The sequence below is a fragment of the Sellimonas caecigallum genome (assembly GCF_019754295.1).
Lineage (GTDB): Bacteria > Bacillota > Clostridia > Lachnospirales > Lachnospiraceae > Sellimonas > Sellimonas caecigallum.
Map to the genome: position 1 here is coordinate 1 of NZ_VIRV01000013.1, position 57,671 is coordinate 57,671.

52 protein-coding genes, 4 tRNA genes and 1 other annotated feature (1 of these 57 running past the window's edge) are annotated in these 57,671 nt (G+C 46.0%); of the genes, 11 read left to right on the plus strand and 45 right to left on the minus strand.

Features of this window, described 5'->3' with window-relative positions; translation table 11 throughout:
• Nucleotides 1-279: 279 nt before the first annotated feature.
• The 5 genes from FLB61_RS09095 to FLB61_RS09115 all read right to left on the minus strand — a co-directional run bounded on the left by FLB61_RS09095 (nt 280) and on the right by FLB61_RS09115 (nt 4,506).
• Nucleotides 280-1,044, minus strand: a complete 765-nt coding sequence (locus tag FLB61_RS09095; protein WP_221919948.1) for a CvpA family protein — start codon at nt 1,042-1,044, stop codon at nt 280-282.
• 8 nt (nt 1,045-1,052) lie between these two features.
• The gene (locus FLB61_RS09100) at nt 1,053-2,372 is read right to left on the minus strand and encodes a DUF5711 family protein (RefSeq protein WP_087202867.1); all 1,320 of its coding nucleotides are present in this window, start codon (nt 2,370-2,372) and stop codon (nt 1,053-1,055) included.
• A gap of 64 nt (nt 2,373-2,436) precedes the next feature.
• Entirely contained in the window at nt 2,437-3,468 is a 1,032-nt protein-coding gene (locus tag FLB61_RS09105) for a LysM peptidoglycan-binding domain-containing protein (protein ID WP_087202868.1), read from the minus strand.
• Between the two features lie 186 nt (nt 3,469-3,654).
• Nucleotides 3,655-4,167: an HD domain-containing protein gene (locus tag FLB61_RS09110; protein WP_087202869.1), complete on the minus strand. Its 513-nt coding sequence runs from the start codon at nt 4,165-4,167 to the stop codon at nt 3,655-3,657.
• 3 nt (nt 4,168-4,170) lie between these two features.
• Nucleotides 4,171-4,506: a cyclic-di-AMP receptor gene (locus FLB61_RS09115; protein WP_087202870.1), complete on the minus strand. Its 336-nt coding sequence runs from the start codon at nt 4,504-4,506 to the stop codon at nt 4,171-4,173.
• Between the two features lie 236 nt (nt 4,507-4,742).
• Here FLB61_RS09115 and FLB61_RS09120 point away from each other — a divergent pair, with 236 nt between their 5' ends.
• The gene (locus FLB61_RS09120) at nt 4,743-5,372 is read left to right on the plus strand and encodes a superoxide dismutase (RefSeq protein WP_221919949.1); all 630 of its coding nucleotides are present in this window, start codon (nt 4,743-4,745) and stop codon (nt 5,370-5,372) included.
• A gap of 130 nt (nt 5,373-5,502) precedes the next feature.
• On the opposite strand, the gene FLB61_RS09125 is transcribed toward FLB61_RS09120, so the two are convergent.
• The 8 genes from FLB61_RS09125 to FLB61_RS09160 form a co-directional block, all read right to left on the minus strand.
• The gene (locus FLB61_RS09125) at nt 5,503-6,447 is read right to left on the minus strand and encodes a transketolase family protein (RefSeq protein WP_087202872.1); all 945 of its coding nucleotides are present in this window, start codon (nt 6,445-6,447) and stop codon (nt 5,503-5,505) included.
• Nucleotides 6,435-7,271 carry a transketolase gene (locus tag FLB61_RS09130; RefSeq protein ID WP_087202873.1) on the minus strand — a complete coding sequence of 279 codons (837 nt, stop codon included), beginning with the start codon at nt 7,269-7,271 and terminating at the stop codon, nt 6,435-6,437. Before FLB61_RS09130 ends, FLB61_RS09125 begins: the two co-directional genes overlap by 13 nt.
• Before the next feature lie 61 nt (nt 7,272-7,332).
• Nucleotides 7,333-7,986: a fructose-6-phosphate aldolase gene (gene fsa, locus FLB61_RS09135; RefSeq protein ID WP_087212922.1), complete on the minus strand. Its 654-nt coding sequence runs from the start codon at nt 7,984-7,986 to the stop codon at nt 7,333-7,335.
• Nucleotides 7,987-8,251: 265 nt separating this feature from the next.
• Nucleotides 8,252-9,343, minus strand: coding sequence for a LacI family DNA-binding transcriptional regulator (locus FLB61_RS09140; protein ID WP_087202875.1), 1,092 nt, complete (start codon nt 9,341-9,343; stop codon nt 8,252-8,254).
• A 41-nt stretch (nt 9,344-9,384) separates the two neighbouring features.
• A complete protein-coding gene (recR, locus tag FLB61_RS09145; RefSeq protein ID WP_087202876.1) occupies nt 9,385-9,981 on the minus strand; it encodes a recombination mediator RecR in 597 nt (198 codons plus the stop codon).
• 17 nt (nt 9,982-9,998) lie between these two features.
• Complete coding sequence (locus FLB61_RS09150; protein ID WP_087202877.1) at nt 9,999-10,352, minus strand: YbaB/EbfC family nucleoid-associated protein; 354 nt, start codon at nt 10,350-10,352, stop codon at nt 9,999-10,001.
• A 13-nt stretch (nt 10,353-10,365) separates the two neighbouring features.
• Nucleotides 10,366-11,940, minus strand: a complete 1,575-nt coding sequence (dnaX, locus tag FLB61_RS09155; protein ID WP_221919950.1) for a DNA polymerase III subunit gamma/tau — start codon at nt 11,938-11,940, stop codon at nt 10,366-10,368.
• A gap of 25 nt (nt 11,941-11,965) precedes the next feature.
• Nucleotides 11,966-13,051 carry a 6-phosphofructokinase gene (locus tag FLB61_RS09160; RefSeq protein WP_087212917.1) on the minus strand — a complete coding sequence of 362 codons (1,086 nt, stop codon included), beginning with the start codon at nt 13,049-13,051 and terminating at the stop codon, nt 11,966-11,968.
• Nucleotides 13,052-13,284: 233 nt separating this feature from the next.
• Between FLB61_RS09160 and FLB61_RS09165 the strand changes: the two genes are divergently transcribed.
• Nucleotides 13,285-14,148 carry a methionyl aminopeptidase gene (locus tag FLB61_RS09165; RefSeq protein WP_087202880.1) on the plus strand — a complete coding sequence of 288 codons (864 nt, stop codon included), beginning with the start codon at nt 13,285-13,287 and terminating at the stop codon, nt 14,146-14,148.
• Nucleotides 14,149-14,291: 143 nt separating this feature from the next.
• Here FLB61_RS09165 and FLB61_RS09170 read toward each other — a convergent pair.
• The 3 genes from FLB61_RS09170 to FLB61_RS09180 form a co-directional block, all read right to left on the minus strand.
• Nucleotides 14,292-14,362, minus strand: a tRNA-Gly gene (locus tag FLB61_RS09170).
• A 3-nt stretch (nt 14,363-14,365) separates the two neighbouring features.
• A tRNA-Phe gene (locus FLB61_RS09175) sits at nt 14,366-14,438 on the minus strand.
• Between the two features lie 125 nt (nt 14,439-14,563).
• Complete coding sequence (locus FLB61_RS09180) at nt 14,564-14,890, minus strand: hypothetical protein (RefSeq protein WP_221919951.1); 327 nt, start codon at nt 14,888-14,890, stop codon at nt 14,564-14,566.
• A gap of 188 nt (nt 14,891-15,078) precedes the next feature.
• Here FLB61_RS09180 and FLB61_RS09185 point away from each other — a divergent pair, with 188 nt between their 5' ends.
• The 3 genes from FLB61_RS09185 to FLB61_RS09195 are packed head-to-tail and all read left to right on the plus strand — an operon-like array spanning nt 15,079 to nt 17,323.
• Nucleotides 15,079-15,984, plus strand: coding sequence for a nucleotidyltransferase family protein (locus tag FLB61_RS09185; RefSeq protein ID WP_087202882.1), 906 nt, complete (start codon nt 15,079-15,081; stop codon nt 15,982-15,984).
• 17 nt (nt 15,985-16,001) lie between these two features.
• Nucleotides 16,002-16,640: a hypothetical protein gene (locus FLB61_RS09190; protein WP_221919952.1), complete on the plus strand. Its 639-nt coding sequence runs from the start codon at nt 16,002-16,004 to the stop codon at nt 16,638-16,640.
• A 50-nt stretch (nt 16,641-16,690) separates the two neighbouring features.
• On the plus strand, nt 16,691-17,323 hold the full coding sequence (locus tag FLB61_RS09195; protein ID WP_221919953.1) for a DUF4230 domain-containing protein: 633 nt from the start codon (nt 16,691-16,693) through the stop codon (nt 17,321-17,323).
• A gap of 198 nt (nt 17,324-17,521) precedes the next feature.
• Here the strand turns inward: FLB61_RS09195 and FLB61_RS09200 are convergent.
• From FLB61_RS09200 to proS, 17 genes are all read right to left on the minus strand, one after another.
• A tRNA-Leu gene (locus tag FLB61_RS09200) sits at nt 17,522-17,608 on the minus strand.
• 3 nt (nt 17,609-17,611) lie between these two features.
• Nucleotides 17,612-17,693, minus strand: a tRNA-Tyr gene (locus FLB61_RS09205).
• 103 nt (nt 17,694-17,796) lie between these two features.
• On the minus strand, nt 17,797-19,509 hold the full coding sequence (locus FLB61_RS09210) for an LCP family protein (RefSeq protein ID WP_221919954.1): 1,713 nt from the start codon (nt 19,507-19,509) through the stop codon (nt 17,797-17,799).
• Nucleotides 19,510-19,607: 98 nt separating this feature from the next.
• Nucleotides 19,608-21,656, minus strand: coding sequence for a glycoside hydrolase family 13 protein (locus FLB61_RS09215; protein WP_221919955.1), 2,049 nt, complete (start codon nt 21,654-21,656; stop codon nt 19,608-19,610).
• Nucleotides 21,657-21,684: 28 nt separating this feature from the next.
• Nucleotides 21,685-23,544 (minus strand): ATP-dependent zinc metalloprotease FtsH, encoded by a 1,860-nt coding sequence (ftsH, locus tag FLB61_RS09220; RefSeq protein WP_087202886.1) that lies wholly within the window; start codon nt 23,542-23,544, stop codon nt 21,685-21,687.
• Nucleotides 23,545-23,564: 20 nt separating this feature from the next.
• The gene (hpt, locus tag FLB61_RS09225) at nt 23,565-24,092 is read right to left on the minus strand and encodes a hypoxanthine phosphoribosyltransferase (RefSeq protein WP_087202887.1); all 528 of its coding nucleotides are present in this window, start codon (nt 24,090-24,092) and stop codon (nt 23,565-23,567) included.
• Nucleotide 24,093: 1 nt separating this feature from the next.
• Nucleotides 24,094-25,461 carry a tRNA lysidine(34) synthetase TilS gene (gene tilS / locus FLB61_RS09230; protein WP_221919956.1) on the minus strand — a complete coding sequence of 456 codons (1,368 nt, stop codon included), beginning with the start codon at nt 25,459-25,461 and terminating at the stop codon, nt 24,094-24,096.
• Nucleotides 25,462-25,568: 107 nt separating this feature from the next.
• Entirely contained in the window at nt 25,569-26,963 is a 1,395-nt protein-coding gene (locus FLB61_RS09235) for a SpoIIE family protein phosphatase (protein ID WP_087202889.1), read from the minus strand.
• A gap of 149 nt (nt 26,964-27,112) precedes the next feature.
• The gene (locus tag FLB61_RS09240) at nt 27,113-27,439 is read right to left on the minus strand and encodes a septum formation initiator family protein (protein ID WP_087202890.1); all 327 of its coding nucleotides are present in this window, start codon (nt 27,437-27,439) and stop codon (nt 27,113-27,115) included.
• A gap of 68 nt (nt 27,440-27,507) precedes the next feature.
• Complete coding sequence (yabQ, locus tag FLB61_RS09245) at nt 27,508-27,843, minus strand: spore cortex biosynthesis protein YabQ (RefSeq protein ID WP_087202891.1); 336 nt, start codon at nt 27,841-27,843, stop codon at nt 27,508-27,510.
• A gap of 14 nt (nt 27,844-27,857) precedes the next feature.
• Nucleotides 27,858-28,142 (minus strand): sporulation protein YabP, encoded by a 285-nt coding sequence (yabP, locus tag FLB61_RS09250; RefSeq protein ID WP_087202912.1) that lies wholly within the window; start codon nt 28,140-28,142, stop codon nt 27,858-27,860.
• Between the two features lie 123 nt (nt 28,143-28,265).
• The gene (locus FLB61_RS09255) at nt 28,266-28,505 is read right to left on the minus strand and encodes an RNA-binding S4 domain-containing protein (protein WP_087202892.1); all 240 of its coding nucleotides are present in this window, start codon (nt 28,503-28,505) and stop codon (nt 28,266-28,268) included.
• Between the two features lie 114 nt (nt 28,506-28,619).
• Nucleotides 28,620-28,895 carry an HU family DNA-binding protein gene (locus FLB61_RS09260; RefSeq protein ID WP_087202893.1) on the minus strand — a complete coding sequence of 92 codons (276 nt, stop codon included), beginning with the start codon at nt 28,893-28,895 and terminating at the stop codon, nt 28,620-28,622.
• 188 nt (nt 28,896-29,083) lie between these two features.
• Complete coding sequence (locus FLB61_RS09265) at nt 29,084-30,817, minus strand: phospho-sugar mutase (RefSeq protein ID WP_221919957.1); 1,734 nt, start codon at nt 30,815-30,817, stop codon at nt 29,084-29,086.
• A 38-nt stretch (nt 30,818-30,855) separates the two neighbouring features.
• A complete protein-coding gene (locus tag FLB61_RS09270) occupies nt 30,856-31,860 on the minus strand; it encodes a CotS family spore coat protein (protein ID WP_087212895.1) in 1,005 nt (334 codons plus the stop codon).
• Nucleotides 31,861-31,943: 83 nt separating this feature from the next.
• The gene (locus tag FLB61_RS09275; protein WP_087202896.1) at nt 31,944-33,311 is read right to left on the minus strand and encodes a CCA tRNA nucleotidyltransferase; all 1,368 of its coding nucleotides are present in this window, start codon (nt 33,309-33,311) and stop codon (nt 31,944-31,946) included.
• 1 nt (nt 33,312) lies between these two features.
• Nucleotides 33,313-34,755: a proline--tRNA ligase gene (gene proS, locus FLB61_RS09280; RefSeq protein WP_087212893.1), complete on the minus strand. Its 1,443-nt coding sequence runs from the start codon at nt 34,753-34,755 to the stop codon at nt 33,313-33,315.
• Nucleotides 34,756-34,860: 105 nt separating this feature from the next.
• Nucleotides 34,861-35,071 (minus strand) — a binding site (T-box leader).
• Between the two features lie 194 nt (nt 35,072-35,265).
• On the opposite strand from proS, the gene FLB61_RS09285 reads away from it, so the two are divergent.
• Nucleotides 35,266-35,961: an RluA family pseudouridine synthase gene (locus FLB61_RS09285; RefSeq protein WP_330625565.1), complete on the plus strand. Its 696-nt coding sequence runs from the start codon at nt 35,266-35,268 to the stop codon at nt 35,959-35,961.
• 55 nt (nt 35,962-36,016) lie between these two features.
• Here the strand turns inward: FLB61_RS09285 and spoVG are convergent, their stop codons facing one another.
• Genes spoVG through FLB61_RS09300 form a run of 3 tightly spaced genes read right to left on the minus strand, consistent with a single transcriptional unit; the run spans nt 36,017 to nt 38,718 of the window.
• Nucleotides 36,017-36,292, minus strand: a complete 276-nt coding sequence (gene spoVG / locus FLB61_RS09290; protein ID WP_087202899.1) for a septation regulator SpoVG — start codon at nt 36,290-36,292, stop codon at nt 36,017-36,019.
• 36 nt (nt 36,293-36,328) lie between these two features.
• The gene (glgD, locus tag FLB61_RS09295; protein ID WP_087202900.1) at nt 36,329-37,447 is read right to left on the minus strand and encodes a glucose-1-phosphate adenylyltransferase subunit GlgD; all 1,119 of its coding nucleotides are present in this window, start codon (nt 37,445-37,447) and stop codon (nt 36,329-36,331) included.
• Nucleotides 37,444-38,718, minus strand: a complete 1,275-nt coding sequence (locus FLB61_RS09300; protein ID WP_221919959.1) for a glucose-1-phosphate adenylyltransferase — start codon at nt 38,716-38,718, stop codon at nt 37,444-37,446. The genes glgD and FLB61_RS09300 overlap by 4 nt, the downstream gene beginning before the upstream one ends.
• Nucleotides 38,719-39,052: 334 nt before the next feature.
• Between FLB61_RS09300 and murC the strand changes: the two genes are divergently transcribed.
• The 4 genes from murC to FLB61_RS09320 all read left to right on the plus strand — a co-directional run bounded on the left by murC (nt 39,053) and on the right by FLB61_RS09320 (nt 43,886).
• Nucleotides 39,053-40,435, plus strand: coding sequence for a UDP-N-acetylmuramate--L-alanine ligase (murC, locus tag FLB61_RS09305; protein WP_087202902.1), 1,383 nt, complete (start codon nt 39,053-39,055; stop codon nt 40,433-40,435).
• Between the two features lie 121 nt (nt 40,436-40,556).
• Nucleotides 40,557-41,681, plus strand: coding sequence for a DnaD domain protein (locus tag FLB61_RS09310; RefSeq protein ID WP_221919960.1), 1,125 nt, complete (start codon nt 40,557-40,559; stop codon nt 41,679-41,681).
• Between the two features lie 16 nt (nt 41,682-41,697).
• Complete coding sequence (locus tag FLB61_RS09315) at nt 41,698-42,681, plus strand: ATP-binding protein (protein ID WP_087202904.1); 984 nt, start codon at nt 41,698-41,700, stop codon at nt 42,679-42,681.
• A 20-nt stretch (nt 42,682-42,701) separates the two neighbouring features.
• Complete coding sequence (locus FLB61_RS09320; protein ID WP_087202905.1) at nt 42,702-43,886, plus strand: ribose-phosphate pyrophosphokinase; 1,185 nt, start codon at nt 42,702-42,704, stop codon at nt 43,884-43,886.
• Here the strand turns inward: FLB61_RS09320 and FLB61_RS09325 are convergent.
• The 5 genes from FLB61_RS09325 to asnS are packed head-to-tail and all read right to left on the minus strand — an operon-like array spanning nt 43,883 to nt 49,706.
• Complete coding sequence (locus FLB61_RS09325) at nt 43,883-45,370, minus strand: ATP-binding protein (RefSeq protein WP_221919961.1); 1,488 nt, start codon at nt 45,368-45,370, stop codon at nt 43,883-43,885. The genes FLB61_RS09320 and FLB61_RS09325 overlap by 4 nt on opposite strands.
• 13 nt (nt 45,371-45,383) lie before the next feature.
• Nucleotides 45,384-46,442 carry a metallophosphoesterase family protein gene (locus tag FLB61_RS09330; protein WP_221919962.1) on the minus strand — a complete coding sequence of 353 codons (1,059 nt, stop codon included), beginning with the start codon at nt 46,440-46,442 and terminating at the stop codon, nt 45,384-45,386.
• Nucleotides 46,402-47,550 carry a sensor histidine kinase gene (locus FLB61_RS09335; RefSeq protein WP_246599184.1) on the minus strand — a complete coding sequence of 383 codons (1,149 nt, stop codon included), beginning with the start codon at nt 47,548-47,550 and terminating at the stop codon, nt 46,402-46,404. The genes FLB61_RS09330 and FLB61_RS09335 overlap by 41 nt, the downstream gene beginning before the upstream one ends.
• A 40-nt stretch (nt 47,551-47,590) precedes the next feature.
• The gene (vanR, locus tag FLB61_RS09340; protein ID WP_087202908.1) at nt 47,591-48,283 is read right to left on the minus strand and encodes a VanR-ABDEGLN family response regulator transcription factor; all 693 of its coding nucleotides are present in this window, start codon (nt 48,281-48,283) and stop codon (nt 47,591-47,593) included.
• A 31-nt stretch (nt 48,284-48,314) separates the two neighbouring features.
• The gene (gene asnS / locus FLB61_RS09345; protein WP_087202909.1) at nt 48,315-49,706 is read right to left on the minus strand and encodes an asparagine--tRNA ligase; all 1,392 of its coding nucleotides are present in this window, start codon (nt 49,704-49,706) and stop codon (nt 48,315-48,317) included.
• Nucleotides 49,707-49,873: 167 nt separating this feature from the next.
• Here asnS and FLB61_RS09350 point away from each other — a divergent pair, with 167 nt between their 5' ends.
• A complete protein-coding gene (locus tag FLB61_RS09350; RefSeq protein WP_221919963.1) occupies nt 49,874-50,971 on the plus strand; it encodes an SLC13 family permease in 1,098 nt (365 codons plus the stop codon).
• Nucleotides 50,972-50,975: 4 nt separating this feature from the next.
• Here FLB61_RS09350 and FLB61_RS09355 read toward each other — a convergent pair whose 3' ends face one another.
• The 4 genes from FLB61_RS09355 to FLB61_RS09370 form a co-directional block, all read right to left on the minus strand.
• Entirely contained in the window at nt 50,976-53,480 is a 2,505-nt protein-coding gene (locus FLB61_RS09355) for a hypothetical protein (RefSeq protein ID WP_221919964.1), read from the minus strand.
• A gap of 20 nt (nt 53,481-53,500) precedes the next feature.
• Nucleotides 53,501-54,637: a class I SAM-dependent methyltransferase gene (locus FLB61_RS09360; RefSeq protein WP_221919965.1), complete on the minus strand. Its 1,137-nt coding sequence runs from the start codon at nt 54,635-54,637 to the stop codon at nt 53,501-53,503.
• Between the two features lie 108 nt (nt 54,638-54,745).
• Nucleotides 54,746-57,388 carry a sensor histidine kinase gene (locus FLB61_RS09365; RefSeq protein WP_221919966.1) on the minus strand — a complete coding sequence of 881 codons (2,643 nt, stop codon included), beginning with the start codon at nt 57,386-57,388 and terminating at the stop codon, nt 54,746-54,748.
• A 13-nt stretch (nt 57,389-57,401) separates the two neighbouring features.
• Nucleotides 57,402-57,671, minus strand: the 3' portion of a protein-coding gene (locus FLB61_RS09370) for a response regulator transcription factor (RefSeq protein WP_087213016.1). 429 nt of this gene lie beyond the right edge of the window; the window shows 270 of its 699 coding nt (coding positions 430-699); its start codon lies beyond the right edge, outside the window; it ends in the stop codon at nt 57,402-57,404.

The following is a 57,671-nucleotide window of genomic DNA, read 5'->3' on the forward strand; positions in this document are numbered from 1 at the left end:
CGACTTTTTTCGAAGCATCTTTCCCGTTCTCTCTGAACCAGAGGAATGGGAACATTCCCGGGAAGCCCGGTACTTAGCGGTTTGTCCCGCGGTGTTTATCAGCGGAACGTGTTATATCTTATCATCCCTCCTTATAAATGTCAACACCTTTTTTTCATTTTTTTTATTTTTTCTTATCTTCCTATAATATTCCCTGTTTTTGCGATATTATGCGCACCCGGAATGCCCATATAATCGTAGCGTGGACAGACAATATACAATAAAACAGAGCTTCGCCGGTTAGCGGAGCCCTGTCACTACATTCCATATATAGTTGTTCTTATATAGAAAACTCAGGAACGGATTTTCCTGTATCATTCGAAGCATGTCTTTTCCTATGTCCGTGGCATACAGCAACGTCACAATCAGAAAAAAGATCCACACAACTGTAAGCGCAATCATGAGCCCAAGAGCTGCCCCTGCAAGCCTGTTGAGCCCTCCTATGATCGGCAGCATTGCGATAACATCAAACACATACAGCAGTATTCTGATCAGCAGTGAGGTCGACAGAAAGATCAGAACTGCCGAAATGATGTTTATGATCAGTTTTGCAGCCCCTTTTGCAATATAATCCGCAAAGCTGTCTGCTCCCATCAGCGAATACGCTTCTTTATTGTTGTTATCCTGAAGAAATTCTTTAAACACAGCAGGAATATCCGCATTTTCGATGATCTGCGTCTGTACATTCCTTGGAATCTCTATATTCTGCAGCTGCTCCTGTATTTGCTGTGTATTTCCGTCCGGCATCGGTATATCGCCCGCCACTTCTTCCCATGATTCCGTCAGCTGTTCTGTCATTGCTGTCTCGCATTTCTCTTCGATCCAATCATCCAGTTTTGTATATGTGGCGATCCCATCGCTTACATACGGCGTCAGAAAGACTACGAGAATCAGTGTGAAAACAGTAGCCGCTAGCGAAACAGCAATCCTTACGGCTCCCCTTACATATCCTGCAACTGCTCCGATCAACAGGATCCCGATTGTTATATATAAAATCCAATTCATATACTCTCCTATTTTGTCAGTCGTACTGTTTTTGTTCCATTTGCATCTACTACCAAATATTTATTGATCCCTTTTAACGGAAAAATGTCCTTGATATTTGTACCCATCTTTCCATCGAACCGATGAACTCCGCTGTCGGTATATATACTGCATTTTTCTCCGTCATACATCAATACTTGTCCTTTTTCTATTTTTACTTTGCTGTAATCGCCTTCAAAGTCTTTAGATATAACTTCTTTTCCGTCATAATCAAACAGTTTCAGCTCGTATCCGGCTTTATCTGTATTTTTTAATATGATGCCAAGGTATTCCTTGTCATAGCAGATGCTTTTGATTTCTTTGGAAATTTTTACATACTCCTTTTCTTTTGGTTTGGTTCCATTATATAAAACAAAGCCGCCATCGCCTACCGCCACAGACTTTTCATCGGATACGAAATATACGCTCGGCATAACTGTATCCTCATATGTTTTGCCGCCTACACGGTATTTCCCATCTTCATCTTTGTTTCCGAAGTCATAGTAAACCAGCTCGGTGTCCGGGTTCCCGTCTTTTATAGAAACATAAGAGACGAGCAGTGTTGTTCCATCCGGAGATAACGCAAGATCTACCGGATATCCCTGCTCTACAGCAGATACTTTATATTCCAGAAGCAGGTTTCCTGCCGCATCATAACACTGGATAGATGGGGTATTTCCTTCTTTCAGTATCACTGCCGTGATCCCTTTTTCAGAAACTGCCACCCTCTCGATCGGCAATTCGGTCTGAACCTCCCCTTTCAAGCCTTTTTTGCCAAATATCAAGATGCTGTTTCCTCCACTATCCGTTACCACCGCCGATTCTTTGTTTACTTCCACGACTGGATTTTGTATCTGGCAGTCTTCTTTCCACAATTCTTTCCCGTCTGTATCAAACAAAACCACTCCGTCTCTGCTGCAGCGGAGGATATTCTCGTCAAACCTTGCGTAACTGCTCCTCCCAGTGCCGGCCTCCTGTTCCTGGCTGATTACCGATACGTCCGTATACGTCTGCAGTGTGATGGTAAGATATGCAGCCAAAGCTGCAGCTGCACACACGCTTACGATAACCCATTTGCGTATCGTCTTGTTTTGGATCTTCCTTTTCTTTTCCGTATTTGTTTTCTTCCCATCTGAAGCTTTGATATCCCACGAGAAGACTGTGTCGTTCTTGATCTCTGGTTCCTTTGGGGGCATATCACTGTCTTTTTTGCCCTTTTTCCGGATCTCCAGTGCTACTCCGGGCTTTGTAAGATCCGGGATATCTTTTTTCTTCGCAATGTGAAATCTTTTCTTTTTTTCGTCCTTCATATTGCTTTCCCCTTTGTATTTTATTTATACTGTTCTGTTTCACATTATCATAACATACTTTTTCCTATGGCAACAATAATTTTTGCCCAATGTAGATCAGATTGCCGTTCGAGAGCCCATTCATCTTTTTAATAGCATTTACCTGTGAAAGATCCCCGTATATCTTTTTGCTGATGCTTGCCAAAGTATCTCCTTTCTGCACAGTGTAGATACCTTCTTCTGCATCATAGGCATTTCCGACGGCTTCCTGGATATCTTCCTCATTGACTGAGTTCTTTTCTTCCCCTGCTGTTACCTTTTCATCCGTCTTCGTCGTGCCTTCGCCTGCCACGGATGCGGAAAGTTTTTCGATCGATGTCTGGACTGCCTTGATCTTATCGTAATTGTTTACCATCGTTACTCCGATGACCAGTATTACAACAAGGAGGAGTGTGCTGGCCGCATACAGCACTTTATTGTTCTGCTTTTGATCAGACTTTTCCAGCTTTTCCCTTACAAGGTTGCGAAAATCCTTCGCAGCTCGATCTGCAACAGGTTCACTGGGAGTCACTTTATTTTCCTTTCTTGTGGAGATCATATAATTTTGCATATCTGGATTTTTCTCATAATATACGTAATGCCCGTTGATCTGCATCAGATCTTTATATTTGTATGCAAAAAACAGTTCTTCTTTTTCCTTGGGATCTTTTATCACAAAAATACTATTTTCCTCCGGAAATTGTTTTTCATGAACAGAAGCCATCTGTTCATCGACAGCCATAGCATGTCCCGGAAAAATAAGGCACCAACCAAGAAGGGCCTTATTTCCAAAATATTCTTTGCACTCTTTCATCGCTTTTTCCATTGTTTCTTCCGGCAGATCCACTTTATTTCCTTCTCTTTTTATATCCGATATCTTAAGCGCTCCCGATATGTATACACAGTCCTGCCCGTCTGTCATCCCTTTTTCCCCTATGAGAAATGCTCCCTGAGGTTCTTCTTCTGTCTTGTCGCAAAGCTGGTTTAAAAATGTATCAACGTAGTCCTCTACATAGATTTTGGGGCTGTCGGACACATTTCCTATCTGACGTACGTTTTTTGGAAACTGTTTTTCCATATATTCTCACCTCATATTCATATTTTTTCTCATCATAGCATAGGCCAGGCGCCGATTTTATCGCTTCATGTCAGCTGTACCAAAGAAAAAAACGACAGAATAACTGCAAAAAAGAAAAGACCTGCCCACTTTTTTGCAAGTCTTTTCATTCTTTTTTGTTTTTTTGTTTTTCCGAATCGGTTTTTGTCAATTTACAGTCTTTCTTTTTCCTGTCTCCAGACTTCCGCAGTATTTATCCGTCAGGACAGTGATCCATCCTTCTTTCGTCCTCGGAAAACGAAAAAATGTGAGCGGCCACATATGGGTCAGGATAATATCTTTTTCTATCCTGTTGAGTTCAAAAAATTTGACTGCATTTTTGTAGGCGGCCCGGGGATGTGTAATTCCGTGCAAACAATCCCCCGTTTTTCTTCTGTGTGTGTGCCAGTCATAAAGGAAGAGATCGTGAAGCATACCTCCTCTTGCGGCTGATCTTGCATCCAGATGAAAAAACCTGCACCAACAGTAATTATAAAACGCCACATTCAGGCAATGCTGATAGCAGTTTGACGCACCGTGATGCGGATACAGCTTCATACGCAGGACTACCGGATGTTCCGCCAGCTCTTTTACACAGTCGTAAAAGTCTTCCCGCCAGTCTCTCCTGTACTTTTCTTTTCTGTCGTTGAGGCGGCTTTCCGTATCTCGGAACCAGAGCATCTCCTATATCCTCCGGAACTGTTCCACATCAAGAACAAAGACAGTGGCACCTCCTACTTCTACCGTGATCGGTATATAGGAATAGCTTATCATGGAGAGATCGCCCTGAGGATACGGCGTCGTCACTTCAACCTGTTTTCTCTTTGCACATTCTTTTTCCAATATCTTGAAGACTTCGTCTACCTGTTCATCCTCTACACCAAGCATGAGCGTGGTATTTCCTCTCTTGAGGAAACCACCGGAACTTGAGAGTTTCGTCACACGGAATTTCTTCTCGTTCAGACGCCGTACCGCTTTATTTGTATCATCATCGTGTACAACCGCAAAAATCAGTTTCATAATACATTCCCCTTTCACTATTTTGCTTACTGGAATTATATCACAATTTCCCGCGCTGATGCACACGTTTTCTGATAATTTATTCAAAATCTTTTCCAAAATCTCTACTGGAGACTTCCATAAAAAATGTTGTCATTTCTTTCTAGGCACAGGACTATATTTCAATATAAGAATACAGTGAGTCTGGCTGTACTGATTTCAGAGCAGCCAGCCGCAGGATCAGGAGGCTGCAAAACATGATAACAGAGCTTACATACCCTTTTTCCCTTCCGCCGCTCCCTTATTCATACGATGCTCTGGAGCCATATATCGATGCGGAGACAATGCATTTTCATCACGACAAACATTTCCAGACATACATTGACAACCTGAATACGGCTCTCAAAGATTATCCGGAATATCAGTCGCACACACTGACTCAGCTTTTGACCGAACTTGACAGGCTGCCCCCAGAGCTTCAGACTGCCGTCCGAAATAACGGGGGCGGAGTGTATAACCACGATCTCTATTTCGATCTTATGGCGCCGCCCGGACAAAAAATAGCCCCTTCTATCCTGGACTTCTATGATGACGGGGAAGAATTCTGGTCTGAGATGAAAACAGCGGCCCTTGGACAGCTTGGCTCGGGATTTGCCTGGCTTGTGACTGATCAGGATAATAATCTGCAAGTCCTGGCTCTGCCAAATCAGGATAACCCCCTCTCTTACGGCTATCAGCCAATTCTTCCTCTGGACGTCTGGGAGCATGCCTACTATCTGAAATACAAAAATCTGCGCGGAGACTATATCAACAACTGGTTCCACGTGATCAACTGGGCAGAGGTGGAGAAAAAAATCGCACAGTCGATGATTCCCTCCGCGTCCTGACAGCCCATCCCCACAGCACCAACCTGTCTTTCAGGAAAATCTGCTGACCATATGAACGCAAAAGCCGTACCGGGAAAATTGTTCTTCTTTCCCCGATACGGCTGCATCTGCCTGTCATCTGCAGTTTTTTCTATTTTCCAAGGAATCCTTTGACTTTCTTATAGATACTTTCGCCATCCAGCTCGTACTTCTTGATCAATTCTACTGCCGGTCCGGATTCTCCAAATGTATCGTTGACACCGATCTTCATTACTCTCGCGCATGCTTTCTGTGCCACAACGTCACATACAGCGCTTCCAAGTCCTCCGATAACGGAGTGTTCTTCTACAGTAACGATCTTTCCTGTCTTTTCCGCTGCCTTCAGCACAGCTTCTTCGTCAAGTGGTTTGATCGTATGCATATTGATCACTTCGGCGCTGATCCCTTCTTCTGCCAGCTTCTGAGCTGCCACGAGAGATTCATTTACTTCCAGCCCTGTAGCGATGATCGTCACATCTGTACCTTCTCTGAGTGTGATTGCTTTTCCAATCTCAAACTGATAATCCGGCGTGTCGTTGATAACCGGAACTGCCAGACGTCCAAAACGGATATAAACCGGTCCTACATGTTCGTAAGCTGCCTTCACAGCTGCTTTCGCTTCAATATCATCAGACGGATTCAGGACAACCATACCCGGTATCGTACGCATGAGAGCGATATCTTCGTTACACTGATGTGTAGCTCCGTCTTCTCCTACAGAAATTCCCGCGTGGGTCGCACCGATTTTTACATTTAATTTCGGATATCCGATGGAGTTTCTTACCTGTTCAAAAGCACGTCCCGCTGCAAACATCGCAAAGGAACTTGCAAAAGGCACCTTTCCTGTAGCTGCGAGCCCTGCTGCCACACCCATCATATTTCCTTCTGCAATACCGCAGTCGATATGGCGTTCCGGAAACGCCTTCTTAAATGTTCCTGTTTTTGTTGCTCCGGCAAGGTCTGCGTCGAGAACGATGACGTCATCATGTTCTTTTCCAAGTTCTACTAAAGCATTACCGTAGCTTTCCCTTGTTGCGATCTTCTTTACTTCTGACATAATGCTTCACCTGCTTTCTCTAAATCTTCCATTGCAACTTTGTACTGTTCTTCATTCGGAGCTGTTCCGTGCCAGGAAGCCTGATTTTCCATAAAGGAAACTCCTTTTCCTTTCACTGTCTTTGCGATAATGGCTGTCGGTACACCCTTTGTCTCTCTTGCTTCTTTAAATGCTGCCCTCAGAGAATCAAAATCGTGTCCATCCACATTGATCACATGGAAATTGAAGGCTTCGAACTTCTTGTCGATCGGATACGGTGAATTTACTTCATCAATCGGTCCGTCGATCTGCAGGTTGTTATTGTCCACGATGACAACAAGATTGTCAAGTTTTCTGTGTGCTGCAAGCATGGCTGCTTCCCACACCTGTCCTTCCTGGATTTCTCCGTCTCCTACCAGCGTGTACACGCGGTAGTCATCCCCGGAAAGTTTTGCGGAAACGGCCATTCCCACTGCTGCTGAGATGCCCTGTCCCAGAGATCCGCTTGACATGTCCACTCCCGGGATATGTTTCATATCCGGATGTCCCTGGAGATAGGAACCTACATGGCGGAATGTTTTCAAGTCTTCTACCGGGAAAAATCCTCTGTTTGCAAGCGCAGAGTAGTATCCCGGAGATGTATGTCCTTTGGAAACGACCAGCCGGTCGCGGTCTGCTTTTTTCGGATCTTCCGGATCGATATTCATTTCTTCAAAGTAAAGATATGTGTAAATGTCTGCCGCAGATAAGGATCCGCCTGGGTGACCGGACTTTGCATGATAAACTGCAGTCACAATCCCTTTGCGGACTTCATTGGCAATTTTCTGTAATTCTAAATTGTCCATGACAATTCCTCCTGGTTGTTCTATGTTTTGTTTTCCGGCACAGGGAGCTGTACCCCTATACCTATTCTCCGAATACTGCTTTATAATCTGCCTGGAATTTGGCGATTCCTGCATCTGTGAGCGGATGATGTGTCATCTGTTCGATTACTTTATACGGTACAGTTGCGATATCAGCGCCTGCCAGAGCACATTCTGTGATGTGGATCGGATTGCGGATGCTGGCTGCGATGATCTGTGTTTCGATTCCTGCCACTGCAAACATTTCCGCGATCTCCTCGATCAGCTCTGTTCCTCTCACAGAGATATCATCCAGACGTCCGACAAACGGAGATACATAGGTCGCCCCTGCCCTTGCCGCAAGAAGCGCCTGATTTGCAGTAAAGATCAGTGTCACATTTGTCTTAATCCCTTCTGCTGAGAGCACTTTTACCGCTTTCAGTCCCTCTGCTGTCATCGGGATTTTTACGACCATGTTCGGATGGATCTTGGCAATCTCACGTCCCTCTGCGATCATTCCTTCCGCATCTGTCGTCGTCGCTTTTACTTCGCCGCTGATCGGTCCGTCCACGATGGATGCGATCTCTTTGATCACTTCGTTGAAGTCACGCCCTTCTTTTGCAATCAGTGACGGGTTAGTCGTCACTCCGCAGATCACTCCCATGTCATTTGCTTTTCTGATATCGTCTACGTTCGCTGTGTCAATAAAAAATTTCATCTCAGGTTCCTCCTTGAATTTGTACTCGCTGTTTCTTAATTCTTATTATAAAACCTGAAAATGACAAGGTCAACCGCCGCGTTTTTTATTAATAAAAATATTAATTAATAAAACAATATATTATCAATTCGGAGAATACAAATCATCACTATTCTTGTCTCTGTTTTGTGAAAAAATAACTATTTTTACAACATCTTTCCCGATTTTTAACGTATCTCTTTGTCATATAAAACACAATTTATTATTAATATTTTTCTCCAAACCATTAATTTATTTTTTTCGGGTAGGAAGTAGTTCCGCGCACGATCAACCTTGGCTCATACTCGACATGGTACGTGCTGACAGGCTCGATTTCCGAGTATCCGGCATTCTGCGTAGTAATCTTCTTCATAATGATGTCGCATGCGTCCCGGCCTTTAAAGACAACGAAATGCTCGATCGTCGTCAAAGATACTTTGTGAATCCGCGCAAACAATGTATTATCGCAGCCCATGACCGAAATATCGCCCGGCACCTTATACTTTTCATCATGAAGAGCATCCAATATCCCGAACGCGATCATATCATTGAGTCCCACGATAGCTGTCACATCTCGCTTTTCCGCCAGCAGCTCTTTTGTGAGATCGTACCCGATCTTATATTCCGAGTCGATATTCGGGACATTTTGATCCATTTCTTCTCCAGCCGCCTTGATGATAACCCGATCTTTCAATCCCTGCTTATCGAATTCCTTCAGGAAACCTTCGACCCGCTTGGAACGCTGTTTCTGACGGATGGTAAGAGGCGGAGCGATATAAGCGACATCCCGGTGCCCAAGCTCCAGCAGATGTCTGGCCATCAAACGCCCCAGCTTCGAGTTGTCAAGTTCTACTGCATCCACGTTGAGCTGTTCATTTTGATTGTTCACGATCACAATCGGGATCTTCTCCGAAAGCTTTTCGATGGTATCCATATAGCATCGGCTCGGATTGCACGTATAAATGATTCCAAGAGGCGAAATCTCGGGCATCATTCTCAGATACCGCTCCTCCATCTTCAGATCACGCTGGGTATTGCAGATAAACAGTCCGTACCCTGCCTCCTTCGCCCTGGACTCGATACCCTGCAGGAGCATTACGTAGTAAGGGTTTGTCAAGTTAGAGCAGAATACGACCAAAAGTTTCTCCCGCCGGTTTTCTTTTTTGATCTTCCTCTTTGGCGGCTGATAATTCATTTCTTTTGCTGCCCGCTCCACTTTTTCAACCGTCTCTTTTGAGAAGGAGACATTGTATTTTTGATTGAGGATCATGGAGACCGCGGACTGAGACACACCCGCCGCCCGGGCAATGTCTGTCGATGTCACTTTTTTCTTCTTCATTTTTCCTTTACAACAAAACGGAGGGAGACTCCTCCCTCTTTTTAAAGCTCCGTCCTTCCCTCCAAGGCTCTCAGAAGCGTCACTTCGTCAATGTATTCCAGGTCTCCGCCGACCGGCACCCCGCTGGCAATCCGGCTTACCTTGATGCCGACAGGCTTGATGAGCTTGCTGATATACATAGCCGTCGTCTCCCCTTCCAGCGTGGAATTGGTTGCGATGATCACTTCATCCACATCGCCTTCAAGCCGCATCATCAGCTCTTTGAGCCGAATGTCTCCAGGACCAATTCCAAGCATCGGCGAAATCGCCCCGTGAAGTACATGATACACTCCTTCGTACTTTCCTGTTTTTTCATAGGCCGCCAGGTCTCTCGGGGTCTCCACGACCATGATCGTCCTGTGATCCCTGTTTTCGTTGCGGCAGATAGGACAGAGTTCATCATCAGTCAGCGTACAGCATTCTTTACAGTACCGCACGTTATTTCTTGCATCCACCATCGTCCTGGCAAACTCTTCTACCTGCTCTTTCGGCATATGGATGATATGGAAGGCAAGACGCTGCGCCGATTTTGCTCCGATACCCGGAAGTCTTGAAAGTTCCTCGATCAGACGGCTGATCTGGTTGCTGTAATATTCCATTTCCCATTCCTCTTGATCTAGAACATTCCCGGAATGCCACCGCCCATACCGCCTGTCAGCTTGCTCATGGCGGATGTGTTGGCTTCATCCACCTGGCGGAGCGCCTCATTTACCGCCGCAACGATCAGATCCTGAAGCATCTCGATATCGTCCGGATCAACAACTTCTTCCTGAAGTTCTACTTTCAAGATCTCTCTTTTACCGGAAACTGTCACTTTTACCGCACCGCCTCCTGCTGTAGCGGAAAATTCTTTCGTCTCCATCTCTTTTGCCTGTTCTTCCATCTGACGCTGCATCTTCTGCGCCTGCTTCATCAGATTTGCCATATTCCCCGGCATTCCACCGCCCGGAAAACCTCCTCTTCTTGCCATGATCGGTTCCTCCTTATTCTTCTACTGTGATATCCATATGGATAAGTTGTTCCAAATCCACAAAACTTTCTTCAAATCTGCGCCCCTGCTCCACTTTTCCGACTTCAATCTCTATCTGTCTTCCGGTCCGCTGAGCGATCAGATCACGTATTTCCTTCTTGTGATCCTCTGTCCCTACGACACTTGCCCCCAGATCATCCGGAAGGATGATCTGGAGCTGTCCCTGATTTCCGACGCTTAACCTCGCCTGCTTTAAGTATGTCTTTAACATGCCGGACGCCTCGTTTGCAATCATCCGGAAATTCTTTGCCACTTCGGTCACTTCTTCCGGGAGCGCCTTTGGGAGCTCAGGCTTCGCCGCCATCTCTGTTTGCGCAAACTCCCTTTTCACGCCTCCGTCTTCACGTGAGACAACTTCCCGTTGTACCGGAATCCCTTTTGCCACTTTTTCTTCCAGAGCCCGTATCCGGTCAAGAAGCGTATCGTTTCTCGTCTCCATCTGTGGTTTACAGAGTTTGATGAGCGCCACTTCCAAAAGCACTCTTTTCTGTGTCGCATATTTCAGCTGCCCGCTCAGATCTGAAAAGATCCGGATATAGCGGATCAGCGCATCATTGTCAATCCTTTGTGCTTCTTCTTTCAACTGTGCCAGATTCTCCGTAGAGACATCAAGCACATCCTCCATATTATCAGAACTCTTTACTAATAGCAAGTTCCTTAAATACCATGTGAAATCTGCGGATAACTGAGACAGCTCTTTTCCCTGCATCACAAGGTCATTGACCGCCTCCATTACCGCCTTCACATCCCGATCCAGAATCTTTCTCAGCAGTGCGCTGTAAACATCCGTATCCACAGCCCCAAGAACATCCAGCACCATATCGTATGTGAGTTTTTCTCCAATATGGAATGCAATGCACTGATCGAGGAGACTCAATGCATCACGCATAGATCCGTCAGCCGCCTTAGCTACATACCGGATCGCCCTTTCTTCCACTTCTACCTGTTCTTTCTCCATCAGCTCTCTTAGCCTGTCCGAGATCGTATCGATGGTAATCCTTCGGAAATCGTATCTCTGACATCTCGAAAGAATCGTAATAGGAATCTTGTGCACCTCTGTCGTCGCAAGAATAAAGATCACATATTCCGGAGGTTCCTCAAGCGTTTTTAAAAGCGCGTTGAAAGCCCCGATGGAAAGCATGTGCACCTCGTCGATGATATAGACTTTGTATCTTCCCTGTGCAGGGCGGTATTCCACTTCCTCGCGAATGCTGCGGATATTATCCACACCATTGTTGGACGCCGCATCGATCTCCACTACGTTCATATAGGTGCCTGCCCCGATATTCCTGCACATATCGCATTCTCCGCACGGACTGCCGTTGACCGGGTGCTCACAGTTTACCGCTTTTGCAAAAATTTTTGCCACTGTCGTCTTACCCGTGCCCCGCGTTCCGCAGAACAGATACGCGTGCCCGATCCTGCCTGCTTTGATCTGGTTTTGTAATGTTGTCACAATGTGGTCTTGTCCTTTGACATCCTCAAATTCAGATGGACGAAATTTTCTGTATAAGGCAGTATAAGACATTCTTTATTCTCCTTGTCTGTTTCTTTTACATTTCATCTCCGAAACTGATGCCGACCATTTTTGCTTCTTTGATAATGCCGGCTTTCGGGTCTACCGTCTTAAGTTTTCCCGCCACCTCTTTGAGCGGCACTTTACAGATCTTATCCTCTCTGATCGCTACCATGTAACCGAATTCCTTTTTCAGGATCATCTCCGCCGCTGCAGCTCCAAGTCTCGTAGAAAGGACACGGTCGTACGGACACGGGGAACCTCCTCTTTGCGTATGCCCCGGAACCGTGATGCGAACTTCCTGCGAACACTTATTCTGGATCTTTTCTGCCAGTTCATATGCCACAGAAGGATATTTTTTCTTCTTCTTTTCTTGAAGTTCTTTCAGTTTCTTCTTCGGCATTTCAGCTTCTTCTTTTGTGATAGCCCCCTCTGCCACAGCAATGATCGTAAAACGCTTTCCTGCATCCGCTCTTTTCTGGATTGATTTTACAACTACATCCAGATCATAAGGGATCTCCGGAAGCAGAACGATGTCTGCCCCTCCTGCAATACCTGCGTGGAGTGTGACCCAGCCCACTTTATGGCCCATGACTTCCACGATGAACACTCTGCTGTGTGAAGTAGCCGTTGTGTGGATTTTATCGATCGTATCTGTCGCAATGTCTACCGCACTCTGAAATCCGAATGTCATGTCTGTTCCCCAGAGATCATTGTCAATGGTCTTCGGCAGTGTCACAACATTGAGTCCCTCTTCCCGCAGAAGATTTGCTGTCTTGTGCGTTCCATTTCCTCCCAGCACTACAAGACAGTCAAGGTTGAGCTTATGATAAGTATGTTTCATCGCCTCTACTTTATCAATCCCGTCCTCTCCTGGTTCCCTCATCAGTTTAAATGGCTGACGTGATGTTCCGAGGATCGTGCCGCCGGTCGTAAGGATACCCGAAAAATCCCTGTCCGTCATCATCTTGAAGTCGGAGTAGATCAGTCCCTTATATCCATCTTTGAAACCGTAGATCTCTACATCCTTTACCTTTGAAAAAATCCCTTTTGCCACCCCGCGCATTGCAGCATTTAACGCCTGACAGTCGCCTCCGCTTGTCAGCATTCCGATTCGCAGCATATGCTCACATCCTTTCTTTTTTTTAGCAGTTACCGTCCGTCCCTGTGTCACACCGTATCCGAACCGTAACATATATTCTTATTATATCTTATTTTATGGGTGCTAACAACCGCGAAATGCGATATAATAATGGAGGAATATATTCAAAATAATCCCGTGGGCAAGAAAAAGACAGACTGCCTGCGGGCAGAAAAGCAGAGATACACAAATTCACAACAAAGGAGATTTTGCATATGGAACGAAATGAACCATGCTGGTGCGGAAGCGGAAAAAAATACAAAAAATGCCATATGGCGATGGACGAAAAAATCGCCCTTCACGCGGAGAATGGCGAGATTGTACCGGATCACAGCATGATCAAAACACCGGAACAGATCGAAAAGATCAGGGAGAGTGCAAAACTAAATACAGCTGTCCTTGATCATGTAGAAAAACATATCCATGCCGGAATGAGTACGGAGGAGATTGACCGGCTCGTATATGACTTCACAACTCAGCACGGCGGAATCCCTGCCCCTTTGAACTACCAGGGATTCCCAAAGAGCGTCTGCACTTCCATAAACAACGAGATCTGTCATGGCATCCCTGATGAATCCATCATCCTTCAGGAAGGAGATATCGTCAATGTGGATGTATCTACCATCCTCGATGGATATTTTTCGGATGCGTCCCGCATGTTCTGCATTGGGGAAGTCAGTGAACGTGCTTCAAAACTTGTGCGCGTCACAAAAGAATGCGTTGAACTTGGACTTAAGGAGGCAAAACCGTGGAACCACCTTGGAGATATCGCTCACGCCATCCAGGCTCACGCCAATGAAAATGGATATTCCGTTGTGGAGGAAATCGGAGGACATGGAATCGGCCTGGAATTCCATGAAGAGCCGTGGGTCAGCTACGTAACGCCAAAAGGAAGTGAGATGCTCCTCGTCCCTGGAATGATGTTTACGATCGAACCGATGATCAATGAGGGGGGACCGGATTTCTTTATCGACGAAGATAACGGCTGGACAGTATATACAGAAGACGACGGACTTTCCGCCCAGGTAGAATATATGGTGCTTATCACGGAAGACGGAGCCGAAGTACTGACAAAATAGGCTGTTGCTCATTTAAAGACCCTGCTGCATTGATGAAGCCGGGTCTTTTCTCAAATAACAAAAAACGAGTCAAAAAGTTTTCCTTTACAGAAAAAAGCACTGCCCTTCAAAGTAAAAGGCAGTGCTTTTCATGACATACAAAAAGCGGGTGATGGGAATCGAACCCACGTATCCAGCTTGGAAGGCTGGTGTTCTACCATTGAACTACACCCGCGTATGCCCAAAGCCGGAATCGAACCAGCGACACGAGGATTTTCAGTCCTCTGCTCTACCAACTGAGCTATCTGGGCATCTCTCTATTTAACTGCTGTGCGCTGAGCACATGTTGTATTATATTACGGAATATTTCATTTGTCAACAATTATTTCAAATTTTTTTATTTTTTATATTTTGTACGTTTTTCCGATTTCTCCAATCAATCAATTCCATTGTATTCGGCCACATAGATCATACCGTACCGGTTTACGACCCAGTTTCGCATCTCCACGCCTTTGTCCCTGTCATAAGGAGGTTGTGTGAGCACATATCCAATCTGTCCATCTTCAAGCTCCTGTGAATACGGCGCCTCGACGATACCGGTCTGAAAAGCCGAGAGGGGATGCCCGGACCTTAAAATCGCAAAGCGCACTGCGCCATCCGGCAGCATAAAGATATACATGACAAGTATCAGTATCGGCACAAGGAACAAAACCTTCCAGTATTTTTTTGTCTTTCTTCTGTGTTTTCTGCGTTTTTTCTTCATAAATTTCAACCCGCCCGTTTCCAGACTATCATTCTCTTTCTATTGTATCAGAAACGATCATAAAATTTCTATCTTTTTTCTTAATACGTTCTTATGCTTCTGTTAATTTAAGAGGACGTTGATTGTCCTTGCCAAAAATGCTATGATGTAAAAGACACTCGAACTTTTGATCAAGGAAGTAAAAGACAATGTTAAAAAAGGATTTTCTGGAACGGTTTTCCATCAGTGAAGAAGAATTTGAGGAGGCTGGTTTTACGTGGGAAGAGCTTTGCTATATCGCGCGGGATTACGCTTATCGCCTCCCCCATCTCAGGCTTATCCGGGATGAATTTCTACAGGAATACATCAAAAACAAGGACCACCGTACGGGTCTGCATTCTTACCGCACCCGTATCAAAAGCCCTTGGCATCTTGTTGAAAAAATCATTCGCAAACGGTGCGAGAACTACCCCAAATACCGCACGCTCACAAAAGACAATTACATGAAGTTTGTAACCGACACCATCGGATTTCGCGGCCTGATCCTGTACCGAGAAGACTGGGTTGTATTTCACAAATATCTGATCCGGCATTTTGAAAACAATCCGGACCTTTATATCCGGGACTGTATTGCGGATTTCCATCCAGACAAAGACCTCTACATGGCCGAGCCGCCAAAGGTCCATATGCGTCTCGGAGATTTCAGTGAGATTTATTCTGAATGGATACCGGCTGACAATATATTCGATCGCAAACACTATCGCTCCGTTCATTATATTTTAAAATACAAAGGAATCTATATGGAAGTGCAGCTGCGTACACTTTTTGAGGAAGGCTGGGGCGAGATCGATCATCATATCCTCTATCCATACAAAGTCAGTGACCCGATGCTGACAGAATTTTCCGAGCTTTTGAACCGGCTCTCCGGCATGGGCGATGAGATGGCCTCCTTTTTCAAGCGTCTGTGCGATGTCTCCAGCGAGAATTTCCGCCCCAAACAGACGACGGTCAATCCATGGGCCGACTACAGCACCTTCATCCGGCAGGAGCGCAAACCGGATCTGCATTCGATCCATACCATCGACGACGCCATTTTAAGCGTCATCAAAAAATAAGCATAGGAGGAATATCCATGAATCCAATACCGACACCGGGGATACCGGAATACATCCTGGCTTCTGCAGACGATATGATGCAGCGCGTTCTGGATGGGAAAATACGGAAACATCTTCTGAATGACAATTCCGCTGTCTACACGCAATACGAGGACGTAGTGGCAGAATTTACCGAACAGGGGATCAAAAACAAATACGCTGTTATCTACAAAGAAGCCGACACTTTTTTAAGCAGTCTGGATGCTGCCGGTTCCGTGCGCATCGATGAGACGATACTGATGCACGCTGTCATGGACTATTTTACCGATATTTCCCGGATCCAGGGATTCCACAGGATCCGTCAAATCAGCGACATCAAGGAAATTTCCTACGATACTTACTGGCTCATGAGACGCAAACCACTGCAGGTTCTCTCCTCGGATGGAGACGAAGAATTCTGGGCATTCATCAACGAAAAGTTTGCCTTTTCCAGAGTTGCCTCCTTCCTCACACGCAGGCAAAGAGGCGCTGTGCTGGAGGATGAAAGCAAACAGGTCTTCCTGGATTTTCTGGACACGCTGTACTACTTTTTGAAATACCGCGAATATTCCCCTAAAATCCTGGAACTTATCCTCATGGGATTCCAGACCGGACAGCTTTTCCCTGTAAAATCATAGCGTTTTTCAGGCACAATCAGACATTTGCAATCAACAAAGGAGACCCTATCATGAAAGAACAAAATCTGCACACGAAAAAGGAACATCCTGTTTTTCGTTTTGTCAAAAAACACCTTACCCGCAGAATATTGACAGGAATTCTAATCGTGCTGATAATCGTTGCCGGGATAATCGGTCTTAGAAAGACTATTTTTTCCGACAGCCAGACGACCAAAATAGGCTTTGAGGATATCGGCGAGCTGGCCACCCAATCCGCCTACTGCACACAAGTAAACGTTACCGATTCTTCAAGAGAATTGTTTGGCGCAAAAATCCCTTTTACGCAAAGCAAGTATATCTATAGTTACGATGTCGTAGTCAAGGCAGGATTTGACTTTGAAGAGATAGAATGGAGCAAAAACGATAAAACTATAGAAGTGAAACTGCCCGAAGCAAAAATTTTGAGCAACGAGATAGACCTGGATTCCTTCAAAGTATACCACGAACAAGAAAGCATTTATAACCAGATTGCTTTAGAAGAGAACAATGAGGCATTGGCCAAATTAAAGGAAACAGCCGAGAAAGATGCCATTGAAAATGGTTTGCTGGAAAATGCACGCAGCAACGCCGAAACAATACTGACCGGTTTTTTCGGAAATGAATATGATTTGGATAAATACGAGATAATTTTTACAGATAAATAGAAAAGAGGCTGCATATGAAAAATTTTAAGAAAAAATTATTGTTAACGATTGCCATCATCGCAGGAGCGATCGCAATCTTCTACTTTATTTTATTCCTTACCGCGTAAAATTTTCCTGAAGTATTACATACAAAAATGATGGGAGGCCTTGAGTAAATCAGGCTTCCCATCATTTTTGCATTTCTTGCCCCTTATCATATGCCGCAGACCGGAATCGAACCGGTACGGGAGGATAAGTCCCGCAGGATTTTAAGTCCTGTGCGTCTGCCAGTTCCGCCACTGCGGCGTATGGATGGAGGTGGATTCGAACCACCGAAAGCGTTGCTAACAGATTTACAGTCTGCCCCCTTTGGCCACTCGGGAATCCATCCATATGTCTAGGACAACACTTATAACATTGTCCTAACCCTATATATTTATACCATACTCAAAAAAGAAACGCAAGGAAAAATTTCCCTGCGTTTTTCTTTTGCTCTATTTCCCTTCTGCCTTCACAGATCCTTCCAGGATTTCCCCTGCTTCAACCCGATTGATCAATCCCCCTATCTGAGCGACTGTCTCTTCATTTGGAACCGTGACATAAGGGGTTCCTGCGATGGAATAACATTCCCTTCGATCCGGCATACCGTCTGCCGCCACCGAATAGATCTGCCAGTCCGAACCGTTCTGAAGCTGCTGTTTGATCAGTGCACGGATCTGCTTCATGGACATATTCGTCTCTACGCTGTCAGACATTTCCGCCAGAATATCTGTCGCCTTCACAATCATGGACGGAGCTATCATTTTCTGGATGATAGCTGTGATCAGCGCTTCCTGATTCTTCCCTCTCTGATTGTCCCCGTCATCCAGGGCATGTCTTTCCCTTGCGAAAGCCAGAGCCTCTTTTCCATCCAGATGGTTGATCCCCTGCTTGATCTCCACAATAGCTCCCGCATCGGTTCCTGTCGTAAATGCCAGCTCCGAATTGACATCCACTCCTCCAAGGATATCGATGATATTGACAAAGGATGTAAAATTCAGCCTTGCGTAAAACGGTATTTCAACCTGATACAGCTCTTCCAATGTATCAATGGAGACATCCACTCCATACTGTCCGGCATGTGTCAGCTTATCCGGCATCCCGCCTGAAATTCCAGGGATCGGTACGTAATAGTCTCTCGGTGTCGTCACAAGCAAAATCTGCCTGCTCTTCGGATTGACTGTGGCGATAATATTAACGTCGCTTCGGCTCTGCGTCGCCACATCCCCATATGTGTCGATCCCGCTCAAATATACAGAAAACGGCTCTGACTGCACCGGCACATTCAACGTCGTATCCTGCGTATTCTCTTCGATGTTATATCTGTATAAAATGCGGGTTTTCTCTGTAAATCCTTCAACTGCCTGATTCATCACATCATTGTAGTTGGAATCATAGATGATGACATCGATTTCTTCATCTATGAGTGCTTTTGCCAGCGTTCCCATCTCGTCATACTTCTTTGTAGCGATATGCTTTTTCAGCTCTTTATTTACATTCTCGATAGTCCGTTCGGTATTGGAAACATTTCTCGCATATTCCACACCGAAAGTGTAATCGCTGACATCACTAAGTTCCTGCGCCTTATCATTTTCCCGGACGACTACTACCATCTTGTGGATTTCTGTAGTCCCACGTGTCATATGAAGAAGAGCGCCTCCCGTTTTGTATAGGTAAAAACTTCCAATGATCAGCGTCACACTCACAAGGAGACTAAATACCTTTCCGATGATCTTCGCTTTTCCTCGAACTGCCAGCTGGGAGACCAGGGTAATTCCAAGAAGCAGGAGAAGCACTCCTGCTATGATGAGCAAATATTTCATGATCAGAATATCCAGCCAGCACAGTACTCCCATCAATGCAAAAGAGGCCAGCATCTGGATGGCAAAAAATACCATTCCTCTCGCAATCCCTGCTCTTTCTGCCTTTCGTTCTTTTCTCCGTCCCGCCTTTGCCCTGTCTGCTTTGGGACGGGTCTGTCGGATATTCCCTTCCGTGTCCTGCATATCTTCGGCTTTTTTGAATGATTTCTTACGATATTTCTGGCGTTCTTCCAAATTATAGTCCGGGTCGGACTGTCTCCGGCCGCCTCCTCTTGCTTTCGATTGTTGGGAACGAATTCGCCGGTATTCCTCCCGCCGGTTGTTCCCATTCTCTCTCTGGGCCATAATCCTTTTTATCCTTTCGTAAGCCTTATGTGCTTATCCACACACTATTTCTATTTTATAACTTTTACTACATGAGCAGCATTTTGTCAAGTTTTATACTAATATTCCCTCTTTTTTAGTATAATTGCCGAATGTTTTCCCATGTTAAGTACGATTTCCCCGTTTTCAATGATATACTCTTCGTACTCCGTCGTATACCCTTTGTCGTATGTGTAGAGAAGCCTTCTCATAATCCCTTTCATCGGAATTTCGGCAGGCCATACCGGCACATGCACTGTGGCATGTTCACTCCGGTTATTTACGATGATGACAAACTGATGTTTTACATGAAATCTGGCATATGCCAGAATGCCTTCTTCCCACATCAGAAGCTTGAGCGATCCCGTTCGGAACGCCAAATATTTTTTGTGAATAGCGATGACTGCCTTGTGAAATCCAAGCATCTCTTTGTCTTCCTGCCCCCATGGGTACGTCCTCCGGTTATCCGGGTCTGTAAAGCCGCAGACACCCACCTCATCTCCGTAATAGATCGTCGGCGCACCTACCCAGGTCATCTGCATGAGCACGGCTTCACGCATGATTGCAGGATTGACATATGCCTCAGCAGCCTCATGGCCAAGATGCTCCACCCTTCCAGTCATATGATTGGTTCTCGTGAGAAATCTGGAATGGTCATGATTGGACAGCTCGTTCATGGCTGTCTGGAGGGATGGCGTCATCATTGCAGACATATGATGTCTGATGGCATTCACAAAATAATCCGCATTATCACAGAGGTCTGGTCTGGAAGAATCACTGTGCTTTTCCATCCCCGTAAGAAACCATGTAACCGGCTCCATGAATGCATCGTAGTTCATAACTGTATCCCACTCGTCTCCCATAAGCCAGTCTTTCGGATCACCGTAATGTTCTGCCAGAATAATCGCTCTTGGGTTGGCAGATTTTACTGCTGCCCGGAACTTCGTCCAGAACAGGTGATTGTATTCATTGGAATATCCAAGGTCTGCTGCCACGTCCAGCCGCCATCCGTCTATATTGTACGGAGGAGACACCCATTTGCGCGCCACTGTGAGGATGTAATTTTCCAGTTTCACGGAGTCCTCATAATTCAGTTTTGGCAGTGTGTCGTGTCCCCACCACCCTTCATAGCTTCCGTTGCAAGGCCATGCCTCCTTCTTTTCATCATGGAAATGGAAAAAACTTCGGTATGGGCTGTCTGATGACATGTACGCGCCTGGTTCATAGTTCCCTTCCTGCTCGTAGATCCGTTCCCGATCCATCCATTTGTTAAACGATCCGCAATGGTTGAACACGCCGTCCAGAATGACTTTCATTCCCCTCTTGTGAATCTCCTCCACTACATGGACAAAGAATGCATTGCTGGCTTCCAGATTTGCTTTTCCCGCAGACCGTATCTGGTACTTTGTGGCCTTGCTGTTGTCCATACAGCCCTCCGGAAGGATTTCTCCTCCGTCTTCAACAATCTTGCCGAAATGCGGATCGATGTAGTCGTAATCCTGCGTATCATATTTGTGATTGGACGGGGAAACGAAAAGCGGATTGAAATAGATGACTTCCACTCCGAGATCTTCCAGGTAGTCAAGCTTATCCAGCACTCCCTGTAGGTCCCCTCCGTAAAATTCCCGTATAGCCATAGTCTTTGCCGGCTTTTGGTTCCAGTCCGTGATCTTCTCGGATCTCGCCCCAAGATATGCATATTCTCCCGTCTCCACGTCGTTGGACGGATCCCCATTGCAGAAGCGGTCGACATAAATCTGATACATAACTGCGCCTTTTGCCCAGTTAGGCGTCGCGAAATCCGGCACGATCATAAAATCATACATCTGGATAGGCTCTTCCACCGCCCCATATCGGTTGAAAAAGCATACTGTCCCATCCAAACCTTGGATACAGAAATGGTAGCGGAAAGGTTCGTTTTCCAGACGGATGACATATTCATAGTAGTCAAAGACTTCGGTCGTATATTTTTTGGCCATGGAAAAACAGGCCTCATCCGTGACCAGTTTTACCTCTTTCACGTCGTCTCTCGCCGTCCGAAATCGGAGCGTTACCTCCTGATTCTCTGCTGGTTCCGGAGGATACACATACTGATCTGTACCGTCACTAAATAATGCCTGTTTATTCATGTTCCTACTCCCTTCTCAATGAACTGTCTTACTGCTTCGTCGATTCTTCCTGAGTATTCTGCTCGAATAAACTTTCAAATTCTTCTCTGGAAATTTTTTCTTTTTCCAAAAGCAGTTCAGCACACTTGTGTAAAACGTCGATATGTTCTGTAATCATTGCTTTTGCTTTATCATAACATTCGTCGATGATCCTCTTCACTTCCCTGTCGATCTTTCCTGCCACTTCTTCTCCGTATCCACGTGTATGTGCCAGATCTCTGCCGATAAACACTTCCTCGCTGTCGCTGTCGTAGTTGATAAGCCCCACTTCCCTGGACATACCAAACTTTGTTACCATAGCCTTGGCAAGGCTTGTCGCCTGTTTGATATCCTGTGAAGCCCCTGTCGTGATATCATCAAAAATAATCTCTTCTGCAATACGGCCTCCAAGCGAAACTGTAATGTCCTGAAGCATTTCCCCTCTTGTATTAAACATCTCATCTTTTTCCGGAAGCGGCATGGTATACCCGGCTGCTCCGGCTCCTGTCGGGATAATAGAGACCGTATACACCGGCCCCACATCCGGGAGCAAATGGAACAGGATCGCATGCCCTGCCTCGTGATAGGCCGTAATCTTTCTGTCCTTTTCAGAGATCACACGGCTCTTTTTCTCCGATCCGATACCTACCTTCACAAAAGCTCTTCTGATATCTTCCTGCACAATATACATACGGGCCTGTTTTGCGGCAAGAATAGCGCTTTCGTTCAAAAGGTTTTCAAGATCCGCACCCGTAAAGCCGGCTGTCGTCTGCGCGATCTGTCTCAGATCCACATCTTCCCCCAGAGGTTTCGTCCTCGCATGGACGGAAAGGATCTCAAACCTGCCCTGCACGTCTGGTCTTCCGACCACGACCTTCCGGTCAAAACGGCCCGGTCTCAAAATTGCCGGATCAAGAATATCCACTCGGTTCGTAGCTGCCATCACAATGATTCCCTCATTGACTCCAAAGCCATCCATCTCAACGAGAAGCTGGTTCAGCGTCTGTTCTCTCTCATCATGTCCGCCTCCCATTCCGGTCCCTCTTCTTCTTGCCACTGCATCAATCTCATCAATAAAAATAATGCACGGTGCATTTTTCTTGGCATCTTCAAAAAGGTCCCTCACACGGGATGCCCCGACACCCACAAACATTTCCACAAAATCTGAACCGGAGATTGTAAAGAATGGAACGCCCGCTTCTCCTGCCACCGCTTTTGCAAGCAGAGTCTTTCCTGTCCCCGGAGGCCCTTCCAGAAGAACGCCCTTCGGTATTCTGGCGCCGACCTGGATGTATTTTCCTGGCTCTTTCAGGAAATCTACGATTTCTTCCAGCTCTTCCTTTTCTTCTTTCAGCCCTGCCACATCCTGGAATGTCACTTTCTTGTCTTTGTCTGTCATCATCCTTGCGCGGCTTTTCCCAAAATTCATCGCTTTCGCTCCGGCTCCACCGTCGTTCATGCCGCTCTGCCGTCTCATAAAAGCAAAAACTGCAAGCACTGCCACTACCATGATCAACGTTGGGAAGATCGTCGACATAAAAACGCTCTCCTTTGGAACTGCCGCCAACTCACACTCTACTCCGGCTTCCCGAAGATATTCTTCCTCTTCCGAGACATTCGAAATATTTACATAGCGAACCTCATTCTCGTCTGCGAGATGAAGTTCGATCTGTCCTGTCGGGACCGCTTTATCCTGATAGATAACTGCACTTTCTACCTGCTGGCTCTCCACCGCCTCTCGATACTGATCCAGCGTGTACGATCTGTTTCTCTCCTGAGACTGGTTCGTAACCCAAAAGATGAGAAGCACCGCAACGATCATGAGAATGATCGACATGCCGCCTAGCCCCTTGCCTTTCTTATTGTCCAACCTTCTTTGTTCTCCTTTCCTTATTCTACGCCTTCCACAACACCTATGAACGGAAGGTTCCGGTATTTCTGAGCATAGTCAAGCCCATAGCCTACCACAAATTCATCTGGGATATTAAATCCCACGTAATCTACTTTTACGTCTTCCACACGCCGTTCCGGCTTATCCAGAAGTGTGCAGATATGCATACTCTTTGGTCCTCTCTCTTTCAATATCTTCATCAGGTGGAACAATGTACGTCCGGAGTCGATAATATCCTCCACAATAAGCACATCTTTTCCTTCCAGCGGTTCATCCAGATCTTTTACGATCTTTACGATCCCGCTTGACTCTGTTCCTGCTCCGTAGCTGCTGACACTCATGAAGTCCATGGAAACCGGCACTGTGATCCTCTTTGCCAGCTCACACATAAAAAATACGCCGCCTTTGAGCACACAAATCAAATGCACCTGCTTTCCAGCGTAGTCTTCACTTATTTTCTTTCCCAGTTCTTCGATCCTTTTGTCTACCTCTTTTTCCGGTACCAACACTCTGATTGTTTCTGCCATGCTATTCTCCTCCGTAGATTTCTATTTCCATGATCGTCGTTGTCTTGTCTGTAATCTGATAGGCTTTACTTTGCCTGTATCCGACGATCCACATGATCTCATCCCCGTCTGCCACCAGCGGGATGCTTTCCCGTTTCTCTTTCGGTATTTTTTCATTGATGAAAAATTTCTTGATTTTCTGACGGTTTCCCTGTCTGTCTATCAAAATATAGTCCCCTGGTCTGCGGTTTCGCAAAACAGGTCTACTTTTTATTATATCATAATCAAACCATTTCGTGTAGGGGGTATCCGGCCAGTTTTTCTCCCCGTTTTCTCTTGGAAATACTCTTATCCGTATGAAAAGTCCTGAATTGTCTTCTTTTTTTCTCTCCCCTTTCCGAAAGCGGATTCCCTCATATGTCTTTTCTGCGCACGTATCACATGGAAAATCCACCTCTTTTCCGGGCTGTTTTTCCATGAGCCCCAGCAAATTTTCTACATGTACCGCCGAAATATCCTTCTCTTTTCCACATATCTGCGCCAAAATACTCTTGGCTATCTCCTTGCGAAACGGATCCGGCACATCGAGAAACTCCTCCTTCTTCAGGATCCATCCATCCTCATCCTCCACAAAACATCTCTTTTTATATTTTGCCGTTTCCGCTTCCATATATTCCCATAATTCCGATATTTTATCCGACAGCTGCGCGATATGTCCGACAGCTTTCGGGTTGATATCCTCAAGCTCTCTCATAACACGGTTCCGAATCCGGTTTCTTGTGTAGATGTCCTGATGATTTGTCGCGTCGTCACACCAGTCCTGCCCCATCTCCTCAAGTGCATCTTCGATTTCTCTTCGTCTCAGACCGAGAAGCGGACGGATATATATGCCAGAACACGGCCGTATCCCCCGCATTCCTTTTACACCCGTACCTCTGATCAGATTCATGATCACTGTCTCCGCATTGTCGTCCTGGTGGTGGGCAAAAGCGATGCGGTCCCCATGGCTTTCCCTGAGAACTTGCTCCATACATGCCCTCCGAATATCACGTCCCGCTTCTTCTTCTGAACACTTCCGCATTCTTGCTTCCTCCGCCACATCGATCCGGAACACCCGGCAAGGCACCCCGTGCTTTTTGCACAGCTCTTCTACAAACCTTTCGTCTCGAAGGGCCTCTTCTCCCCGCAGCATATGGTTGACATGTACGGCCGTGATATGGATATTCCGCGTTCTTTTCCATTCTAAAAGTACAAAAAGCAGGCATACCGAATCAGCTCCTCCGGATATACCTGCAATAATATGGCTTCCATCTTCTGCCATATTCCACCGTCTTTCATATCGTTCTGTTTTTTTCTTTAAAATGTCCCATCTTTTTTCTTCTGTCTGCATCTTTTCATCCACTTCTTCATCTCACATTTGCTGTCCGCCCGCAGCACGTGCGGATCCCCTGCGCATTCCATGCTATCATCTTATATAAGAACGCCGCAAAAAGCAAGCTATATTCTCCATATTCCCACCACGAGTACCGTCATATCGTCCAGCGGCTCCTCGCCGCTCCACTCCAAAACCTGCTCCAGTATATGGTGTGCCATTTCCCTCGGATTATTCAGGTTCGTTCCCCGGATGATCGTATCCAGCAAAAACTCCTGCTCTCCTACAGGAAGAGCGTCCAGAACCCCATCCGTGATCATGATGACAAGATCTCCGCTTGCGACTTTTCGCTTTACACTTTGCAGCTCCAATTCCTGCAAAACACCAAGAGGCAGATTTGTAGAACAGATTCGTTCCATTTCCGTCCCGTGCCGTATAAATGTTGTGGAAGCTCCGGCTTTGATAAGTTCCACCGTACCGTCATACAAGTCAAAAATACTGATATCCAGTGTAGAAAAGCGGATTTCCTCCCTCCCCATCACAAGCGCAGTATTCATCATCCGGATGGCCGTCTCCACCGGGAATCCCGCTTCCAGAAGCTCTTCCAGCATTTCCACAACCATGGCGCTCTCCCGAAACGCTTCCTCCCCGGAACCCATCCCGTCCGACAAGGCAACCGCCTGTCGTCCTGCCGGAAGTTCCATCATAGAGAAACTATCCCCGGATATGTTAGCACAGCCTTTTCCAATTTTTGCCACTCCCTGGAGTGTATAGAATCTGAGCCGTTCCAGAAATACGACAGTGGCATATTCCGTGCCAAGAGACGTCCTTTCATCTCTTGCCGGCTCCATATTTCTCCCGGTACAAACAGAGAGAATATAGGCAAGCTCTTTTGTCGTCATAAAGCGTCCCTTGGATGCTTTCCCGGTAAGATGAATCTCATAACGTCCCTTTGGGGTCATCAAAAATACGATGCTCAGAAGACGCACCCCTTCGCTTTTCAATTTCCCTCGGATCTTCTTCTCCAGCCGTTCATCCGAAAAGATACTCGCATCCAGCTCTCTTGTCGTATGACGGATCATCCTGGCAAAAGTGTCAAGCTCAATGGCGCACCCTTCTCTGTTCTGCACGATTCGATTGTTCCAGAACATCGCCTGCTTCGCATCCTGAAATGTCTCCATCGTCTCCCTCAGAAACCGCGGCGCCATGACGCAGTATTTCTGCAGCCTTTTTTTGATGTCCATATTCAGTTCCGTCCCGTATTCGTCAGCTGCTTTCAAAATCTCGTAGACCATTTGATATGTACGCACACGGTTTTCTCCAAGGCACCATTTCCGGTTCTCACAGTTTGCACAGACTGCATCGGAAACTCTCGAAAACATCTCCTCGATCTCATGTTGCGTAAACGTTCCTCTTTGTCCTTCCATACGGAAAAACGTGTTGGAAAGGTGCTCCAGTGATCTGCCGAATTTCTCCATCTGTTCCACATATGGATTTAAAACATAATTCTTTTCTCCCATCTTCTGCCCCTTCATGATCTTGTTATCTTAATTTATGACCAAAGCGGACTCCCCGCCTCAGCGCAACAAGACAATGTCCTGTTTGATACAAAAAAGCTTTGGGAAATACACCGATTTCCCAAAGCTGTCTTCTGTAATACACGATCGAATTATTCTTCCGGCTTAAAAAGAATCTCATTTTCTTTTGCCATGCCAAGTTTATCTCTTGCCGTGTCCTCAACATATTCATCTGTTCCAACGTATTCTTTATATTTCTCGATTTCTTTTGCTTTTTCCTGTTCTGTCTTCTTTTCCTTTTCGAGTTTTGATATCTGGGCACTTTGTTCCTTCATCTGGGAACGAAGAGAAACACCATGAACGGCTGTGGCTCCTGCAAGTACAAGAAGAATACAGGAAATAAAAATCATACTGCTTCGATATCTCGTGATACGAGGCTGTCTTAAGTTTTTCTGTCTCTTTTTTCTTCTGGCTGCCATCTCTTTCACCTGACCAAAAATCCTCTGTGTTTCGGGTTATACATTATATACTATCCTTTTTATGCAGATTAATCAACACCTTTTCCGCCTTTTCCCTGTCTTTTCCTGTGAATTTTTCTACACATTTTCCCCGTCTTTGACAAAACAGCGGAAAGAAACAGTACACCCATGGCCGTACCTGCCACAAAGTACCATCGTATAGTACCCTGACTGGCATCAAAAATTTTCAGGAACAGGTAAAATCCCGTAAATAACCAATAAATAAAATCCTCGATGGAAACCACCACTCCGTTGTGGGGTACGATCTTTCTGAAAATCCGGATACATACATAGATCCCGTATACTGTCATGCCGCTGAAAAACGCTTTCAGAAATGCCGCCGTCTCTATCCCAAGCCCGCTCATCCGCCGGGCCCCTTTTAATGAAACAGGCGCGCCAGAAGCTTCCCGCCCTGTTTCGCCGCCGGCTTCATATCCGAATACGCGATTGTGTCGATATTCCCCGACAGATCCACTTCGCCTTTTTCCAGGCTCAGTCTGTTGACATGCAAATCTGTCCCCTTGACCATCATCATCCCCTGCTCTGTCTCCAGGAGAATCTCATTGAGATCAAAGGAAAGTACATCCAGCACACCCGTGACCAGGCTTGTCTTCCGGTTGTTTACCACCAGTTTGTGCTGCCGCTTGATCTGGGCATCCTCTATACCGTTTATCATACTGCTGCTCATCATCATCATTTCTCATCCTCACTTCCGCATCGGCCTGTCTGTTTTCTGATGTATCTGTGATATACTATGACGAGCTTCCGCCTTTTATTCCTTTACGTATCAGATATAACGGAAGAGATCTTTTGCCTCTTCTTTCTTTGTCGTATCCTGGATATCCATCACTTCCACTTTTACCGCCTTTGTCCCGAACTGGATTTCAATGATATCTCCTTTCTTTATCTTTACGGACGCCTTCGCCGTCTTGCCGTTCACAAGCACACGGCCCGCATCGCACGCTTCATTCGCTACCGTTCGCCTCTTGATCAGCCGGGATACTTTTAAAAATTTGTCCAGTCTCATGTTATATGTCCCCCTTTTTCGTACACGTTCTCCGGAGTGCAGCTATACCGTCAGCCGTGTATGCTAAAAACAGAGGGCCGAAGCCCTCTGTCAAATGTTCACAAATGGAATTTCCTATGCGTTGATAGCATCCTTTAACGCTTTGCCCGCTTTAAATTTCGGTGCTTTGCAAGCTTCGATCTTCATTGTTTTTCCAGTCTGCGGGTTTCTTCCTTCTCTTGCAGCTCTTTCGCTTACTTCGAATGTTCCAAATCCTACTAACTGAACTTTTTCTCCTTTTTTCAGTTCTTCTGTCACAACGTCGATGAATGCTTTCAATGCTTTTTCAGAATCTTTTTTAGAAATTTCTGCCTTTTCTGCAACTGCTGTGATTAATTCTGTTTTGTTCATGGGTTAATTCCTCCTAAATTTTTCCGTTATAGAATCTGTGTCTTACTAGCCAATTCTACCCGGCAAAAACAACGGTTTTTCGCCATTTTGCCTTTATTTAAAGTTATAACGGTTTCTCCTGTATTTGTCAAGCAAATTCTCTTCTCATCGCCCTTTTCTGCCGCGCATTTCCGGAATTTTTCACAGCCTTACATCATATTGTCGATCATTGCCAAAACTTCTTTTCCCATAGCCTCAGATTTGCTGTCTGCATCTTCCAGAGAAGTGCCTTTTACTCCGTAATAGAACTTAACCTTTGGCTCGGTTCCGGATGGTCTTACACACAGCCATGCATCATCACTGAGATCATAGTAGAGTACGTTTGATTTCGGAAGGCCTGTCGGAGAAACTTCGCCTGTCTCCAGGTCTTTAATGGTGTCTGCGTCGTAATCGCGCGCCTTGAGCACTTTGTATTCTCCCACTTTTACAGGCGGATTATTCCTCAATGTCTCCAGAATAGATTTGATCTTTTCCAGTCCTTCAATACCTTTCATTGTGACAGACTGGATCGCATCTTTGTAGTATCCATATTTTTCATACATATCGATCATCGCATCCCAGAGTGTCTTGCCCTGTGTTTTATAATAAGCCGCCGCCTCGCAGAGAGCCATCGTTGCAACGATCGCATCTTTGTCCCTGGCATGTGTGCCGATCAGACATCCATAGCTTTCTTCAAATCCGAACACATACTGCCCTTTTCCGCTCGTCTCAAATCCAAGGATCTGCTGCCCAATGTACTTAAATCCTGTCAGTACCTCGATGAGTCCAAGGCCATATGATTTCGCAATGGCATCTGCCATGTTTGTCGTCACGATCGTCTTGATGAGATATCCGTCTTCCGGAAGTCCTCTAACTGCCTTTCTCTGACTGATCTCATACTCAGCGAGGAGGCATCCGGACATATTTCCTGTCAAGACTTTGTATTCCCCTGATTTTGTATCTTTGACGTATACCCCAAGACGGTCCGCATCCGGGTCCGTGGCAAGAACAAGGTCTGCGTCCACTTCTTTTGCAAGTTTCAGTCCAAGTGTAAAAGCCTCTTCCGCTTCCGGGTTCGGGTAAGATACCGTCGGAAATTCTCCGTCCGGCAGTTCCTGTTCTTTCACAACATAGACGTTTTCAAATCCCAGTTCCTTAAGCACTCTTCTGGCCGGGATATTTCCGGTTCCGTGAAGCGGGGAATAGACGATTTTCAGCTCTTTTCCCACTGCATCGATGGAATCCTGATGAATGACCTGTTTTTTCAGTTCTTCCATATATGCATCATCGATAGCTGCGCCGATCACTTCATAAAATCCTTCCCTGGCAGCGTCGTCTTTTGCCATCGTCTTCACATCGGCAAAATCAGTAACCGCCTTCACTTCATCCATAATTCCTTTGTCGTGCGGAGGTGTGATCTGTGCGCCGTCTTCCCAGTACACTTTGTAGCCGTTGTATTCCGGCGGATTGTGGCTGGCTGTAATGTTTATCCCTGCGATACATCCCAGTTTTCTCACTGCAAATGAGAGTTCCGGAGTTGGGCGGAGACTTTCAAACACGTACGCCTTGATACCGTTTGCGGCAAGACAAAGAGCCGCTTCATCAGCAAATTCCGGGGACATCCTTCTGGAGTCATACGCGATAGCAACACCTTTTTCTTTCGCATCTTTTTTTGTGATATAGTTGGCAAGCCCCTGTGTGGCTCTTCGTACCGTATAAATATTCATACGGTTTATTCCTGCGCCAATGACGCCTCTAAGCCCCGCAGTACCAAATTCCAGATCTTTGTAGAATCGATCTTCGATTTCCTTTTCATCCGATGCGATACTCTGAAGCTCTGCCTTTGTATCAGCATCAAAGTATGTACCGCCTAACCATTCCTCATATTTTTCACGATATCCCATTTTTTGTACCTCCTGATTGGTCTTATCTATGTGCAATATTATACACTACTCTTTCCTAAATGAAAAGAAAATATCTGCTCCAAAAAACGTTTCTTCATCTCAGTCTGTTCAATGGAAACCCGCAGTTTTTCTACACTTTTCGTGGAAATCCATGCTTTGTTTGAATTGTAGTAAGTGTTTGCACACTTCCAAAATTTCTCCGGGTAAGACAGGCGCAGCGCCAGGTATTTCTTCTCCTCCTCTGAGAGCGGATTGACCGCAGTGTAAGCCCTCATGATCTCTGCACCGAGCTTGCTGTTCCACTGATGCTTTTCCATAACTTTTCTGAGAAAATAGTAAAGATCCGCCGCCTGAATATCCGTGCAAAAATGTTCAAAGTTGACTACGCGTATCTCTCCTCCCGCCATTACGATAAGATTATGGTAATTGTACTCGCCATGTATGAGGCATCCCTGCTCCTTCGCTTCCCGTCGTATCTTTTCATACCCGGACTCCAACAGCCCCTGCTCCGCGCTGACCGCCACATCGTACATGAGCTGAAAACATTCCAGAAACTTTGTCTCAAACTCCCCTTTTACCGTCTTCTTCCGGATAAAGGTGCGCACTTTTTTGAGTTCCCTGTTGTGCTTTCCAAACTCTTCTGCCAAATCTGACGCCGGGAATCCGCTGGAAACTTCCGGAAATCTCAAAATCCGGTGGAGTTTTGCCAGATTTTTCGCCGCCTCCAGAAGCTCTCCTGTCTTGCGCACATCACATTCTTTGCCGCGAAACCATTTTTTCAGATAATATTTTGTCCCATCTTCCGTCACAGAAATATAGCTTCCGTCTTTATTCATGATCAGCTCGTCTGTCTCCATCTGCCCCTGTTCTTTCATCGCGCTGTGGATTTTTTCAAGAACCAGGACTCTCGCCTGTGACAGAGACGCCTCGCAAAGCAGCAGAGGTCCTTCTTCGGTCTCACAGAGCATGGCACCTCTGACCTTTCGGACCTCTTTTACTTCTATCGGATACTGATCCAGTACTGTCAAATCATAATCCCCCATAACTGCCCCCTGTCTTCTGATTCAATATTCTCTCTAATCTATGAATCCCAGACGGCAAATAGAACACGAAAGAAGGCCAAAGCCTAGCCTTGACCTCCTCTTTTTTCCATCTCCAAAGCCCTGGAAATAAGGTATTCTCTTTCATTTTTTCCCGGATCATCCACTACTTCCGCAAGAAGTGCATTCAAAATCTCGCCCATCTCCTTACCCGGCATAATACCTGCAGATATGAGATCCTTCCCGTTAACGTGGAGCTCTTTGAGCGAGACGCATTCTCCTCTTCTCAAAATCTCTTTATATACACTCTCCACCCCTTTTATATTGGCAATCTTTTCTTCTCTGTGGTACGTACTCTGCGCCAAAGTATCCGCCATACGAACTTCGAGATAAGCTGGGAATAATTCTTGTCCAATCTCTTTCATAGCCCGTCTGACCGGCTTCCCTTCGGCCGGCATCCGGCAGTCGTGGTAAAGCACGAGTTTTGATACCTTCCTTGTCGTATCATTGTCAAATTTCAGGCGCCTCATGACGTCTTTTACTATCCGCTCACTTCCGATCGCATGCTTTTTAAAATGCGCCGTACCGTCCTGATCCATAGTCTTGTACTCTGGTTTTCCCATGTCATGGAAAAGCATTGTAAGACGGAGGACTTTGTCTGCCCGAATCGCCTTAAGCGCCTCGATCGTATGGACGCCCACATTGTACATATGATGCGGCGTCTCCTGAGTGGTTTCCATCATCCGGTCAAATTCCGGCAGAATGACGTTCGTTATCCCAAGCTCATATGCCAAAAGGAGGAGCTCCGGATGTGGGGAAACAAGAAGTTTGACAAGCTCTGTCTGTATCCTCTCGGCACTGATCTTCCGAAGTGTCCCTGCAAGCTTTCGAATAGCATCTTTTGTATCTTCATGAATGTCAAATCCAAGCTGGGCCGAAAACCGGACTGCTCTCAATATCCTGAGCGCATCCTCCGAAAACCGTTCCCTGGCATTCCCGACACAACGGATAACACCGTTTTCCAAATCTTCCATACCGCCGAAAATATCCTGCAGCCCTTCTTTGTCATTGTAGGCCATGGCATTGATCGTAAAGTCTCTTCTCAGAAGATCCTCATGAAGGTTTCCTGTAAACAGCACTTCTTTCGGATGTCTTCCATCTTCATAGTCTCCATCGATCCGGTAAGTTGTGACTTCAAATCCTTCCTTCCCACGCATGACAGTTACCGTCCCATGCTCAATTCCGGTGTCGACCGTTCTTTCAAAAAGCTCCTTGATCTGATCCGGCTTTGCTGACGTCGTAATATCCCAGTCTTCCGGCTTTCGTCCCAATATCGAATCCCTCACACATCCGCCTACAACATACGCTTCAAAGCCGCGGCTTTGAAGCGTAGTGATGATCTCATTTACTCTTTGCGGTATTTCTATTCTGACCGCTTTTTCGATGTTGCCCATTTTAGTATGATTTTCCCCAGAAAACTTTATATTTCGCTTTCTTTCCACAATAGATGCAAGTATCTGAGATCGCGTCCTCATCTTCGATGAGACATCTGGATCCGGCTCCACCCGTCTCCGTTTTGATCTCGTCTTCACATTTTTCATCTCCGCACCACATTGCCTTGATGAATCCGCGATTTTCTTTAAACTTTTCCTTCATCTCATCCATCGTCACTGCCTCGTCGATGTGTGAATCCAGGAAGGCCTTAGCTCTGTCATACATGTCTTTCTGGATCGTTTCAAGCAAGTCTCCGAGTTTTTCTGCTACTTCTTCCATAGAGAAAACGATCTTCTCTCTTGTATCTCTTCTCACGACGACAACCTGTTTTTTTTCGATGTCTTTTGGTCCGATCTCGATACGAGCTGGAATTCCCAGCATCTCCTGTTCGCTGAATTTCCATCCCGGGCTCTTCTCTGAATCATCGATGTCGGCACGGATTCCTGCTGCCTGCACTGCTGCCAAAAGTTCTTCTGCTTTCTCAAGCACGCCTTCCTTATGCTGGGCTACCGGAATGACGCGCACCTGTTTTGGTGCAATTCTTGGCGGAAGCACAAGCCCGCTGTCATCTCCGTGAACCATGATGATGGCTCCGATAATTCTTGTGGACAGTCCCCAGGAAGTTTCGTATACGCTTTTTAATTCATTGTCTTTATCCAGGTATTTGATATCGAATGCGTCCGGGAATGCTTTTCCGAAGAAATGGCTCGTAGCTGACTGAAGCGCTTTTCCGTCGTGCATCAGGGCCTCTACTGTGTACGTATCCTGCGCCCCTGCAAACTTCTCGCTTTCTGTCTTTCTTCCAGCTACATACGGAATTGCCAGTGATTCACTTATGAAATCACGGTATACTCTCCACATCAGGAGCGTTCTCTCCTCAGCTTCTTCGTATGTCGCATGAATCGTATGTCCTTCCTGCCACAGGAATTCTCTGGAGCGAAGGAACGGGCGAGTCGTCTTTTCCCATCTCAGAACGGAATTCCACTGATTCCACACTTTCGGAAGATCACGATAAGACTGTACCGTGCGGCTCCAAAGTTCACAGAATAATGTCTCGGATGTCGGACGGATACAAAATCTCTCCTGCAGCCTTTCCATTCCTCCATGTGTAACCCATGCAACTTCCGGCGCAAATCCTTCCACATGATCTGCCTCTTTCTGGAGCAGATTTTCCGGAATCAGCATTGGAAGATACACATTCTCCACGCCTGTCTCTTTAAATCTTTTATCCAGGTCTGCCCGGATATTTTCCCAGATGGCATATCCGTTCGGAAGATAATTCAAACACCCTTTCACACTTGAGTAGTCGCAAAGCTCTGCCTCCCGTACTACATCTGTATACCACTGCGCAAAATCTTCTTCTCTGGAAGTGATCGCTTTTACAAATTTCTTGTCATTGGCCATATCCTTTATCTCCTTTCTCAAATTCCCCTTCTTCGGGGATCTATCTGCTCTCGGGGCGAATCCGAAGAATGTTCCTGCCAACAAAAAACACCGGCCATCCGTCCCACTAGGGACCGGATAACCGGCGGTACCACCCTGATTAACTGGCCGGATCTGACCCGGCAGTTCTCTTCATTCATCATTAACGCTGATAACACGCTGCATTTTCATGCAGAAGCTCCAAGGCCGGTTCGACCGTTTTCCGTTAAAGACTTGCACCACCCGTCTCTTCTCTGAAACTTCCATTCGATCTACTAATCCTCTTCTCTGCCCATTTTTATAAGGCTTTCGCCATGAAATTATTGGTTATTTTACCGTAAAAACCATGCTGTGTCAAGGCATCCACCCGGATTTTGGCACTTGATATTTTGTTTTTTCCTCTCTTTGCCTTCCTCGATCGCGGACTATTGTGTTTGGTGCAAGTTTATGGTATGGTTACGTGGAATATTGAAATGAATGAGGAGGAGTCCCGTGAAACCTGAAATCTTGTATGAAGACAATGACATCATCGTCTGCCGCAAACCGGCAAATATAGCTGTCCAGACAGCCGCCCTTTCTTCCGGGGATCTGGTCAGCGTTTTGAAAAATCATCTGTACCGCCAGGCAAGAAAGGCATCCACCCCTCAAAAAGGGGAACCGTATCTTGCGGTCATCCACCGTCTTGACCAGCCTGTGGAGGGACTTCTCGTATTTGGAAAAACAAAAAAAGCCGCTTCCGATCTAAGCCGCCAGCTTCAGAAAGACCATTTCGGAAAATACTACAAGGCTGTCGTCCAGGGATTTGCGCCAATGGATGAGGGAGAACTTTGCGACTATCTCGTCAAAGACGGAAAGACGAACCTGTCTCGCGTGTGCACTCCTTCCACGCCCGGGGCCAAAAAAGCCTCTCTCCATTACCGCGTTCTTTCCAAAAAAGAAGAGAAAGGTGTGACCCTCTCTCTTCTTGAAATCCATCTGCACACGGGACGCCATCATCAGATCCGCGTCCAGCTTGCCCATGCAGGCTGTCCGCTTCTCGGCGACCGCAAATACAACCCGACCGGTCTTTGTGTATCTGGTCTGGCCCTCTGCGCCTGCCGACTGGAATTTCTTCATCCCGTGACCAAAGAACTGATGCGTTTTGAGACGGAATCTCAATCTCCGTCCTTTGAATTCCCTATTTTTTAATCCTTAGCATTTTTATATCAACCCGGTTATTTACAAGCATACTTTCACGGTCTCACTATTCTTCCGCATCTTCTTCGGCCAATGCCTGCTCGTATCTCTCAAGAATAATACTCTGGATACGGTTTCTTGTGTCCGAATTAATCGGATGAGCAATGTCTCTATATTCTCCGTCCAATGCTTTTTTGCTAGGCATGGCGATGAATAACCCTTTTTCTCCTTCGATAACTTTGATGTCGTGGACAACAAACTCTTCGTCCATCGTGATCGACACCACTGCTTTTAATTTCCCCTCTTTTGCTACTTTACGTACACGCACATCTGTAATTTGCATAATTACCGGCCCCTTTCTTAAGTACTCAGTCTCTTTCTAAAGCGCATATCTCTCATTCTTTTCAACAACTATCTTTATGCCGTTTTCTCCTACATGCCTTGTGTTGGCCCGGATCGTATCACGGCTCTCGACAATGCAGTTTTCTATGTATGTGTTATCCCCCAGATACACATCATTCAAGATGATGGAATTCTTTACCACACAGTTATTTCCGATGAATGCCTTCTTAAACAGGATCGAATTCTCCACTGTCCCGTTAACAATACACCCGCTTGACACCAGACTGTTCTTTACACACGCGCCCGGATTATATTTTGCAGGCGGCAGATCACTTACTTTTGAGTAAATGGACGGATATTCCTTGAAAAAGTAGTTTCTCACTTCCGGTTTCAGGAAATCCATGTTTGTCTGATAGTACGCGTCTACTGTGGAAATATTGTTCCAGTAATTTTTCATTCTATATCCATAGATTTTTTTCAGGTTTTTATAACGGATCAGAATATCGGTTACGAAATCAAACCGTTCTTCTTCTGCAGCATGCTCGATCAGGTCGATGAGCTGTCTCCTGCGGATGATATAGATACCTGTAGAGACGGTAGTGGAATTTGCCACCATCGGCTTTTCTTCAAATTCATGGATCCTCATGGTGTCATCCATCTTGATCGTGCCAAACCGTGTGGCGTCTTCTCCCGGTTCCAGGTCTTTGCACACAACGGTAATATCCGCTTTCTTCTGAATATGGTACTCAAGCACCTCATTGTAATCCAGCTTATACACTGCATCCCCCGAAGTGATAATGACATACGGTTCATGGCATTTCTTCAGGAAATCCAGATTCTGATAGATGGCGTCCGCTGTTCCGCGGTACCAATATCCGTTTTCTAATGTAATTGTAGGAGTAAATACGAAAAGTCCTCCCTGCTTTCTTCCAAAGTCCCACCACTTGGATGAGCTGAGATGCTCATTCAGTGACCTGGCATTGTACTGTGTGAGCACTGCCACTTTCTGTATATGTGAATTTGTCATGTTACTCAATGCAAAATCAATACATCTGTAACTTCCGGCTATCGGCATTGCAGCAACTGCGCGCTTATGTGTCAGTTCACGCATCTTGTGATTATTTCCGCCTGCCAAAATGATTCCTACTGCTTTCATGCGCGTTCACCTGCCTTTATTAATGTCTCTCCGCTATCCATGACACCGTTCGGATAATCCGCGGCTTCTGTAACACCGCTGATGGCAGTATTTTTGCCAATCTGTACATTGGATGGAATCACGGAATTTTCTCCTATCGTCACAAGACCAAAGGAATAAATCGCCGGCTTTTCTTTATTCGGAACATCGCTTCCGATACCAAGCGTCACATTGTCTCCGATCTTTACATTCTCCGCTATGATCGCTTTGTCGATGACGTTGTTTGCCCCGATCTGAGTATCTCTCATAATGATCGAATCCCTCACGATCGTCCCTTTGCCGATGACCACACCTGCGCCGATGACAGAATTATGTACCTCTCCGTAAATCTCCGCACCGTTGCTTACGATACATCTGTCCACAACTGCCTGATCTGAGACATACTGCGGCGGAAGGATGGCGCTGTTCGTATAAATCTTCCAGAATTCTTCATAGAGATTGAATTCCGGGATAAGATCGATGAGCTCCATATTTGCTTCCCAGTAGGATCCAAGTGTCCCAACATCCTTCCAGTATCCGTTGTACTCATATGCAAAGAGACGTTTTCCATTCTCATGGCAGTACGGAATTACATGTTTTCCAAAGTCGCAGGACGGTTCGTCCGACATTTTGATGAGCGCTTCTTTCAATACCGGCCAACTGAAGATATAAATCCCCATGGATGCCAGATTGCTCTTTGGCTCTTTTGGTTTTTCCTGGAAATCGTTGATGCGTCCCTCCTCATCCGCGATCACGATTCCGAATCTGCTGGCCTCCTCGATTGGAACCGGCATTGCAGCGATGGTCACGTCCGCATTGTGCTCCTTGTGGAAATCCAGCATCACTTCATAATCCATTTTGTAAATATGGTCTCCTGATAAAATCAGGACATAATCCGGATTAAATGTCTCCATATAATCAAGATTCTGGTAGATGGCATTGGCTGTACCGGTATACCATTCGCTGTTGGTGCTTTTTTCATATGGCGGCAAAATGGTTACGCCCCCTACATTACGGTCCAGATCCCAAGGAATTCCAATACCGATATGAGTATTTAGTCTTAACGGCTGATACTGTGTCAATACGCCCACTGTATCGATCCCCGAATTAATGCAGTTGCTCAGCGGGAAATCGATAATTCTGTATTTTCCTCCAAATGCAACCGCCGGTTTTGCCACTTTCGACGTCAAAACTCCTAGTCTGCTTCCTTGTCCTCCGGCTAACAGCATTGCTATCATCTCTTTTTTTATCATGTCCTCACCCCTTGTCAGTAATTATAGTGGTCTTATTATAACACATTTTCCGTAAATATCGAATAAATTTTATATTTTTTTGTCCATTAATCTACTTTTTTTATGCATTTTACATAATCTTTACGTTAATAAATCGACACACTGTTGTTTATTTCTGATTTTACGTTTTTTGTCTCACTGATCATTATTATTCATATGCGCTTGTCCTCTTTTTTAGAACCTCTTTTTCAGCTTTATCAACCTGTTTATAAGGATTGTATCTTACATATCCTTATGCTAAAATGGAAAAGAAATTGGAATTACAAACATCAACGAAATAGGAAGTGTGATAATTATGTATAAAATCAACTTTGAGAAACCTGTTCACATTCATTTTATCGGGATCGGCGGCATCAGTATGAGCGGATTAGCCGAAATCCTTCTGAATGAGCACTTTACGGTAAGCGGTTCCGACAACAAAGAATCAAAACTTACAACGCACTTACGTGATATGGGCGCCAAAATCTCCATCGGACAGAAAGCGTCAAACATAGAAGACGGCATCGATGTGGTCGTGTACACGGCTGCGATCCATGAAGACAACGAGGAATTCGCCGAGGCGAAACGACACGGTCTTCCAATGCTAAGCCGCGCAGAACTTCTCGGACAGCTTATGACCAACTATAAGCTCCCGATCGCAGTGGCAGGCACCCACGGGAAGACGACAACAACTTCCATGCTGTCCCACATCCTGCTGGCCGGAGACACCGATCCGACGATCTCCGTAGGCGGTATTCTCCCGGCTATCCACGGAAACATCCGCGTCGGCAATTCAGAAATCTTCGTGACCGAGGCCTGTGAATATACAAACAGCTATCACCACTTTTTTCCAAAGATCAGCATCATCCTGAATATCGAAGAAGATCATATGGACTTTTTCAAAGATATCAACGATATCCGTGATTCCTTCCATACATTCGCAAAACTGCTCCCGGAAGACGGGACTCTGATCATCAACGGAGAGATTGACCGTCTCAAGGAAATCACAGCCGATCTTCCATGCAGCGTCATCACTTATGACACAAAAGATCAGCACGCCGATTACAGCGCTTCTGATATTGCATATGACGAGATGGGCAATGCGTCTTTCGAGCTCCTCATCCATGGCAGACCGTCCGGACAGATCCGCCTTTCTGTAAACGGGATCCACAATGTCTCCAACGCCTTGTCTGCCATCGCAGCCGCTCAGCTTCTGGATATCCCGATGGAAAAGATCAAGGAAGGGCTCCTTTCCTTTACCGGTACAGACAGGCGCTTCCAGTACAAAGGAGACAAAAACGGATTTCACATTGTAGACGACTACGCGCACCATCCGACAGAGATCCGAGCCACGCTTCGTGCTGCAGCTAACTATCCGCACCGGGAAACATGGTGTATTTTCCAGCCGCACACTTATACCCGCACGAAAGCATTTTTCCATGAATTTGCGGATGCACTCTCCCTGGCAGACCATGTGATACTGGCGGATATCTATGCAGCCCGCGAGACAGACACCCTCGGTATGTCCTCCGCCCTTCTGGCAGAAGAGCTACGCACCAAAGGCTGTGATGCCACCTATCTTCCAAGCTTTGAAGATATCGAAACTTTTGTTTTGGAACATTGTAAGGAAGATGATTTGTTGATAACTATGGGCGCCGGAGACGTTGTAAATATTGGGGAAACGCTTCTTTCCATGTAGTTTTCCACAGAATCCACACCGAATTATCCACAAAACCGTTGAAAATAAGGCTTTTTCTCGGGAAAAGAAAATGCTATAATACGTTTACTTTGATTTAGGAAAGACAGGGGTTTTAAAGGAAATGGGTATGTTGAGCATCCGAAACGGTTCTGGTCATCAGTTTACACTGGTTGCCAATGATTTTATCGACAGTTATATGACAAAGGCAAACGGCGAATATGTGAAAGTATATCTGCTTTTGCTGCGCCGTATGGACAGTGGTAAAGGGTTTTCTGTCTCTGAACTTGCAGATATACTCGAGATCACGGAAGGAGATATCTTAAGAGCATTCCGGTACTGGGCAAAGGAGGGGCTGCTTACCATCGAATACGGAGCAGGCGGAGATATATCCGGTCTTTTGATGGGAAACGCGGAGACGGAAAATAAAAAGAATGAAACCACCGCAAAAACTCAGGACAGCCTTTCCTGTTCCGATCCGATTGCGGAAGCGGAATCCTCGCCGCAAGAGGACGAGCCTTGGGGAGCCATTCCGGAACACACAGAGGAACCTGCGCATGCGGACAGCTCCGCAAAAAAAGAAACAGCACCTCCGATCCGTGACATCGGTCAGTACAAAAGCCGGAAGGAATTCAAACAGCTTTTGTTTATCACAGAAAAATATATCGGCAGACCACTGTCCCCTTCGGATGTGGAGATGATGTCTTATTTTTATGATACCCTTCAGTTCTCTGCAGATCTGGTGGAATATCTTGTGGAATACTGCGTGGAAAATGGACACAAAAGCATGCACTACATCAAATCGGTGGCGTTGGCCTGGGCAGACGCCGGTATCTCCAGCGTCTCAGAGGCACGCAGATCTGCAAGTTTTTACAACAAAGACTGCTCTGCGGTCCTGAAAGCATTCGGCATCACGGGCCGTATGGCTGCTTCCGTGGAGACAGATTTTGTGAAGAAATGGTCCTCCGAGTTCGGTTTTACGCTGGATATCATCATCGAAGCATGTAATCGGACTGTGTCCGCCATCCATCAGCCAAGCTTCGAGTATGCGGATAAAATCCTGAGCAATTGGCATAATAAAGGGGTGCACCACCTAAAGGATGTCTCTATGCTGGATCAGGCATACCTGCAGCATCGGTCCGCCAGGGCTTCCTCCCCTGCACCGACTGCGAAAAAAACGAAATTCAACAATTTTGAGGAACGAAACTATAACATGGAAGATCTGGAAAGACAGCTTCTCGAGAGCTAAGTAAAGGAGTTTTTTCATGGCTTTGACAAATTCACAGTACGACGCGATCATGAGGATGTATGAGAAGAAGCAGCTGCGTTCGCACGATCTGCTGAATGAGCATTTTCATGAAATATATGAAAAAATACCGCGGATCGCTGAGATCGACCGCAAGATCTCTCATGCCGGAGTAGAAAAGGCAAAAGCGCTCCTTGAGGGCGGGGACCAATCCATAGATGATTTCCGGCGTCAGGTCGCACTTCTGTCCGAAGAAAAGAAGACGCTGCTTTTGGCGTACGGATACCCGGAGGATTATCTGGAGCCATCTTACGAATGCAGCGACTGCTGTGATACCGGGTACATAGACGGGAAAAAATGCCGCTGCTTTCAGAAGGCCGAAATCGACCTTCTATACACGCAGTCCAATCTTCAGGACGTCCTGAATGCTGAAAATTTCCGTTCTTTTCGTCTGGATTACTACTCATCGGATTACATCGACCCGGTCAGCCGCAGATCTTCGCTGGAGATGGCAAAAGACGCATTGGATGTATGCCGTTCCTTTGTCGATTCTTTTTCCGACAGCTTCCAGAATCTTTTGATCTATGGAAATACCGGAGTTGGCAAAACTTTTCTTACCCACTGCATCGCCAGGGAACTCATTGACCGGATCCATTCCGTCATTTATGTGACTGCATCCCAGCTTTTTGAACTTCTTGGGAACAGGGAATTCGGGCAGCGCACTGAAGACATCCATACCGGTTCTCTGTTGGAGAGCTGCGATCTGCTCATTATCGACGATCTAGGCACGGAACTTACAAATTCATTTACGGTCTCTCAGCTTTTCATCTGCCTGAACGACCGGATCATACAAAAAAAATCGACAATTATCTCTACCAATTTGTCGCTAAATGAGATAAAATCTATTTACAGTGAGAGGACCTTCTCCCGCATCAGCAGCAATTTCCGCCTGCTGAAACTTGTGGGGGATGATATCCGAATAAAGAAGAAACTAATGAAATAACACAAACAGGAGGCAAACGAATGCTGCATCGTACAGAAAGAACTCTGGATAATATTCCGGTAGGAGCCCTTGGGATCATTGCACTCACGGGTTGTGAACAAATGGGACAGAAGGTAAATGACTACATTGTCAAATGGCGTAAAGAGGACGGACATATCTTTAAAGACGACGTTGTGTTTACCGGATATGAAAAAGACAATTACCTGATAGATGCCAAAACCCCTCGTTTTGGTTCTGGGGAAGCTAAAGGCGTTATTTCTGAATCCATCCGTGGAAAAGACATCTATCTTATGGTAGATGTATGTAACTACAGTCTGACATACTCTCTGAATGGACAGATCAACCATATGTCTCCGGACGACCATTTCCAGAATCTGAAAAGAGTCATTGCCGCTATCGGCGGAAAGGCACGGCGTATCAACGTCATCATGCCATTCCTCTACGAAAGCCGCCAGCACAAGAGAAGCAGCCGGGAATCTCTTGACTGTGCTCTGGCACTTCAGGAACTCGTAAAAATGGGCGTGGACAACATTATCACTTTCGATGCTCACGACCCGCGTGTGCAGAACGCAATCCCGTTGAGCGGATTTGAGACAGTCCGCCCGACATACCAGTTTGTAAAAGGGCTGCTCCGCAACGTAAAGGATCTGGAGATCGACAGCCGCCATATGATGGCTATCAGCCCGGATGAAGGCGCTACTGGACGTGCTATCTACCTTGCAAACGTGCTGGGACTTGACATGGGAATGTTCTACAAACGCCGTGATTACACCCGTATCGTAGACGGGCGCAATCCGATCGTCGCTCATGAATTCCTTGGCGATTCTGTAGAAGGAAAAGATGTGATCATCCTGGACGACATGATCTCTTCCGGGGACAGTATCATCGATGTGGCAAAGCAGCTGAAAGCAAGAAAGGCAAGAAGAATCTTTGCGGCAGCCACATTCGGCCTGTTCACAAATGGTCTGGAGAAATTCGACAAAGCTTACGAGGAAGGCATCATCACGAACATTCTCACAACAAACCTTATCTATCAGACACCGGAACTTTTAAGCCGTCCGTACTATATCAACTGTGATATGAGCAAGTATATCGCTCTTCTCATCGACACATTGAATCACGACGGTTCCATCAGCAGCATCTTAAGTCCGAGCGAACGGATCCAACACGTAGTAAACAAATACCGCAACGGAGAGGAAATCTAACTCCATCCGTCACGGTATGTGATATGCATCTCTTCAAGTGCTTCTCTTTCCCGCTTATGGCAGGAAAACAGGAGCACTTGTTTTTTATTTTCCGCAAGCCACCGAAGAGCTGCCCTCATCCTTTTTTCGTCATAGTAAGAGAAGGTATCATCCAAAATGATCGGGAATTCTTCTTCACACAACATTTCTGATGCTGCCATCCGCACCGCAAAGTAAATCTGTTCCAGCGTTCCTCTGCTTAGCCTCTCTGCCGGTATCTTCCGATTCCCTGAATAGACACTGATATTCGCCTTCTCCTCCAGGTAGATCCGGTCATAGCATCCCTCAGTAATTTCCTTAAGAATCCGGGACGCACGGCTATTGAGCCTTTCCCCGATATCCTGGTATACATCTTTTGACACTTCCAGAAGACGTTTCGCCGCAAGTTCGAGGGCTGCTTTTCTCATTTTCAGAAGCTTCTCCTCTTCTCCTATCTCGTACGTCTCATCAATCTGTTCCCGGATATTTGCGAGAGCTGTTTGTTTTTCCCTGATCTCTTCTTTGAATCTCTCCCGTCTCCACTCCAGTTTCTCCCTCGTCATGGCCGGATCCTGGTGTTCGGGCTGCACGACTTTTTCCATCTTGACTTTGTTCCAGAAAAAGAGGATCTCCGCGATCAATACCGCTGTGATCAAAAGATAGTCAAGAGGCCGCGGAACAAAGAGAAAAATGCCCGCCGCGGATAAAAAAAGGATCATAATGAGCGCCGGCACAAGAAAGCGTCTCCCTTTCTTTTCCACAGTTTCTTCCTGCCTGTCAAAATCCTGAACCCTTTCCCGCATTACCTCGTACTCTTTCCTGAGCCGTGTCAATTCCCGTTCGACATAAGCCCCTTCCTGCTCGCCAAGTTCCCGCTTCTTCAGCCTTTTTTCCTCCGCTTCCCGCACATTTCTGGAGAGTTCCCGCGCGCGCTCTCTGAGGTAAGAAAGAGATGCTTCCAGATCCATGTCACTACTGCCGGAGTGATAATAATTGGCAGCATAATTCTGTACCGCAGTCTGGAGCGTTTCTCCTGGCGCAGCTGCCAGCTGTCCGATGGCTACCGTATTCTCAAAAGTCGCCCTGTCAAGATCCGACAGAACCGCCTGCAGATCTCCGTCATCCACCGAAAGTTCTTCCCCGTCATCCAGGCAAAAAAAACGTGTTTTTTTTCCGTTCTTTGTAAAATCCCTTTCAATCTGAAACGTTCGCCCTCCGCTCTCAAACTGTATCATTCCTCCATATTGCCAAGGCTTATCCCACGGTTCATACCTGTGGAACATATCTCCGGCTGCCGCCCTTCCGCGCCCTCGCTCAATGTCGAACAACATGCTTTTCAAAAATGCGTAAATGGTTGTTTTTCCGGCCTCGTTTTCCCCCGCAAATACGTTGATGCCATCCCCAACCTCGATATTCCGATCATGAAATTTTCCGAATCCGCTGATCTCCAATCGCTTTATCTTCATCTTGGTACTCCCTTTATGATCCCCTTTTTGTTTCCAAAAGCGCCTTTACCCCTTCATAAAGCGCCATCTCTTCGAGGAGTCCATCCTCCCCTTCTTTCTCAAAACTCTGTATAAACCTTCCCAGAAGATTTCCTTTGTTAACTGCAGAAAGTTTCCCGAAGTCGTAAGACGGATTTGTAAAGTCCAGCACATCGATGACGTTCCCATACGGATCCATACTCGCGGCGGCAAATTCGATGTCCGGATCCCGAAAGCCGGTAATCTCTACCCGGTACATATTTTCGATACCCTGTTCTTCGATCTTCTCCCGGATCGTATCCCGCAGCAGACTCCCCGTCATCTTTTCATCCGCCTGGATATCCAGATGGATGTATTTTCTCGAAGCAAACGGCACGAATCTTGTCTTTACAAGTCCATTTGCGGCAGCTCCCAGAATGAATCCATGGTCTCCCGTGTCATTGGGATCTGTCGGCTCCAATGCTCCACAGTAGGAGCTTTTCTGCTCCTTCTGGTCTGGTTTGTGAATATGTCCCAGGGCTACATAATCGTAACCCAAAAGCTCTGTTTCCCTTTTCCGGAACGGCAGGTGCTTTTCATCTCCTCCGTGCAGGATAAGAATTTCCGTATCCTGGGTTCTGCGGCATTTCCAGGAATCTCGGATTCCCTCTCTGTATTCTCTGTCCCAGTAGCTGAATCCGGACACGGCCGTCCGAAGTTCCGGAAATTCAATCTTTTGCATCTCTTTTCCAAGAAGAGGGAACACATTGCGCGCCCACCGAAAACTCCGGTAATATGAATCCTGTTTGACAAAATCATGGTTTCCTGCCACCAGCACGACTTTCGTGTGAGTCAGGCGGGCAAAAAGAGCGTTGACTTCCTTCATCTCCCTGAGAAGAGGCTGTCTGTGAAACAAATCCCCCGCGATCACGAGGAGATCGGTCTTTTCCCGTTCACACAGGCTGATCAGCCTTTCAAAGCTTCTCCAGATCTCTTCCGGTCTGTTTTTCGTATATGCCTTGCCTGCGTCCGGTCTAACTCCTAAGTGAACGTCCGCCGTGTGTATGAATTTCACTTTCATCCTCCTTCCCGTGGATTGGAAGCGTCACGGTAAACCGCGTCTCCCTATCATCACTTTTCGCATGGATCGTACCGCCGTGAAGTTCCACGATTTCTTTTGCGATAGCAAGTCCAAGCCCCGCTCCGCCTGTCTGACTGGATCGGGATTCGTCCGCCCGGAAAAATTTTTCGAAAATATGGGAAAGCTTCTCCTCCGGTATCCGTTCTCCTTCGTTGGCAAAGACAATCCTTGCATCCTTTTCGTCCTGGGACAGCCAGATACGTATTACCGTCCCTTGCCTGCAGTAAGAAATAGCGTTTCGAAGCAAGTTGTCAAATACTCTGGCCATCTTGTCCGGATCCGCCTTCACAATAATATCTTCGTCAAAATCCACCTCGCACACGAGATCCCTTCCCTGGAGTACACCATACAGCTCGTCTGCGATCTGCTCCAACATCCTGCTGAGATTCAGCTCCGTCTTCTCAAGAATAATATCCTGCGCGTTAAACCGCGTGATCTCAAAAAATTCCCCGATCAGCTCGCCTAGCCGCATCGCTTTTTCCAGGGAAATCTTCGTGTACTTGCAGCGCTCTTCCACCGGCATCTCCGGGTGGGATTCCAGCATGGTCAGATACGCCACAATACTTGTAAGCGGTGTCTTCAGATCATGGGCAAGAAAGACGACCAGCTCGTTTTTCTTCCGTTCCGCCTCCTGCATCTCACGCTCCTGCCTCTCAAGCGTATATTTGATACTGTTGAGTTTCTTTTCGATGGGCTGGAGCTCCGTGATCAGATGGATCGGATCGCTGGATTCCGAGACAATGTTTTCAATACCGTCCTCCACCTGTTCGAGATACTTCATCATTTTTGACAGAGCAATATAGAAAAAAAGCGCAAACAGTCCGAGAAATCCCAGTATCATAAAGAAGTTTTTATTGTCGCCCAGTACTCTCCAGTACAGATTGATGGCAACTTCCTCTTTGACATGGAAAAATTTCAGTACGCCGATAAATACCTCCGAGAAATCATCGTTGTATACTCCATCGATGATATACTCCAGAAGGAATCCTCCGACAAGAACCGTAAGCGCTGTAACAAACACCGTCTGCAGCAAAATGCTCAATTTCAGTTTCCTGTATTTACTTTTTTTCAGTCTGCCCGGTCTATTCTTCAACCTTATACCCCACTCCCCAGACAGTCTTGATAAAATCGGATTTTCCTGTCGGGCCGCTCATCTTCTCCCGCAGATGCCGGATATGTACCATGACTGTATTATTGCTGTTTTTATAATACTTTTCATGCCAGACATTTTCAAACAGCTCTTCCGAACTGATGACTTTCCCTCTGTTTTCACAGAGAAGCCAGAGAATATCAAATTCAATGGGTGTAAGCGTGAGCGTCTTTTCATTGTAAATACATTCGTGGGAATTCCGGTCCAGGAAAAGACCTGCAAAATCAATGACATTGCTTTCCGCTCTTGTCCCCTCATTGTATTTTGTATACCGTCTGAGCTGAGCCTTTACCCTTGCCACCATCTCCAGAGGATTGAACGGTTTGGCGATATAATCGTCCGCCCCCAGGGTAAGCCCTGTGATCTTATCCATGTATTCCGTCTTTGCCGTCAGCATGATAACCGGAAATGTGTACTTTTCTCTGATTTTTTTCAGAATCGTAAATCCGTCAATATCCGGCAGCATCACATCCAGAAGCGCCAGATCAATCTTTGTGGACTCTATACAGGCAAGCGCTTCCTCGCCTGTATAGAATTTCAAAACCTCATACTGATCATTTTTCAAATACAACTCGACAACATCGGCTATTTCCTTTTCGTCATCCACAACCAGAATATGATTCATATACATCCCCTTCTTGACTTTATCCCCTTATTTACAGATCACAGTTGTTTACTGTTCTTGGGAACGGAACCACGTCACGGATGTTTGACATACCTGTAAGGTACATCACGCACCGTTCAAATCCAAGGCCAAACCCTGCATGCCTTGTGGAACCGTATTTGCGCAGATCCAGATAGAACTGATATTCATCCGTATCCATTCCAAGCTCTTTCATTCTGTTGTAGAGCTTGTCATAGTCATCCTCCCTCTGGCTTCCGCCAATGATCTCTCCGATCCCAGGTACAAGGCAGTCCACTGCTGCCACTGTCTTTCCGTCGTCATTGAGCTTCATATAGAAGGCTTTGATGTCCTTCGGATAGTCTGTGACAAAGACCGGACGCTTGAACACTTCTTCTGTAAGATAGCGTTCATGTTCTGTCTGAAGATCAATGCCCCATTCCACTTTATACTCGAACTTATCATTGTTCTTTTTCAGGATATCTACCGCTTCCGTGTACGTCACTTTTGCGAAATCGGATTCAGCTACATTGTGAAGTCTGTCAAGCAGTCCTTTGTCGATGAACGAGTTGAAAAATTTCATCTCTTCCGGAGCGTTCTCAAGCACATAGTTGATGATATATTTCAGCATTGCTTCCCCGAGATCCATCGTGTCTTCCAGGTCTGCAAACGCCATCTCCGGCTCCACCATCCAGAATTCGGCTGCGTGGCGGGTCGTATTGGAATTCTCTGCCCGGAATGTCGGTCCAAATGTATATACATCACGGAATGCCTGGGCATATGTCTCTGCGTTGAGCTGTCCGCTTACTGTAAGGCTTGTGTGTTTTCCAAAAAAATCTTTGGTGTAATCGATCGTTCCATCTTCGTTCTTCGGCGGATTCTCCAGATCCAGCGTTGTAACCTGGAACATCTCTCCCGCACCTTCGCAGTCACTTCCCGTGATCAGCGGCGTATGCACATATACAAATCCTCTGTCCTGAAAGAACTGGTGGATAGCGTATGCGATCAGAGAACGTACCCGGAACACCGCCTGGAATGTGTTTGTCCTCTGCCGCAGATGTGTCATTGTCCTAAGATATTCCAGTGTATGGCGCTTCTTCTGAAGCGGGTAATCCGGCGCAGATGCACCTTCCACAACGATCTCTTCTGCCTGAATCTCAAAAGGCTGCTTTGCCTGTGGTGTTGCCACAAGTGTTCCCTTGACGATCAAAGCTGCCCCTACGTTTAATTTGGAGATCTCTTTAAAATTCTCCATCGTATCGTGGTAAACTACCTGGATCGTCTCAAAGTAAGACCCATCATTTATCACAATAAATCCAAACGCTTTGGAATCACGGATGCTTCTTACCCATCCGCCGATTGTCACTTTCTGATCCAGATATGTCTGAGTGTCTTTGTATAATTCTCTGACTGTTATCAAATCCATTTTCCTTCCCTCCAGAGTCTGCCAAATCTTCGGCCATTTTTATTATCTACCTATTATATCATGCTTTATCAAAGATTACATCAGTTAATTTCTCAAAAAAACAATGACGCACCCTGCCTGTTCTGTTATAATTCTCAGTGGAAAAATAAGAATACAAGGAGCATACTATGATTCAGAAAATAACCAATTTTTTAAAAAAAGATATTGTTTTGTCTATCTCCATGTGCCTTGCCATTTTCTCTTGCTTTGTTTCGCCTCCGGGGCCTGACTACCTGAAATATATCGATTTCCATACCCTCATCCTGCTCTTTTGTCTGATGCTGGTTATCGAAGGGCTGAACGAAGAATCCTTTTTTCAATATACCGGGAACCGGATTCTTTCCGTTGTAAGCACCACAAAAGGGCTTGTCTTTTCCCTTGTGTTTTTTTGTTTTATCAGCAGTATGATTATCACAAATGACGTGGCGTTGATTACCTTTGTGCCATTTGGCCTCATGCTTCTTGGAGCTTCCGGGATGCAGGCCTCCGTCTGCCTTACCGTAACTTTGATGACTGTTGCTGCAAACCTTGGCAGCATGTTTACCCCCATCGGGAATCCTCAAAATCTCTATCTGTTCTCCCTGTCAGGGATGGATTTAAAGAGCTTTTTTTCCTTGATGCTGCCATATACGTTGGCTGCTGCCGGACTTCTTATTTTGTTTGTCTTTCTCGGCTTCCGTCAGACGAAGACAAAACTGAAATTAAAAACAACAGGAACGATCGATTTTCATAAAATCCCCTTGTACCTTTTCCTGTTTGCACTTTGCATCCTTACCGTAGCGAAACTGATGCCTCATATAATTCTGCTTGCCGTCACATGCTGCTGCATTTTTTATAAGAAACGGAATCTGTTTCGGAGAATTGACTATACGCTGCTTCTTACCTTCATTTTCTTCTTTATTTTTGTTGGAAATTTGAAGCACCTGGAATGGCTGCATCAGGCACTTTTAAATATTCTGGCTGGTCATGAAAGGATGTTCTCCATCGCTGCCAGCCAGGTCATCAGCAATGTTCCTGCCGCCATGCTCCTATCCGGATATACGGATCAGATCCAGGAACTGATCATCGGTACAAATATCGGCGGTCTTGGAACGCTTATCGCATCGATGGCAAGTCTGATATCATACCGCCAGATAGCTGCACGCTATCCGAAGCAGAAGAAGCAATATCTTCTCACATTTACGATTGTCAATGTTATATTTCTCGGAGTTTTGCTTCTGATCTAAAATTCTACTTTGTATATCCGATATAGGTATTTCCTGCCGGTTTTGTCATCTCATCCATCCTTTCCAGAGTAACGGTCTTCTCAGATTGAGATGCCACATCAAAGTAGGTCACGGTCGTCTTGTCATAGCCTGTCAGCAGAACTGCATTTCCATTCCCGGTCAGAGCGGCCACCGGAATCCCTTGTCCGACAAGATACGTTATCTGTTCTGCTGTGCAGTCGGAAAGTTCCAGCGCTTCGCCTGCTACTGTACTGTTGATATGGTCAATGACAGACTCTCCGTCTTTTATATCCTGAAATTCCACATTTAATTTCTGAAGTTGCATGATGATCCTCATGCATGTCTCCAGAGCATTCTCCCCTTCTTTTACGGCTGTGTCCCCCAGTTCTGAGATCTGATAGGAAACCGGCTTATTGCCGCGTTCATATACGTAGGCCAGTCTGGATGTAACGGCCACTCCGTCCATATCATCCGCCTTTTTTACCGCATATCCCGCATTCTGGTAGATCCCTTGAAGCTTTCCAAATGCGTAGACATAGTACGTCCCCTTCTTTTCCGCGGAGTCAAATGACAAGGTCATTTGTCCCTCCGTCATAGAAAACTTCGGCTGCAGAATCTTCGGCGATGTGTCCTCAATCCCATCCTCATAGGCAAGTCTTATCTGCGTCCCTCTGGTTTCGCTTGTATAAGAATCCAGATAAATATTGCTCTCTTCTCTTTCTTCGTTGTTCGTAATATAGTCCGCGGCCACATAGTTGTATGTGTTTCCACTCTTTACGGCCCGCTTCAGAGTCGCCATATCGTCTTCAAAGACAACTTCCAGTACAAAGACATTGTTCTCCTGGTATGTTTTGACCGTCTCATTTCTCTGATTTCGGATTTCCAGTTTATACATCGGGACAACGGTCTCGCCCGAGGCCGTCACTCCCAGATCTCCCTGCTTTGCTGTTCCATAGACAAAGTCATTCCGGATAAATCCAAGCGGCCTTATACTCTCGTTTTCTCCTGCCGTGACTTTATAGCCTTTTCCTGTAGCAAGATTGAGCACTTCGATCTCTGTGGCACTGTTGATCTCTCCTTTTTTCTGATATGCCAGCAAATGTCCGTCCTGTGAACTTACATACTGTCCCTGGTCGAGACTCTTCACAAGAGTTTTTCGCGTATCATGGATCAGATCCAGCTCATAGAGCGTTCCGTCCTGCATAACATAAAGTTTTCCGCTTGTATTGCTGTAATATACAAGTTTGCCCGGATCACTCCCCAGCACTTCATGAGATTTCGTGCTCGGTATAAACACAATCTCCTCCACTGAGTTTTTGTTGATATCATAATAGTAAACCGCGACCCCAACCTTTCCTTCCTGAGGTCCTCTGTTCACGTATCCGGTCACAGTAAAGGTGGTGCTTCCATCCTGATCCATAGACACAAGCTGGATACTGTGATGATCCAGGCTGTTTCTCACATCCTGATTTTCCGCGTTGGCATAGCTGAATACACAAGAAAGATGATCTTCCTCTTTGTTATAGTTCCAGAGCTCCCGCTCCTGTACAAAGGAGACGACTGTTCCCTCTTTGTTAACCAGATAGTCCACATCCGGATCCGTTACCCCAAGCAAGATTCCGTCTTCTGTGAGATTTTGCTTGTTGCCGTCAAAAAGCTGGTTCATTGTTCTTTCGTAATCCAGCAGATACATCTGTCGGTTTTCTGAGTAACGAACCCGGAAAAATTCCTTTATATTGTACCTGTCTGTCTCATTGATTTCCCCTTTACAGTTAACCTGATAGCTCAGAAGAATGGACATGTACTGAGAATTGGCCTCCATGACCTCCCACTGTACATCCCCTACGATTTCCGGCGAAAGCCCGCTCCATGTGATGTGATCAAAATCAGAGTGGATGTTTACCGTCTGGAAGGTGGAGTTGTCGCCTTCGCTGCTCGGTTCCAGGTCAGCTTTGAGCTCCTGTGCCGCTTCGGCGTCCATCTCTTTTTCGTGGAAATTTTTCACATAGCCCATACATTTGTCCATGTTCCAGTCCGAAGAGTCGTCAATTCTCGTATAGTAGTAAGCTCGCTCTTCTCCTTCGAAATGCAGTGTTACCCTCAGAAATCTTTCCCCATCTGCCAATACTTTCTGCGGAACCGTGATCTCGACCGTGTCTTCCAGTGACTTGATCTTTCCAGAGTACAGATTCTTGCGCCCGTCTATGGAAAAGATCTCGTATTCTGCAGACTGGGGTTTCTTGTCTGTATCCTGGATCCGCATCTTTACAGTTCCATTTTCCACCGGTGTTACTGCGCCTCTCATAGTGGCAAGATCCATATCACTTACATACCCGTTCTGCCCATTGATCTCATAGTCCCCATAGACAAAGGAAACCCTCGGAAGTGTCGCACTGCCGATATCTGATGTCAGATCTTCATTATCTTTATTTGTGATATAGCTGAACACGAGGATTGCCAGGATGAACACACCCGCAAGCACTCCTGCATGTATGACTTTTGTTTTCATTCATTACTCCCCTTTTCTTCTTAAAGAAGTCTGCCAATGGCAGGCTTAACATGTAAAAACTCTTCACACGCTTTTATTTTATCCTGATTCTGCGCCTTTCTTCCTGTTTTTACCGCACGTATCAAAATATTTTTCGGAGTATGCTCCATGTCGATAAATTCCAGTATCTGCGCATCATACCCCGCTTTTTTCAGGTATTCCGCACGAAGCGCGTCCGTCACAAGCGCTGCCATTCGTTCCTTTATCAGACCGTATGACAAGATCGGCTCTAATATATCATTGTGTATCTGCCTGTTCAGCTCGTGCTGGCAGCACGGGACTGACAAGATGACCTTTGCGTTCCACCGCACAGCTTTCTCGAGTGCATAGTCAGTAGCTGTATCACATGCGTGAAGTGTGACAACCATATCGACCTCTGTCATGCCGTCGTACTGTGCAATATCTCCTGTAAGAAAGCGCAGTTTCTCATACCTGTACTTTTGTGCAAGTTCGTTGCAGTGGCGGATCACATCTTCCTTCAGATCCAGTCCCACGATCCGAATATCATACTTTTTCATCTCGTGGAGATAATGATAGAGAGCAAATGTCAGATAAGACTTCCCACACCCAAAATCAAGGATTGTGATCTCTCCGTCTTTCTGAAGCTTCGGCAGAATATCTTCGATGAATTCCAGATAACGGTTGATCTGCCGGAACTTGTCAAATCTGGAGCGGACGATCTTCCCCTCCTGTGTCATAACCCCAAGATCTCTGAGAAATGGAATATCCATTCCCTCCTTGAGAATGTACTGCTTTTCCCTGTTGTGCGACAGATCCGCCTTCACACTCTCCGGTCTTTTTACCTGTTTTTTCCGTATAGTCACTTTTCCTTTTTTGCTCACAAGGATCGTGACAGACTGCTGCTCCATATCGATCTGCATCTGGCGAAAGAACTCCATCCATTCCATGGTCCGCTCTATGGCTTCCTCGGCCTCCAGGTTTTCGTGAAAGACCTGCTTTCCTCTGTGTTCCTCAAACTGGAAGCAGAGAACATCCTGTCTGAGTACAGGTCTGATCTTTACTTTTTTCGTCTCGCCGGCTGTCCTCGGATTGCTTAAGACCGCCGCCAAAAGCTTTATGCAAAACACCTCTTTAAGACACTCTCTTAATTCTGTCATTTTTCGGCATTCCTTTCTCTTTCTATGATACATTATTGTAATGCGTATTTATGCAAAACGCAAGGAAGGATATGATAAAATCTTTCTTATCATATCCTTTCCCCTGCATTATATTTCTTTTTCCTTTTCTTTCATTGCCGTCTTCTTGGTCTCCGTTTTCCGCACTCGCGGGAATGAAATAATTACCTTAAAAAGGTCCCCGTCCAGATAGAGATCGAAGGTGCCTCCCTGGAGCGTCGTGAGATTTTTTGCAATGGACAAACCAAGTCCGCTTCCTTCCGTGCTTCTTGAGACATCGCCGCGGATAAACCGTTCTGTCAGCTCATCTGCTGAGAAATTGAGCTGCTGGTCTGACACATTTTTCAGAACAAATTTAACCGTTCCCGGCTGTATGATCAGGTCTGCATAAACCCGCGTCCCTTCCATGGCGTATTTGGCCGCATTGTTGAACACATTGGCAAAAACTCTCCACATTCTTCTTCCGTCTACACGGATCAGTGCCGGTTCGTCCGGCATATTAAAGACGACTTTCAGATCTCTTGCCTCAAATTTTTCTTCATATTCTGCCTCTACCTGGTAAATCATCTCTACCATATTGAGTGTCATGAGCTCCAGCTTGATATTGCCGCTGCTGACTTTTGAAGCTTCTACGACATCTTCTGTCAGAGTTTTTAAGCGCTCCGCTTTTGTCTCCAAAATATCCAGATAGTTCCGGATCTTCGGATCCTGGAAGTTCTCCCTCTTAAGGATCGCCACATAGTTGATAATGGATGTGAGCGGCGTCTTGATATCGTGGGAGACATTTGTGATCAGGTCTGTCTTTAAGCGCTCATCCTGCACACTTTTTTCCAACGCCTTGTTGAGCCCTTCCCCGAGTTTATTGACGGTCTGAGCGATCTCCAGTGATTCTCCTTTGAGGCCGTCCAGCGGGATCTTGTAATTTACATTTCCCTTGGCAATCTCTGTAATACCTTTCTTGATCTTCTGTCTCGCCGACACATACCGGATAAGGCCGATCGCCACCCCAATATTGACGGCGATCCCAATAAGAAGAAGCGGCGTATTTCCCCAGGTAATCAATTCCACGATAAGGAATAAAACATAAAGTATCATTGTCTGGAACATGCTGCTGCGATTTGTCCATCCTAGCTTAACTGTATCGCACACACCTTTTAAAATACTGTTCTTCCAGAGAGTTTTTGCCTTGATCCGTCTCACAAGGCTCAGATAAGCCCAGAAAAAGAATACGCAGCTGATCAGGGCGATGATCCCGACCATCAGGACTGCATACACAGAGACGATACTCTCCTTACTCCAGTTCGATTCTTCATAATAGTATTCATACGCTGACACATAATTGGAAATCCAGTTGGTACAGATGTATATAGCCAGCGTCCAGAGACCTCCTACCGTAATCGCAGCGATCTCTGTTTTCCACTTGTCGAATCCGGCCAGGACAACCGTATCTCCTTCTGATTTCCAGCTTCTTCCGGAGATGATCGTAAGCCAGATGAGAATCATGAAAAACGATATCAGACCGCCCCACGCCACATCTACCGCAGTATCCACATACGGTATGATCTTCTCATAGATATTCTGCCGGTTTTCAAACTCATCCGGGACCGGATACGTGGTATCCACAGCTGCCATAAATACATAGTTGGTATCGTTTGTGATATTGGCCTGTACCTCCACGACATTGCTCTTCCACTCCTGAGCCCGCTCTGCAGGATTTTCGAAAGTCGACTCAAATCCGGCAAGCTTCGGCGTGACAATCACGTATGCACCCAGTTTCTTGACTGCATCTTTATATTCGTCAACACTTTTGATATCTTGATATTCCTGTCTGTTGGAATAGATCTGCTGCGTGTCGTAATTTGCATAAATATACGTATAATTTGTATTTCCTTCTTCCCAGCCGCGCGGAGCTTCCCGGTAAGATGCCAAATCCGTCCCGATCGTCTGCAATGTGGCTGTCAGTGCATGGTAAGCATCTGCCAGTCTTCCGTTCCACCGGCTGTCTGTATTGGCCAGTTCCACAAGATTTTGCGCACCATCCAGCGAATATGGCTCTTTTATAACCTCATACCCAAGGCCGAGATTCCAGCAGTCTGTATATAGGATCTCTCCGTTTTGGTCAAGGACTTGCCCAAATCCGATGGAATTTGTATTTTCATTGGTCAGGGCATTTAGTTTCTCCTCATTGGATACATACTCCCCGTTTGAGGAAAATGTGAGTTCTCCGGAAAGCATTCGATTACGGAAATCATCGCCATAATAATAATGATAATTGCCGTCGTTCTGAAGACAGACGACAACAGTCGTCCCATAATCGTTCAGGAACTGATCTTCCTTCTCCTCCTGCTCCATTGCATTCGTGTAGGACTTGCTCCATCGCTCCAGATCTCTCAGCTTGTATGCGATCCCTGTCTTGTTTGTCCCGTCCTGTTTTACACTGCCGGATGCGTAACGAGCCACATCGATGAGCTTATCGGGATTGTACTTCCCGTCCGTCTCAAACCGCCCTTTGACAGAGAGCTGATTGAGCACATGCCGGGACATCTCCTCCATCTGTTCTTCGAACCCTGCTGTCTGCTCATATTGACTCGGCGCCTTCTCAAAGGGAAGCATGTAGCGCATACCTGCCGTCATCCCGATCCACGCAAAGCTGACCGCACTTAAGATTGCGCAGATATGGGCCAAAATCAGCAAAAAGCCTTTACATGTAGGCGAACAGTACCATTTTCTCATACACAAATCCTTCCTAAAGTTTTTCTATTTTGTAGCCGACGCCCCAGACTACTTTTAAATACCGCGGATCTTTTGGGTTGATCTCGATTTTCTCCCTGATATGGCGGATATGTACTGCCACCGTATTGTCTGCTCCAATTGCCTCTTCATTCCAGATATTCTCGTAAATCTGATCTATAGAAAAGACTTTCCCCTGATTTTTCACGAGTAACAGAAGAATATCATATTCTGTCGGCGTGAGTTTTACAATCTCGCCGTCCACGGTCACTTCTTTTAAGTCATC

Coding starts and splice junctions, on each gene's coding strand:
- FLB61_RS09275 (WP_087202896.1), bottom strand. CDS start 33,311: ATGGGCAACATCGAAAAAGCGGTCAGAATAGAAATACCGCAAAGAGTA.
- FLB61_RS09190 (WP_221919952.1), top strand. CDS start 16,002: ATGAATCCAATACCGACACCGGGGATACCGGAATACATCCTGGCTTCT.
- FLB61_RS09140 (WP_087202875.1), bottom strand. CDS start 9,343: ATGAAGAAGAAAAAAGTGACATCGACAGACATTGCCCGGGCGGCGGGT.
- FLB61_RS09355 (WP_221919964.1), bottom strand. CDS start 53,480: ATGAAAACAAAAGTCATACATGCAGGAGTGCTTGCGGGTGTGTTCATC.
- proS (WP_087212893.1), bottom strand. CDS start 34,755: ATGGCCAATGACAAGAAATTTGTAAAAGCGATCACTTCCAGAGAAGAA.
- FLB61_RS09120 (WP_221919949.1), top strand. CDS start 4,743: ATGATAACAGAGCTTACATACCCTTTTTCCCTTCCGCCGCTCCCTTAT.
- hpt (WP_087202887.1), bottom strand. CDS start 24,092: ATGGCAGAAACAATCAGAGTGTTGGTACCGGAAAAAGAGGTAGACAAA.
- FLB61_RS09130 (WP_087202873.1), bottom strand. CDS start 7,271: ATGGACAATTTAGAATTACAGAAAATTGCCAATGAAGTCCGCAAAGGG.
- FLB61_RS09210 (WP_221919954.1), bottom strand. CDS start 19,509: ATGGCCCAGAGAGAGAATGGGAACAACCGGCGGGAGGAATACCGGCGA.
- glgD (WP_087202900.1), bottom strand. CDS start 37,447: ATGAAAGCAGTAGGAATCATTTTGGCAGGCGGAAATAATCACAAGATG.
- FLB61_RS09270 (WP_087212895.1), bottom strand. CDS start 31,860: ATGGGGGATTATGATTTGACAGTACTGGATCAGTATCCGATAGAAGTA.
- FLB61_RS09100 (WP_087202867.1), bottom strand. CDS start 2,372: ATGAAGGACGAAAAAAAGAAAAGATTTCACATTGCGAAGAAAAAAGAT.
- FLB61_RS09215 (WP_221919955.1), bottom strand. CDS start 21,656: ATGAATAAACAGGCATTATTTAGTGACGGTACAGATCAGTATGTGTAT.
- FLB61_RS09195 (WP_221919953.1), top strand. CDS start 16,691: ATGAAAGAACAAAATCTGCACACGAAAAAGGAACATCCTGTTTTTCGT.
- FLB61_RS09255 (WP_087202892.1), bottom strand. CDS start 28,505: ATGAGACTGGACAAATTTTTAAAAGTATCCCGGCTGATCAAGAGGCGA.
- FLB61_RS09160 (WP_087212917.1), bottom strand. CDS start 13,051: ATGCTGCGAATCGGAATGCTGACAAGCGGAGGCGACTGTCAGGCGTTA.
- FLB61_RS09125 (WP_087202872.1), bottom strand. CDS start 6,447: ATGTCAGAAGTAAAGAAGATCGCAACAAGGGAAAGCTACGGTAATGCT.
- FLB61_RS09315 (WP_087202904.1), top strand. CDS start 41,698: ATGGCTTTGACAAATTCACAGTACGACGCGATCATGAGGATGTATGAG.
- FLB61_RS09320 (WP_087202905.1), top strand. CDS start 42,702: ATGCTGCATCGTACAGAAAGAACTCTGGATAATATTCCGGTAGGAGCC.
- tilS (WP_221919956.1), bottom strand. CDS start 25,461: ATGCAGACAGAAGAAAAAAGATGGGACATTTTAAAGAAAAAAACAGAA.
- murC (WP_087202902.1), top strand. CDS start 39,053: ATGTATAAAATCAACTTTGAGAAACCTGTTCACATTCATTTTATCGGG.
- FLB61_RS09165 (WP_087202880.1), top strand. CDS start 13,285: ATGGAACGAAATGAACCATGCTGGTGCGGAAGCGGAAAAAAATACAAA.
- FLB61_RS09180 (WP_221919951.1), bottom strand. CDS start 14,890: ATGAAGAAAAAACGCAGAAAACACAGAAGAAAGACAAAAAAATACTGG.
- FLB61_RS09300 (WP_221919959.1), bottom strand. CDS start 38,718: ATGATAAAAAAAGAGATGATAGCAATGCTGTTAGCCGGAGGACAAGGA.
- FLB61_RS09365 (WP_221919966.1), bottom strand. CDS start 57,388: ATGAGAAAATGGTACTGTTCGCCTACATGTAAAGGCTTTTTGCTGATT.
- FLB61_RS09360 (WP_221919965.1), bottom strand. CDS start 54,637: ATGACAGAATTAAGAGAGTGTCTTAAAGAGGTGTTTTGCATAAAGCTT.
- FLB61_RS09105 (WP_087202868.1), bottom strand. CDS start 3,468: ATGGAAAAACAGTTTCCAAAAAACGTACGTCAGATAGGAAATGTGTCC.
- FLB61_RS09310 (WP_221919960.1), top strand. CDS start 40,557: ATGGGTATGTTGAGCATCCGAAACGGTTCTGGTCATCAGTTTACACTG.
- recR (WP_087202876.1), bottom strand. CDS start 9,981: ATGGAATATTACAGCAACCAGATCAGCCGTCTGATCGAGGAACTTTCA.
- FLB61_RS09110 (WP_087202869.1), bottom strand. CDS start 4,167: ATGCTCTGGTTCCGAGATACGGAAAGCCGCCTCAACGACAGAAAAGAA.
- FLB61_RS09185 (WP_087202882.1), top strand. CDS start 15,079: ATGTTAAAAAAGGATTTTCTGGAACGGTTTTCCATCAGTGAAGAAGAA.
- asnS (WP_087202909.1), bottom strand. CDS start 49,706: ATGGATTTGATAACAGTCAGAGAATTATACAAAGACACTCAGACATAT.
- spoVG (WP_087202899.1), bottom strand. CDS start 36,292: ATGCAAATTACAGATGTGCGTGTACGTAAAGTAGCAAAAGAGGGGAAA.
- FLB61_RS09240 (WP_087202890.1), bottom strand. CDS start 27,439: ATGGCAGCCAGAAGAAAAAAGAGACAGAAAAACTTAAGACAGCCTCGT.
- FLB61_RS09095 (WP_221919948.1), bottom strand. CDS start 1,044: ATGAATTGGATTTTATATATAACAATCGGGATCCTGTTGATCGGAGCA.
- FLB61_RS09350 (WP_221919963.1), top strand. CDS start 49,874: ATGATTCAGAAAATAACCAATTTTTTAAAAAAAGATATTGTTTTGTCT.
- fsa (WP_087212922.1), bottom strand. CDS start 7,986: ATGAAATTTTTTATTGACACAGCGAACGTAGACGATATCAGAAAAGCA.
- FLB61_RS09150 (WP_087202877.1), bottom strand. CDS start 10,352: ATGGCAAGAAGAGGAGGTTTTCCGGGCGGTGGAATGCCGGGGAATATG.
- FLB61_RS09260 (WP_087202893.1), bottom strand. CDS start 28,895: ATGAACAAAACAGAATTAATCACAGCAGTTGCAGAAAAGGCAGAAATT.
- FLB61_RS09265 (WP_221919957.1), bottom strand. CDS start 30,817: ATGGGATATCGTGAAAAATATGAGGAATGGTTAGGCGGTACATACTTT.
- FLB61_RS09115 (WP_087202870.1), bottom strand. CDS start 4,506: ATGAAACTGATTTTTGCGGTTGTACACGATGATGATACAAATAAAGCG.
- dnaX (WP_221919950.1), bottom strand. CDS start 11,940: ATGTCTTATACTGCCTTATACAGAAAATTTCGTCCATCTGAATTTGAG.
- yabQ (WP_087202891.1), bottom strand. CDS start 27,843: ATGAGCGGGCTTGGGATAGAGACGGCGGCATTTCTGAAAGCGTTTTTC.
- FLB61_RS09325 (WP_221919961.1), bottom strand. CDS start 45,370: ATGAAGATAAAGCGATTGGAGATCAGCGGATTCGGAAAATTTCATGAT.
- FLB61_RS09235 (WP_087202889.1), bottom strand. CDS start 26,963: ATGGGAGAAAAGAATTATGTTTTAAATCCATATGTGGAACAGATGGAG.
- vanR (WP_087202908.1), bottom strand. CDS start 48,283: ATGAATCATATTCTGGTTGTGGATGACGAAAAGGAAATAGCCGATGTT.